This window comes from Streptomyces amakusaensis, assembly GCF_039532665.1.
GTDB lineage: Bacteria > Actinomycetota > Actinomycetes > Streptomycetales > Streptomycetaceae > Streptomyces > Streptomyces amakusaensis.
Map to the genome: position 1 here is coordinate 1 of NZ_BAAASB010000001.1, position 57,671 is coordinate 57,671.

47 protein-coding genes (1 of these 47 running past the window's edge) are annotated in these 57,671 nt (G+C 71.9%); 19 read left to right on the forward strand and 28 right to left on the reverse strand.

Translation table 11 applies throughout. From position 1 onward, the window contains the following. Positions 1 to 488 precede the first annotated feature (488 nt). From ABD371_RS00005 to ABD371_RS00040, 8 genes are all read right to left on the reverse strand, one after another. Positions 489 to 1,103 (reverse strand): hypothetical protein, encoded by a 615-nt coding sequence (locus ABD371_RS00005; protein ID WP_344471197.1) that lies wholly within the window; start codon positions 1,101 to 1,103, stop codon positions 489 to 491. A gap of 119 nt (positions 1,104 to 1,222) precedes the next feature. After that, complete coding sequence (gene ahcY / locus ABD371_RS00010; RefSeq protein WP_344471199.1) at positions 1,223 to 2,680, reverse strand: adenosylhomocysteinase; 1,458 nt, start codon at positions 2,678 to 2,680, stop codon at positions 1,223 to 1,225. 369 nt (positions 2,681 to 3,049) lie between these two features. Further along, complete coding sequence (locus ABD371_RS00015; RefSeq protein ID WP_344471201.1) at positions 3,050 to 4,021, reverse strand: cation diffusion facilitator family transporter; 972 nt, start codon at positions 4,019 to 4,021, stop codon at positions 3,050 to 3,052. 118 nt (positions 4,022 to 4,139) lie between these two features. Beyond that, positions 4,140 to 5,303, reverse strand: a complete 1,164-nt coding sequence (gene manA / locus ABD371_RS00020) for a mannose-6-phosphate isomerase, class I (protein ID WP_344471203.1) — start codon at positions 5,301 to 5,303, stop codon at positions 4,140 to 4,142. 144 nt (positions 5,304 to 5,447) lie between these two features. Next, positions 5,448 to 6,584, reverse strand: a complete 1,137-nt coding sequence (locus tag ABD371_RS00025) for an SIS domain-containing protein (protein WP_344471205.1) — start codon at positions 6,582 to 6,584, stop codon at positions 5,448 to 5,450. 101 nt (positions 6,585 to 6,685) lie between these two features. Then, complete coding sequence (locus ABD371_RS00030) at positions 6,686 to 6,868, reverse strand: Trm112 family protein (RefSeq protein ID WP_190127004.1); 183 nt, start codon at positions 6,866 to 6,868, stop codon at positions 6,686 to 6,688. Positions 6,869 to 7,221: 353 nt separating this feature from the next. After that, positions 7,222 to 8,586, reverse strand: a complete 1,365-nt coding sequence (locus ABD371_RS00035) for a phosphomannomutase/phosphoglucomutase (RefSeq protein WP_344471209.1) — start codon at positions 8,584 to 8,586, stop codon at positions 7,222 to 7,224. A 51-nt stretch (positions 8,587 to 8,637) separates the two neighbouring features. Beyond that, positions 8,638 to 9,069, reverse strand: coding sequence for a metallopeptidase family protein (locus ABD371_RS00040; protein WP_190127006.1), 432 nt, complete (start codon positions 9,067 to 9,069; stop codon positions 8,638 to 8,640). Between the two features lie 331 nt (positions 9,070 to 9,400). Here ABD371_RS00040 and ABD371_RS00045 point away from each other — a divergent pair, with 331 nt between their 5' ends. Continuing rightward, positions 9,401 to 9,775, forward strand: coding sequence for a DUF3499 domain-containing protein (locus ABD371_RS00045; protein ID WP_344471210.1), 375 nt, complete (start codon positions 9,401 to 9,403; stop codon positions 9,773 to 9,775). Between the two features lie 91 nt (positions 9,776 to 9,866). Here the strand turns inward: ABD371_RS00045 and ABD371_RS00050 are convergent, their stop codons facing one another. From ABD371_RS00050 to ABD371_RS00060, 3 genes are all read right to left on the reverse strand, one after another. Further along, positions 9,867 to 11,390, reverse strand: a complete 1,524-nt coding sequence (locus tag ABD371_RS00050; RefSeq protein WP_344471211.1) for a DUF5719 family protein — start codon at positions 11,388 to 11,390, stop codon at positions 9,867 to 9,869. Then, positions 11,387 to 14,992: a glycosyltransferase family 2 protein gene (locus ABD371_RS00055; RefSeq protein ID WP_344471213.1), complete on the reverse strand. Its 3,606-nt coding sequence runs from the start codon at positions 14,990 to 14,992 to the stop codon at positions 11,387 to 11,389. Before ABD371_RS00055 ends, ABD371_RS00050 begins: the two co-directional genes overlap by 4 nt. Positions 14,993 to 15,272: 280 nt before the next feature. Next, positions 15,273 to 15,536, reverse strand: coding sequence for a WhiB family transcriptional regulator (locus ABD371_RS00060; protein WP_006348971.1), 264 nt, complete (start codon positions 15,534 to 15,536; stop codon positions 15,273 to 15,275). Between the two features lie 743 nt (positions 15,537 to 16,279). On the opposite strand from ABD371_RS00060, the gene ABD371_RS00065 reads away from it, so the two are divergent. From ABD371_RS00065 to ABD371_RS00075, 3 genes are read left to right on the forward strand one after another with little or no spacing between them, the layout of a single operon-like run. Then, positions 16,280 to 16,792 (forward strand): cysteine dioxygenase, encoded by a 513-nt coding sequence (locus ABD371_RS00065; protein WP_344471215.1) that lies wholly within the window; start codon positions 16,280 to 16,282, stop codon positions 16,790 to 16,792. A 57-nt stretch (positions 16,793 to 16,849) separates the two neighbouring features. After that, the gene (gene cofD, locus ABD371_RS00070; RefSeq protein WP_344471217.1) at positions 16,850 to 17,806 is read left to right on the forward strand and encodes a 2-phospho-L-lactate transferase; all 957 of its coding nucleotides are present in this window, start codon (positions 16,850 to 16,852) and stop codon (positions 17,804 to 17,806) included. Between the two features lie 32 nt (positions 17,807 to 17,838). Further along, positions 17,839 to 19,143, forward strand: coding sequence for a coenzyme F420-0:L-glutamate ligase (locus ABD371_RS00075; RefSeq protein ID WP_381735151.1), 1,305 nt, complete (start codon positions 17,839 to 17,841; stop codon positions 19,141 to 19,143). 16 nt (positions 19,144 to 19,159) lie between these two features. Here ABD371_RS00075 and ABD371_RS00080 read toward each other — a convergent pair whose 3' ends face one another. The 3 genes from ABD371_RS00080 to ABD371_RS00090 all read right to left on the reverse strand — a co-directional run bounded on the left by ABD371_RS00080 (position 19,160) and on the right by ABD371_RS00090 (position 23,056). Beyond that, positions 19,160 to 20,086, reverse strand: a complete 927-nt coding sequence (locus ABD371_RS00080; RefSeq protein WP_344471221.1) for a DNA-3-methyladenine glycosylase family protein — start codon at positions 20,084 to 20,086, stop codon at positions 19,160 to 19,162. Positions 20,087 to 20,543: 457 nt separating this feature from the next. Then, positions 20,544 to 21,626, reverse strand: a complete 1,083-nt coding sequence (gene manB, locus ABD371_RS00085) for a mannose-1-phosphate guanylyltransferase (protein ID WP_344471223.1) — start codon at positions 21,624 to 21,626, stop codon at positions 20,544 to 20,546. Positions 21,627 to 21,715: 89 nt separating this feature from the next. After that, positions 21,716 to 23,056 (reverse strand): peptidoglycan recognition protein family protein, encoded by a 1,341-nt coding sequence (locus ABD371_RS00090; RefSeq protein ID WP_344471225.1) that lies wholly within the window; start codon positions 23,054 to 23,056, stop codon positions 21,716 to 21,718. Positions 23,057 to 23,183: 127 nt separating this feature from the next. Between ABD371_RS00090 and ABD371_RS00095 the strand changes: the two genes are divergently transcribed. The 5 genes from ABD371_RS00095 to ABD371_RS00115 all read left to right on the forward strand — a co-directional run bounded on the left by ABD371_RS00095 (position 23,184) and on the right by ABD371_RS00115 (position 31,110). Next, positions 23,184 to 23,936, forward strand: a complete 753-nt coding sequence (locus ABD371_RS00095) for a TIGR03089 family protein (protein ID WP_344471226.1) — start codon at positions 23,184 to 23,186, stop codon at positions 23,934 to 23,936. 227 nt (positions 23,937 to 24,163) lie between these two features. Further along, positions 24,164 to 25,393, forward strand: a complete 1,230-nt coding sequence (locus ABD371_RS00100; protein ID WP_381735116.1) for an LCP family protein — start codon at positions 24,164 to 24,166, stop codon at positions 25,391 to 25,393. Between the two features lie 221 nt (positions 25,394 to 25,614). After that, entirely contained in the window at positions 25,615 to 27,447 is a 1,833-nt protein-coding gene (locus ABD371_RS00105) for an LCP family protein (RefSeq protein WP_344471229.1), read from the forward strand. 201 nt (positions 27,448 to 27,648) lie between these two features. Further along, complete coding sequence (locus tag ABD371_RS00110; RefSeq protein ID WP_381735118.1) at positions 27,649 to 29,124, forward strand: LCP family protein; 1,476 nt, start codon at positions 27,649 to 27,651, stop codon at positions 29,122 to 29,124. Positions 29,125 to 29,406: 282 nt separating this feature from the next. Continuing rightward, positions 29,407 to 31,110, forward strand: a complete 1,704-nt coding sequence (locus ABD371_RS00115) for an LCP family protein (RefSeq protein ID WP_344471232.1) — start codon at positions 29,407 to 29,409, stop codon at positions 31,108 to 31,110. A 30-nt stretch (positions 31,111 to 31,140) separates the two neighbouring features. Here the strand turns inward: ABD371_RS00115 and ABD371_RS00120 are convergent, their stop codons facing one another. Continuing rightward, positions 31,141 to 32,157, reverse strand: a complete 1,017-nt coding sequence (locus ABD371_RS00120) for a glycosyltransferase family 2 protein (protein WP_344471234.1) — start codon at positions 32,155 to 32,157, stop codon at positions 31,141 to 31,143. A gap of 292 nt (positions 32,158 to 32,449) precedes the next feature. On the opposite strand from ABD371_RS00120, the gene ABD371_RS00125 reads away from it, so the two are divergent. Further along, complete coding sequence (locus ABD371_RS00125) at positions 32,450 to 33,898, forward strand: LCP family protein (protein WP_465270039.1); 1,449 nt, start codon at positions 32,450 to 32,452, stop codon at positions 33,896 to 33,898. Positions 33,899 to 33,910: 12 nt separating this feature from the next. On the opposite strand, the gene ABD371_RS00130 is transcribed toward ABD371_RS00125, so the two are convergent. Then, on the reverse strand, positions 33,911 to 34,456 hold the full coding sequence (locus ABD371_RS00130) for an acyl-CoA thioesterase (protein WP_344471235.1): 546 nt from the start codon (positions 34,454 to 34,456) through the stop codon (positions 33,911 to 33,913). A gap of 141 nt (positions 34,457 to 34,597) precedes the next feature. Between ABD371_RS00130 and ABD371_RS00135 the strand changes: the two genes are divergently transcribed. Further along, positions 34,598 to 35,848, forward strand: a complete 1,251-nt coding sequence (locus ABD371_RS00135; protein ID WP_344471236.1) for an LCP family protein — start codon at positions 34,598 to 34,600, stop codon at positions 35,846 to 35,848. 59 nt (positions 35,849 to 35,907) lie between these two features. Here ABD371_RS00135 and ABD371_RS00140 read toward each other — a convergent pair whose 3' ends face one another. After that, positions 35,908 to 37,071, reverse strand: a complete 1,164-nt coding sequence (locus tag ABD371_RS00140; RefSeq protein ID WP_344471237.1) for an acyl-CoA dehydrogenase — start codon at positions 37,069 to 37,071, stop codon at positions 35,908 to 35,910. 159 nt (positions 37,072 to 37,230) lie between these two features. Between ABD371_RS00140 and ABD371_RS00145 the strand changes: the two genes are divergently transcribed. Continuing rightward, positions 37,231 to 38,568, forward strand: coding sequence for a UDP-glucose dehydrogenase family protein (locus tag ABD371_RS00145; protein WP_344471238.1), 1,338 nt, complete (start codon positions 37,231 to 37,233; stop codon positions 38,566 to 38,568). 71 nt (positions 38,569 to 38,639) lie between these two features. Here the strand turns inward: ABD371_RS00145 and ABD371_RS00150 are convergent, their stop codons facing one another. From ABD371_RS00150 to ABD371_RS00160, 3 genes are read right to left on the reverse strand one after another with little or no spacing between them, the layout of a single operon-like run. Continuing rightward, the gene (locus ABD371_RS00150) at positions 38,640 to 39,845 is read right to left on the reverse strand and encodes a dipeptidase (protein WP_381735122.1); all 1,206 of its coding nucleotides are present in this window, start codon (positions 39,843 to 39,845) and stop codon (positions 38,640 to 38,642) included. A 6-nt stretch (positions 39,846 to 39,851) separates the two neighbouring features. Continuing rightward, a complete protein-coding gene (gene purE, locus ABD371_RS00155) occupies positions 39,852 to 40,382 on the reverse strand; it encodes a 5-(carboxyamino)imidazole ribonucleotide mutase (protein ID WP_344471240.1) in 531 nt (176 codons plus the stop codon). After that, on the reverse strand, positions 40,379 to 41,518 hold the full coding sequence (locus tag ABD371_RS00160; protein ID WP_344471242.1) for a 5-(carboxyamino)imidazole ribonucleotide synthase: 1,140 nt from the start codon (positions 41,516 to 41,518) through the stop codon (positions 40,379 to 40,381). Before ABD371_RS00160 ends, purE begins: the two co-directional genes overlap by 4 nt. A gap of 188 nt (positions 41,519 to 41,706) precedes the next feature. Here ABD371_RS00160 and ABD371_RS00165 point away from each other — a divergent pair, with 188 nt between their 5' ends. After that, the gene (locus ABD371_RS00165) at positions 41,707 to 42,222 is read left to right on the forward strand and encodes a GtrA family protein (protein WP_344471244.1); all 516 of its coding nucleotides are present in this window, start codon (positions 41,707 to 41,709) and stop codon (positions 42,220 to 42,222) included. A gap of 37 nt (positions 42,223 to 42,259) precedes the next feature. On the opposite strand, the gene ABD371_RS00170 is transcribed toward ABD371_RS00165, so the two are convergent. Both ABD371_RS00170 and ABD371_RS00175 read right to left on the reverse strand, forming a co-directional pair. After that, positions 42,260 to 43,525: an ATP-binding protein gene (locus tag ABD371_RS00170; protein ID WP_344471246.1), complete on the reverse strand. Its 1,266-nt coding sequence runs from the start codon at positions 43,523 to 43,525 to the stop codon at positions 42,260 to 42,262. 22 nt (positions 43,526 to 43,547) lie between these two features. Then, the gene (locus ABD371_RS00175) at positions 43,548 to 44,225 is read right to left on the reverse strand and encodes a response regulator transcription factor (protein WP_190126986.1); all 678 of its coding nucleotides are present in this window, start codon (positions 44,223 to 44,225) and stop codon (positions 43,548 to 43,550) included. A 494-nt stretch (positions 44,226 to 44,719) separates the two neighbouring features. Between ABD371_RS00175 and ABD371_RS00180 the strand changes: the two genes are divergently transcribed. Next, entirely contained in the window at positions 44,720 to 46,219 is a 1,500-nt protein-coding gene (locus ABD371_RS00180) for a peptide MFS transporter (RefSeq protein ID WP_344471250.1), read from the forward strand. A gap of 102 nt (positions 46,220 to 46,321) precedes the next feature. Here ABD371_RS00180 and ABD371_RS00185 read toward each other — a convergent pair whose 3' ends face one another. The 4 genes from ABD371_RS00185 to ABD371_RS00200 all read right to left on the reverse strand — a co-directional run bounded on the left by ABD371_RS00185 (position 46,322) and on the right by ABD371_RS00200 (position 49,196). Continuing rightward, entirely contained in the window at positions 46,322 to 47,221 is a 900-nt protein-coding gene (locus ABD371_RS00185; RefSeq protein WP_381735126.1) for a neocarzinostatin apoprotein domain-containing protein, read from the reverse strand. A 2-nt stretch (positions 47,222 to 47,223) separates the two neighbouring features. After that, complete coding sequence (locus tag ABD371_RS00190) at positions 47,224 to 47,970, reverse strand: peptidase (RefSeq protein WP_344471253.1); 747 nt, start codon at positions 47,968 to 47,970, stop codon at positions 47,224 to 47,226. A 158-nt stretch (positions 47,971 to 48,128) separates the two neighbouring features. Beyond that, positions 48,129 to 48,620: an ATP-binding protein gene (locus tag ABD371_RS00195; protein ID WP_344471256.1), complete on the reverse strand. Its 492-nt coding sequence runs from the start codon at positions 48,618 to 48,620 to the stop codon at positions 48,129 to 48,131. A 207-nt stretch (positions 48,621 to 48,827) separates the two neighbouring features. Further along, entirely contained in the window at positions 48,828 to 49,196 is a 369-nt protein-coding gene (locus ABD371_RS00200; protein WP_344471259.1) for an STAS domain-containing protein, read from the reverse strand. A 311-nt stretch (positions 49,197 to 49,507) separates the two neighbouring features. Here ABD371_RS00200 and ABD371_RS00205 point away from each other — a divergent pair, with 311 nt between their 5' ends. The 5 genes from ABD371_RS00205 to ABD371_RS00225 all read left to right on the forward strand — a co-directional run bounded on the left by ABD371_RS00205 (position 49,508) and on the right by ABD371_RS00225 (position 56,267). Continuing rightward, entirely contained in the window at positions 49,508 to 50,410 is a 903-nt protein-coding gene (locus ABD371_RS00205) for an RNA polymerase sigma factor SigF (protein ID WP_344471262.1), read from the forward strand. 277 nt (positions 50,411 to 50,687) lie between these two features. After that, on the forward strand, positions 50,688 to 52,934 hold the full coding sequence (locus tag ABD371_RS00210) for a lipopolysaccharide biosynthesis protein (RefSeq protein WP_344471265.1): 2,247 nt from the start codon (positions 50,688 to 50,690) through the stop codon (positions 52,932 to 52,934). Positions 52,935 to 53,098: 164 nt separating this feature from the next. Continuing rightward, positions 53,099 to 54,826 carry a glycosyltransferase gene (locus ABD371_RS00215; RefSeq protein WP_344471268.1) on the forward strand — a complete coding sequence of 576 codons (1,728 nt, stop codon included), beginning with the start codon at positions 53,099 to 53,101 and terminating at the stop codon, positions 54,824 to 54,826. Next, entirely contained in the window at positions 54,823 to 55,209 is a 387-nt protein-coding gene (locus tag ABD371_RS00220) for a hypothetical protein (RefSeq protein WP_344471272.1), read from the forward strand. Before ABD371_RS00215 ends, ABD371_RS00220 begins: the two co-directional genes overlap by 4 nt. A 5-nt stretch (positions 55,210 to 55,214) precedes the next feature. Then, complete coding sequence (locus tag ABD371_RS00225; protein ID WP_344471275.1) at positions 55,215 to 56,267, forward strand: glycoside hydrolase family 26 protein; 1,053 nt, start codon at positions 55,215 to 55,217, stop codon at positions 56,265 to 56,267. Between the two features lie 19 nt (positions 56,268 to 56,286). Here ABD371_RS00225 and ABD371_RS00230 read toward each other — a convergent pair whose 3' ends face one another. Further along, positions 56,287 to 57,102, reverse strand: coding sequence for a polysaccharide deacetylase family protein (locus tag ABD371_RS00230; protein WP_344471278.1), 816 nt, complete (start codon positions 57,100 to 57,102; stop codon positions 56,287 to 56,289). A 176-nt stretch (positions 57,103 to 57,278) separates the two neighbouring features. Further along, positions 57,279 to 57,671 carry the end of a glycosyltransferase family 2 protein gene (locus ABD371_RS00235; RefSeq protein WP_344471281.1) on the reverse strand. 897 nt of this gene lie beyond the right edge of the window, so only the last 393 of its 1,290 coding nucleotides appear in the window; its start codon lies beyond the right edge, outside the window — the gene reads right to left on this strand; it ends in the stop codon at positions 57,279 to 57,281.

The window sequence follows — 57,671 nt, forward strand, 5'->3', positions numbered from 1 at the left end:
CTCATCCCCAGAAGGGGACGGGGTATCAACGTATCTGGCGTTGACTTTTGGCACGCTGTTGAGTTCTCAAGGAACGGACGCTTCCTTCAGGCCCTTTCCACCAGGCCCTCCGGGCTTTCCCTTCGGTCTTGCGTTTCCAACTCTACCAGATCCTTTTCCCATTCCGTTTCCGGTTTGGATTTTCAGATCCAGCGGCCAGTTGGACCGGCCTTTTGCCTTTCGGCTGCTCCGACTTTATCAGAATCATTTCGGCCGAGCTAATCGGCCTTCGCGATCCGGATAAGGAGTCGATTGGCTCGGCAGGAATTCAATTCCCGCTCCGAGCAAGAGAGACACTATCGGCTGCACTCGACCTTGTCCAGTCGGAGGCAACCGTTTGAATCTACCTCCCCACGTCGACCGTGTCAACGGTTTTTGTGGGCGAGGAGGACACTAGCAGGTCAGCGGGGTCGGACGCACATCGAGCGACGGCCGGAGCGGCGGCGGGGTCAGGGGAAGGTCGAGGGCGGGGTTTCGAGGCCTTCGAGTTCGATGCCGGGGGCCGAGAGGACGACGTCGCCGGCGATGTGGACCGTGTGCTGCTCTCCCGTGTCCAACGCGCTGACCTGGTACTCGTCCACTGTCAGGGGGTGACTGTCAGTGGCGTGCGCTTCACTCTTCAGCAGGGCCCAGGACTGGTCGAGGGTGCGAGGGGCGAGGACGGGGTCGGTGAACGCCACGAGGCGGACGCGCGTCGCGGGGGAGCCGGGGGTGAGTCGCAGCAGACGGGCGGTCGCGATGAGGAAGGCGGGGGAAGTGCCGGTGAAGGCGTGGGCGCGGACATTGCCTTCGGTGGCGTGGGTGCCGGTGGGATCGGTGCGGACCCAGGTGACGCCTTCGAGGGCCGCGCCGCGGACCTGCCAGCTGGCGGCGTTGAGCTCGAGGCGGATGGGGCGGCCCAGCTCGTCGAGGGCGAGGTCCACCGAGCCGGCGTGATCGCCGGAGGGAGTGGTGATCTGTGAGACATAGCGCCAGCCGGAGGGGCCGGGGGCGCAGTGGAAGTGCTCTTCACCGAGGGGAGTGTGATCGTGTGGATCGTGGAGCGAGTATCGACCGCGGGGCATGGGGGCGTGCGAGTCCTTGTGCGTTGGGGCCGGGAAAGGGGCAGGCCCCCGTCACGGGGGTGCGGGGGCCTGCCGTCAGTCGCTGTCGCCCGGGGGTGTGGGCCGGGCGGCGGAGTGGATCAGTAGCGGTAGTGGTCGGGCTTGTACGGGCCCTCGACCTCGACACCGATGTACGCCGCCTGCTCCGGACGGAGCGTCGTCAGCTTCACGCCCAGCGCGTCCAGGTGCAGCCGCGCGACCTTCTCGTCCAGGTGCTTGGGCAGCACATAGACATCCGTCGGGTACTCCTCAGGCTTCGTGAACAGCTCGATCTGCGCCAGCGTCTGGTCCGCGAAGCTGTTCGACATCACGAAGGAGGGGTGGCCCGTCGCGTTGCCCAGGTTCAGCAGACGGCCCTCGGACAGCACGATCAGGACCTTGCCGTCGGGGAAGGTCCACGTGTGGACCTGCGGCTTGACCTCGTCCTTCACGATCCCCGGAATCTTCGCCAGGCCGGCCATGTCGATCTCGTTGTCGAAGTGGCCGATGTTCCCCACGATGGCCTGGTGCTTCATCTTGGCCATGTCCGAGGCCATGATGATGTCCTTGTTGCCCGTCGTGGTCACGAAGATGTCCGCCAGGCCGACGACCTCGTCCAGCGTCGTCACCTGGTACCCGTCCATCGCCGCCTGCAGCGCGCAGATCGGGTCGACCTCGGTGATGATCACCCGCGCGCCCTGGCCGCGCAGCGACTCGGCGGAGCCCTTGCCCACATCGCCGTAGCCGCAGACCACGACCGTCTTGCCGCCGATCAGGACATCGGTGGCACGGTTGATGCCGTCGATCAGCGAGTGGCGGCAGCCGTACTTGTTGTCGAACTTCGACTTGGTCACCGCGTCGTTCACATTGATCGCGGGGAACAGCAGCGCGCCGTCGCGGTGCATCTCGTAGAGACGGTGGACACCGGTGGTGGTCTCCTCGGTGACCCCGCGGATCTCCGACGCCAGCCGCGTCCACTTCTGCGGGCTCTCGCCCAGGGTGCGGTTGAGGAGGGTGAGGATGTACGCGTACTCCTCGCTGTCCGCGGTCGAGGGGTCCGGGGCCTGCCCGGCCTTCTCGAACTCCACGCCCTTGTGGACCAGGAGCGTGGCGTCACCGCCGTCGTCGAGGATCATGTTCGGACCGCCGGTCGGCGTGTTCGGCCACGTCAGCGCCTGCTCAGTGCACCACCAGTACTCCTCCAGCGTCTCGCCCTTCCAGGCGAACACGGGAACGCCCTGGGGGTTGTCCGGAGTGCCGTTCGGACCGACCGCGATCGCGGCGGCGGCGTGGTCCTGGGTGGAGAAGATGTTGCAGGATGCCCAGCGCACCTCCGCGCCCAGCGCGACCAGCGTCTCGATCAGAACCGCCGTCTGCACCGTCATGTGCAAAGACCCGGTCACCCGCGCCCCGGCGAGCGGCTGCTGCTCGGCGTACTCCCGGCGGATGGACATCAGACCGGGCATCTCGTGCTCGGCCAGAGTGATCTCCTTGCGGCCGAAAGCGGCGAGCGAGAGATCGGCGACCTTGAAGTCCTGGCCGGTGGTGACAGTCGTCATTACGGGCTGCTCCTCATGGTTGGGTTCGAGGGTGGGTACGGCTGGCTCCGCAGCGGCACATGGGCGTACGGATGCCCGGGACGCTCGCGGTGCAGTCCGTCGGAGGCCCTCTCTCCACTCGGCCGGTCCTGGGGAGGACCGCCCGACCGCCATCAGCAGCGACGCCTGACTCTGGTCACGAATCTACACCGGTCGGCCCGGTCGGCCCCAGCCCGCGTGAGGGCGGGATCCGGACAGATCCGGGGGCCTGCGGCGTGGATGTGGTCGGCCGGCGGGGCGTTTGCCGAGGTGTCGGCGGGCCTGGCGATCGCGGGGGCCGGGGGCTTCCGCCCGGTGGGCGCGGCAAACGTCGGGAGAAACACATCGGTGTCAGTGGGAGGGAGCGGGCCCGCCGGGGGACTTTCCGGGGTTCGTGCCGGCGGCGGCCGCCGAGGCGCTGTAGACGTCCGGCTCCAGATAGATCACCCGGGCGATGGGGACGGCCGCGCGGACGCGTTCCTCGGCGGCGTTGATGGAGGCGGCGATCTTCTGGGCGGTGTCGTCGTTGGGCACCGCGATCTTCGCCGCGACCAGTACCTCCTCCGGGCCGAGGTGGAGGGTGCGCATGTGGATGACGCGGGTGACGCGGTCGCCGTCCACGAGGGCCTCCTCGATCCTGCGGAGATCGTCGGCGGAGGCGGCCTCGCCGAGCAACAGGGATTTCGTCTCGACGGCCAGGACCAGGGCGATGAGGATGAGCAGCACGCCGATGCAGAGGGTGCCGATGCCGTCCCAGAGGCCGTCGCCGCTGGCCAGGGCGAGGCTGACGCCGAGGAGCGCGAGGACCAGGCCGACGAGTGCGCCGAGGTCTTCGAGGAGGACGACGGGGAGTTCGGGGGCCTTGGCGTGGCGGACGAACTCCTTCCAGGAGAGCGTGCCGCGGACGGCGTTGGACTCCTTGATCGCCGTCCGGAAGGAGATGGTCTCGGCGATGATCGCGAAGACGAGGACGCCGACGGGCCAGTACCAGTTCTCGATGGGGTGGGGGTGCTTGATCTTCTCGTAGCCCTCGTAGATCGCGAACATGCCGCCGGCCGAGAAGAGGACGATGGAGACCAGGAAGGCGTAGATGTAGCGCTCGCGGCCATATCCGAAGGGGTGCTGCGGGGTGGCCTCGCGTCTGGCCCGGCGGCCACCGAGGAGCAGCAGGCCCTGGTTGCCGGAGTCGGCGAGCGAGTGGACGCTCTCCGCGAGCATCGAGGACGAGCCGCTGAACAGGAAGGCCACGAATTTCGCCACCGCGATCGCGAGGTTGGCGACGAGGGCCGCCACGATCGCCTTGGTTCCGCCTGACGCGCTCATGTGTGCCGGATGTCCCTTCGTACGCCTTCGTACGCCGTGGGCGGCGTCACCGGTCGCACGGCGGATGGCCCGGACTTGCGGGGCGCGCCATTGTCGCAGTCGGGGAGGGCGGGAGGGGTCAGTTCACCACCGTGGCGCGGAAGAGGGTTGCCGGGAGTCCGTCGGCTGCCGCGATCGCAACGTTCTCACCTGCGGGAACGAAGACCGACTCGCCCGGGGCGAGCATCAGTTCGCCAGTGGCGACACGGCCGGCGGTGCAGAGCAGGATCTGTGGGGCGTCGAGGGTGAGGTCGCGTACGGCGGCGTCGGGGGCGAGGAGGTGGCGGGAGAGCCGGAACTCGTCGATCGGGGTGTCGTAGACCTCTTCGCCGTTCGCCGAGGCCTCGGGGCGCAGGACGCCGGGGTCGTTGGCCTCGAACCGGACGACGCTCAGCAGCTCCGGGACGTCCAGGTGCTTGGGGGTGAGACCGCAGCGCAGCACATTGTCGGAGGTGGACATGATCTCGACGCCGAGGCCGCTGAGATAGGAGTGCGGGACGCCCGCGCCGAGGAAGAGGGCCTCGCCGGGGAGGAGGCGTACATGGTTGAGGAGGAGGGCGGCGATGACGCCGGGGTCGCCGGGGAAGTGGTGGGCGATCTCCGCGTACGGGGTGTACGGGCCGCCCAGGCGGCGGGCGGCGGCGGCGGTCTCGGTGACGGTGACCGCCATGTCCTCGCGGTCCGCGGTGAGGATCGCGGTGAGCACTTCGCGCAGGGCGGCGTCCTCGGGGTGGGCGAGGAGGACGTCGGCGTAGGGCTTGAGCGAGTCGACGCCGAGTCCGGCGATGAGCTTCGCGGTGTCGCGGGGCGGGCGGAATCCGCACAGGCCCTCGAAGGGGGTGAGGGCGCAGATCAGTTCGGGCTTGTGGTTGGCGTCCCGGTAGTTGCGGTGCGGGGCGTCGACGGGGATGCCGGCGCGCTGCTCCCGGGCGAAGCCCGCCCTGGCCTGGGCGAGGTCCGGGTGGACCTGGAGGGAGACGGGGGTGCCCGCCGCGAGGATCTTGAAGAGGAAGGGGAGGTGCGGGCCGAACTTGGCGACGGTTCGGGCACCGAGTTCGCCCACGGGGTCCGCGGCGACGACATCGCCCAGGACACCGCGTTCGAGCCGGGAGGGTGCTCCTGGGTGGGTGCCCATCCACATCTCGGCCTGGGGCTCGCCGGTCGGGGTAGTGCCGAGGAGTTCCGGGATGGCGGTGGTGGAGCCCCAGGCGTAGGGGCGCACCGTGTTGAAGAGGCGGTCCATGTGAGCTTCCGTGTTCCGGGGTGATGCGGAGGGTTGGGGGTGTCCAGGGCCTGTCTGATGGATCAGGCTGGATCAGTGAGCGGGGTCTGGTGCCGTGCATCTCCCCCTGGGCACGCGAGCCCAGCAAGATCCATCAGACAGGCCCTAGGTGGGTGTCGCGGTGGACGCGAGGGCCAGGTAGACGGCGGCGAAGTCGGTGACGGCGAGGAGTTCGGCGATGGATTCCAGGTCCGAGCCCTCCTCCGGTTCGAGTTCGCTGATGGGGGTGGAGTGGCTGAGGGCGAGTTCGCGGGCGGCGGGGGCGGCGCTCAGTCCGCCGGTGGGGCGGTCGCGCAGCAGGACGACGCGGGCGCGCAGGGCCTGGGGTTCCTCCACTCGGTCGCGGAAGAAGTCGTCCGGGTCGGCCGCGGCGGCGAGGGTGCCGGCGAGGAGTACGCCGTGGGCCGGGAGGGCCTCGGGGAGTTCGGCCGCGAGGGCGGGGCGGCCGGCGAGTTCGGCCAGGGCGGCGGCGAAGCGGCGGCCGGCGGGGGCGGCTCCCTCTCCCTCGGTCCAGATGAGGGGGAGGCTGTCGGCCAGCTCGGCGGCGAGGGTCTTGGCCGGGTTGCTGTAGGTGGCGACGGCCGGGCCGCAGCGTTCGGCGGTGCGGTCGAGCCGGTCGGCGATCTTGGCGAGGGTCTCCGGGGGTGCTTCGAGGAGGCCGACGCAGTCGAGGAGTGCGAGCAGCGGGGTGAAGAGGGACCAGAGCGTGCCGGGGTCGGCCGTCGGGCTCTCCTCGTACAGCCCGCTGGGGGCGGTGGCCAGGGGGACGAAGAGTCCGTGGCGTCCGGCGGCCGACTCGGCGAGCGGGGTGGCCTTGGGGGCGACCGCGACGACGGTGCAGCCTCTGCGGTAGGCCTGCTCGGCGAGGACGTCGAGGCCGGGTTCGGCTCCGTCGGCGGTGGCGATGAGGAGGAGGTCGAGGGAGCCGGTCCAGCCGGGGAGGGCCCAGCGCAGCGCGCCGGCGGCGGGGGCGACGCCGGTGGGGACGAGGCGGGTGACGGGGGCCGCGGCACCGGCGAGCGCGCCGACCAGGTCGGCGACGGTGGCGGCGGCGGATCCGGAGCCCGCGACGAGGACGGCGCGGGGGCGGCCCTCGGGCTTCAGCTCGGCGATGCCGGCCTCGGCGGCGTGGCGGGCGGCGGTGCGCACCCGGGCGCCGGCCTCGGCGGCGCCCCGCAGCAGACCTCGGCGGTCGGCGCGGGCGAGAGCTTCCGGAGCGTCGAGGAGGGACTCGTCGAGCATGGGGTGGGGTCTCCGATCGCCGTGCGGTCGCGGGGCTGCGGGTTCGCGGGGTCGCTGTCTGCGGGGTCGCGGTCGGGCCGCCGGGGGCCGGCCGTCCGGGGTCAGGCGGGGCGGCGGGCCTCGTCGACGAGGAGGACGGGGATGCCGTCGCGTACGGGGTAGGCGAGGGCGCACTCCGCTCCGGTGCAGATCAGCTCGGGTTCGTCGGTTTCCGAGCGGTCGTCGAGCGGGGCGTGGCAGGCCGGGCAGGCGAGGATCTCGAGGAGGCCGGCTTCGAGCGGCATGAGGGTTTCCTTCGGTGCGTCAGTGGTGTCGACCAGGGTGGCTGGGATGCCGGGGGCGGCTGGGGTCCCCGGTGCGCCGGGGTGGTCGGCGGGTGGGTGGACGGGCGACGTCAGCGTACCGCCGGGGGGCGAGTCGGGGCGCGTTCCTGGGAAACGAAGGGTGTGGCGCGGTGAGCGGACGGCAGGTGATAGATGCAGGTCAGAGCGGGTGGGGAGGGCAGGACGGCGCGCCGGGGGCGGAGCGGAGACTTCGCCGGGGGTTCGTCTGCGGGGCGAACGGGGTTCGCTTTGGGCGGGGTGGCCGCCCTCGCCACCGCCCCCTCCCGGTGGTGGAGGGGGCGGTGGCGGCGGTGTCATGCGGAGCGGAGGAGGGCCAGGACCTCGTCGCGGACGGCGGCCATGGTGTCGGTGTCACGGGCCTCGACATTGAGCCGGAGCAGCGGCTCGGTGTTGGAGGGGCGCAGGTTGAACCACCAGTCGGCGGCGGTGACCGTCAGACCGTCCAGCTCGTCGAGGGTGACGCCGGGGCGCGACTCGAAGGCCTTGCGGACGGTGGCGGTGCGGGCCGACTGGTCGTCGACGGTGGAGTTGATCTCGCCGGAGCCCTGGTAGCGGTCGTACGTGGCGACGAGCTGCGAGAGGGTGCCGTCCTGGGTGCCGAGGGCGGCGAGGACGTGCAGCGCGGCCAGCATGCCGGTGTCCGCGTTCCAGAAGTCGCGGAAGTAGTAGTGGGCGGAGTGCTCGCCGCCGAAGATCGCGCCGGTGCGCGCCATCTCCTCCTTGATGAAGGAGTGGCCCACTCGGGTGCGGACCGGCGAGCCGCCCTCCTCGCGGACCACTTCCGGGACCGACCAGGAGGTGATCAGGTTGTGGATCACGGTGCCGCCGGGGTGCTTCGCCAGTTCGCGGGCGGCGACCAGGGCGGTGATCGCGGACGGGGAGATGCCCTCGCCGCGCTCGTCGACGACGAAGCAGCGGTCGGCGTCCCCGTCGAAGGCGAGTCCCAGATCGGCCTTCTCGGCGCGCACCCGGGCCTGGAGGTCCACGATGTTCGCCGGGTCGAGCGGGTTGGCCTCGTGGTTGGGGAAGGTGCCGTCGAGCTCGAAGTACATCGGTACGAGGGTGAGCGGCAGGGAGGCGAAGACGGTCGGGACCGTGTGTCCGCCCATGCCGTTGCCCGCGTCGACGACGACCTTCAGCGGCCGGATGGCCGAGAGGTCCACCAGGGAGAGCAGATGGGCCGCGTACTCCGTGAGCGTGTCGTGCTCGGTCACCCGGCCCGGCACGGCGGCCGGTTCGGGCGCGCCCTCGGCCGACCAGCGCTCGACCAGCTCGCGGATGTCGGAGAGGCCGGTGTCCTGGCCGACGGGCGCGGCGCCCGCGCGGCACATCTTGATGCCGTTGTACTGCGCGGGGTTGTGGGAGGCGGTGAACATCGCGCCCGGCAGGCCGAGGTGGCCGGAGGCGAAGTAGAGCTGGTCGGTGGAGCAGAGCCCGATCAGGGTGACATCCGCGCCCAGGGCGGCGGCGCCGCGCGCGAAAGCGCCCGAAAGGCCGGGCGAGGACGGCCTCATGTCGTGGCCGACGACGATCGCGTCCGCGTCCGTCACCCGGACGAAGGCCGCTCCGAACAGTTCGGCCAGCTCCTCGTCCCACTGATCGGGCACCACCCCGCGCACGTCGTACGCCTTCACGATCTGTGACAGATCAGCAGCCACGGGTCCAACCTTCCATAAGTCTCTGCGGTCACCTCAAACTACCGGCACGCCTCACTCCTGGCCGTAGCGCGGGTCGATCGACTCCGGAGCCAGCCCCAGCAGCTCGGCGACCTGCTCCACCACGACCTCGTGGACCAGGGCGGCGCGCTCCTCGCGGTTCTTGGCGCGGATCTCCACCGGGCGGCGGTAGACGACGATCCGGGCCTGGCGGCCCTTCTCGGCGGGGGCGGAGCTGCCGAGGGGGACCGATTCCTCGGCCGTGAGGGGGACGTCGAGGACGAGGAAGTCCACGTCGGCGAGTTGGGGCCAGCGTCTCTCCAGCCGTTCCACGGAGTCGTGGACGAGGTCGCCGAAGAGATCGGCGCGGCTGGCGGAGAGGGGGACCTGCGGCGGGGCGACCGGCCCCCGCATGCCTCGGCCGTGGCGGTCGCGATGGCGCGGCCTCGGCTCGGCCGGGTGGGGCGGCGGTACTGGGCTGTCCATCACTGACGCAGCGTAGCTCTCCGGACGGCCGGGCGATCCGCTCCGCGCGCGGCAATCGGACCGGTCGGGGGCATGTCGCCAATTGAGCGTTCCGGTTGCGCTTGGGGGCGGTTCCGGGTGCGACCGCGATCGCCGGGGCTATGGCGAATGACCTGATTTACCCCGGGTGATGACCGAATCGGGGGTGTCCGTCCCTGTCGTACGCCCTTCCCGCGCAGCTCACGGAGGCCTTCGGCGAGCCCTTTCGAGGGGCTCGGACAGGACGACACGGTGGGGTGAGGCGGGGGTGAGTCGTCGCAGCCCGCTCAAGAGTGCGGTACCGTCCAATCTCGTGAGCCCTGTACGTCGCTGTTCGCGCACCGCGTGCGGCCGACCTGCCGTCGCGACACTGACGTACGTCTATGCCGATTCGACCGCGGTCCTCGGCCCGCTCGCCACCTACGCCGAGCCCCACTGCTACGACCTGTGCGCCGAGCACAGCGAGCGGCTGACCGCGCCACGCGGTTGGGAGGTCGTGCGTCTCACCGACGGTTCCGCGCCCGCCCGGCCCAGCGGCGACGATCTGGAAGCCCTCGCCAACGCCGTACGGGAGGCGGGCCGTCCGCAGGGCCGCCCCGCCGAGGCGCAGAACGGCCGGCGCACGGCGGATCCGCTGGAGGTCGCCCGCCGGGGCCATCTGCGGGTGCTGCGCTCGCCGGAGAACTGACGCGCCGCCACCGGAGCGCCGCCGGGGACGACCCCTGCGGCGGGCCCCGGCCACCCCGGTCACCCCGACCGTCCCAGTCGCCCCAGTCGTCTCAGTCGTCGAGAACGGACAGGTCCGCTTCCGCCTCCGGCACGGCCACCGTCCCCCGGTCGTCGTTCAGCGTCTGCACCGTGAACATCTGGATGCCGTCGTCCGGCAGGGCCAGGGTGCGCGCCGCGTGCACCGGGCCGCCCGACTCGGTCTCCACGGTCAGCGCGTAGGAGCCCTTGAGCCCGGTGGGGACCGGGGCGGGCACCGCGAGGGTGGCACCGCCCTTGATGTCGTACGACTTCACGACCGGCTCGCCGCCCTCGGAGCCGGCCGAGGCGGTCACCCGCACCCGGGCCCCGGCGTCCGGGGCGGTGAGGTTGAGCGTCGAGCCCTTCGCCCGGTTGTCGGCGACCGAGGCGCGCGCGCCGAGCGGCTCGGTGGCCGGGATGAACGCGATCTCCTGGTTGGCTCCCTTGCCCCGGACCACGCGCAGCGCGGCCACCACCGGGGTCGCCCGGCCGGTGCTCTCCGGGCTGATGATGAGTGAGCCGGCCTCGCCCTTGGTGACGTCCTTCAGATCGAGCCCGGCGGTCATCCCGGCCTTCACATGCAGGCTCTCGCCCCCGAGCGGGACGATCCGGCCGGTCGGGCCCGCGAGTTCGACCTTCAGATCGGCGTCGCGGTCGCCGGGGGCGTACGCCACCAGCCGTACCGAGGTGGCGTCCGTCGGCACGCCCGGGAGCACCGCGGTGCCCGCCGGGTCGGCCGCGGCGGTGATCCAGTCGCTGCCCACGCCGTCCTCGGCGGCCCGGACGACCGCGCCGACCCGGCCCGCGCGGGCGAGGACGTGCACGGTGACGTCCTCGGACACCTGGGAGGTCAGGGTGGAGAGCAGGATGGGCAGGGTGGCCCCGGGGGAGATCGGGACGCCCTCGGTGAGGGTCGTCTCCAGCTTGCCGTTCTTGCCGTACAGCTCGATGTGGACGACGGCGGGGGTGTCGTCCGGGTTGGTGAGATGGACGTAGTCCTGGCGCGCCTTGGCGGTCGAGGCCCCCGGAATCCAGAACTCCGTACGGGGCGTGGTGCAGCTGACGCCGAGCAGGCCGCGCCCGCTTCCGGCGCCGACCTCGGTGGTCTGCTGGGCGGTCCAGCCGGGGGCCAGCCGGCCGGTGGCGAGGCCGATGAAGGCGGGGGCCTCGGAGCCGTCCTCCTCGGTGACGACGGGGACGCCGGGCTCCTTGAGCGCGATGACGCGCTTCTCGGCGGCGGCCCGCTCGTCCTTCCGCTCGCCGGGCTCGGCGCGGCGCTCGACCGACGAGCCGAGCACCGGCTTCAGCTCCGCCGTGCCCTTCTCCCCCGCGCCGCCGTCGGCCGCCGGGGTGTACGAGGTGTGCCGGGTCTCGGCGATCTCCGTGCTGCCGGCCGCCGGGCAGACCAGCGCGGACCGCTCGACCGGGAGCCTGGCCGGGGCCTTGGCCGAGGTGGCCGCGGCGAGACCGGCGTCCGGGGCGGTCGCCGCGGCGAGACCGGTGACGGCGGCGAGGGCGGTGACGGCGGCGAGCAGGGAGATGGTCGTGCGCTTCACTCTGACTCGCCTCGTGGGTTCGCGTCGGGTTCGGTGCGGTGGTGCCCGGGGCCGGGGCCGGAGCCGTGGCCGGGGCCGTGGGCGTACGGGTCGGCCGGGTACGGCTCATAGGGCTCGTACGGCCGGTTCTCGTACGCGGGCGGGTACGCCCCGTACCCCTGGTCGCCGGGGGCGGCGGGCGCGACGGGCGCGTACGGCTGCTGGTACGGCTCCTCCTCCGCGTACAGCGGCGGAGGGGGCGGGGGCGGCGGCGGGGCGGAGGGGTACGGGACGTTCCCCGGGTACGGCTGCTCCCGCGGCATCCCGTCCGGCACGGCGGGCACGGCGGACGCGGCGGGCGGCTCGGGCTGGGCGCGCAGTCTGCGGGCCCTGCGGCCCTCGCCGTCGGCGGCCTGGGCGGGCATCTTGAGCGGCAGGGGGACGCTCTCCTCCGGGAGGTCGTCGTCGTTCTGCGCGCGGCGGCCGGGCAGGGCGAGCACGATCAGGACCAGGGCCAGGAACGCCTGGGTCCAGATCCATACGGTGTGGCCGGTGGGGTTCTCGTGGGTGAGCGCCAGCCGGCCGCCCGCTGCGGGCAGTTCGAAGCCCTGGGCCCAGCCGTCGACGGTCGTCTTCTTGAGGGGTTGGCCGTCGAGGGTGGCCGTCCAGCCCTCGTCGGCGCGGTCGGCGAGCCGCAGGACGCGGCCCTCGCCGCCCCCCGGGATCGTGGTGTGCGCCTCGACCTCCACCGACTCGACGGGCAGCGGGTCGCCCTCGCGGGGGACGATCGTGACGCGGGCGACCTGGCGGTCGACCAGCCAGAGGGAGCTGCCTTTGAGCCTGCTGAGGCGCTTGAGGCCGGGGGTGGCGTCCAGGACCCGGGCGGTCTGCGCGGGCGCTCCGTCGCGGAGCAGCACATAGCGGACGGCGAAGCCGCTCAGCTGGCGGGTCTGGTCGGCCCCGGAGCCCGCGACGAGATTGGCGACGACCTTGTCGAGACGGGTGTCGCGGTCGGCCGCCTCGGTCAGTTCGGCGTCGCCGAGGCGTCCGCCGGGGCCGTGCAGAAGGGTGTACGGGACCTTCGCGTCGGACGCGCCGCCGAGGACCAGGGTCCTGGGCCGGTCGTGGTTGACGCTCTCCTCGGCGACGAACGCGGGCAGCTGCACCGGGTCGCGGCGCTCCAGCGGACCGGCCGCGCCGCCGGCCATCCAGCCGACGGCCGCGATCACCGGGCCGAGCACGGCGGCGACGGCGATGAGGACGGCGACGGGCTGCCGCCAGCCGAAGCTCTGCGCGCCGACGCGGGTACGGCCCATCTCCGCGCCGAGCACGGCGGCCGAGAGCAGCGCGACGCCGTAGACGAGGGTCGCGGGGCCCGCCCACACGGAGCGGTTGGCGAGGACCGCGAAGACCAGGCCGACCAGGGCCGCGACCCAGGCGGCGCGGATGGCGAAGTGCCTCTTCTCGCGCAGCAGGGCGGCGAGGGCGGCGAGCACGATGCCGATGAGGACGAGTCCGCCGACGGTCTTCGGGCCGCCGGGGCTGATGCCCAGGAGGTCGACGGCGGACGCGCCGCCGCCGCCGATGTCGAGGCCGGCCTCGCGCAGGAAGGCCGAGGGCTCGGTCAGCAGGGTGAGCGACCAGGGCGCGAGGGCCAGCATCGGGGTGCCGAGGGCGGCGAGGAAGCGGAGCCCGTACGGCACCGCCTCGCGGCGGCGCACCACCAGGACGCCGAGTCCGAGCACGACGGCGATCGGCCAGACGATCGGGGTGAAGGCGGTGATGAGGGTCAGCAGCAGCGCGTAGGTCCAGGTGGCGCGCCAGCCGGCCCGGCCCGGCCGGTGGAATCCGTGCGCGGAGACGGCCGCGCGGGCCGCGAGCGGCAGCAGGATCGCCAGGACCGCGGTGCCGAGCCGTCCGGTGGCGAGCGCTCCGGTGACGGCGGGCAGGAAGGCGTACGCGATGCTCGCCCAGGCGCGCAGCAGCCGGGAGCCGACCAGCGGGCGGGAGGCGAAGTAGGCGGTGAGTCCGGCGAGGGGGACCGAGCAGACGAGCAGGACGGTGAGGGCGACGCCGGTGGAGCCGAGGAAGAGCGCCGACAGGGCGGCGAGGACGGCGAAGTACGGCGGTGCGGTCTGGGTGCCGCCGGTGCCGACGGGGTGCCAGGCCTCGGCGTAGCGGGCCCAGAGGTCGGAGACCTCGGCGGGGGCGGCGAGCAGCGCGCCGCCGGCCAGTGAGCCGCCGCCGAAGAGGCCCCGGCAGGCGACCACGGAGACGATCAGGAGGAGGGCGAAGAGGACGGGCGCGGGTTTGCGCGCGATCTTCTTCAGCCGGGCGAACTGTTCGAGCTCCAGATAGTCGGCGTCGTCGCCGCCGGGTCCCGATTCGACCGAGCCGCCGTGGCGGGAGCCGGAGGCGTCCGTGTCGTCGCCCGCGCCGAAGTGGCCGGCGATCTGCTCGGCGGTGGCGCGGACGGTGGCCCCGGGGGGCGGGAACAGGGGCCGCAGCTCGCGGGCGTCGGTGGTGCGGGTGGCGGCGCGGGCGCGCCGTCCCGCGATGACGCGCTCGGGGCGCAGCAGTACGCCGAGGACGCCCATGACCTCGTCGACGGCCTGTCCGGGGACCTTGCCGATGAGATAGGCGAGGGTGCGCAGGACGGTGCCGAGGAGGATGCGGAGCAGGACGTACGGGAGGGCGACGGTGCGGGCGTTGGTGAGGAGGGTGTAGACGGCGCCGGCCTTGTCGACGCGGTGGGGTCCGGCGGTGGAGCGGCCCGCGCAGTCGACGGTGCGGCGTTCGCGGGCGGCGGCCTCGGCGTGCCGCAGGACGGCGTCGGGGGCGATGAGGACGCGGTGTCCGGCGGAGTGGGCGCGCCAGCAGAGGTCGACGTCGTCGCGCATCAGGGGGATCCGGCGGTCGAAGCCGCCGAGCTGTTCGAAGACGTCGCGGCGGACGAGCATGCCGGCGGACGAGACGGACAGCACGCCGCGGATCTGGTCGTGCTGGCCCTGGTCCTGTTCGCGGCGGTCGAGGCCGGTCCAGCGGCGTCCGCTGTTGGCGATGGTGACGCCGGCTTCGAGGAGTTGCTTGCGGTCGTACCAGCCCCGCAGCTTGGCCCCCACGATGCCGACGTGGTCGTCGGAGTCGGCGACGCGCAGCAGTTCGGCGAGGGCGTCGGGTTCGGGGGCGCTGTCGTCGTGGAGCAGCCAGAGCCACTGGACCGGTTCGCCGTGCGGCAGTTCGGGCAGCGCGTAGGCGTCGTCGTGCCAGGTTCTGGTCGCGGGGTCCCAGCCGCTGGGGCGCTTGAGATAGGCGAGGTCGTCGGGGGTGAGCGTGCCGGCGGTGCGCACCGCCTCGTCCACGGCCGCGCCGAAGCCGGTGCGGCGGGCGAGGTGGAGCACCCGGTCGCCGCCGAGCGCGTCGGTGAGCAGGTTCGCGGACTCGTCGGCGCTGCCGGTGTCGGCGGCGACGGCGTTCTGTACGGGGCGTTCCTGGCCGAGGAGTCCGGCGAGGGTGTCGGGGAGCCAGCGGGCGCCGTCGTGCGAGACGACCACGGCGGTGACGACATGCCTCGGGAACTCCGGCGTGTGCGCTGGGGAGTACGCGGCGGTTGTGGCGGACATCGAGGTACGGGCCCTCCGGCCGAGGTCGCCCACGCGGGGGCGCTGAAGCGTCTGGGACGGGGCCCCACACTAACGGTAGGGAAAGGTGCCGGGGTGACGAAGCGGCGTGGTGGGACGGGGGTTGTGGGTGCGGAGCCTGGTGCGGAGGGGGCCGCGCCGGGCGCCGAGGGGGCCGGAACGGACGAACGGCCCGCCGGCTGGGTGAAACCCGCGGCCGGCGGACCGTGATCGGTGTTCCGGAGTCCGCGCTCCGGCCTGGTCCTGGATATGCGTTCGGTTTTCAGACGGCGGCCTTCTTCAGTCGTCGCCGTTCACGCTCGGACAAGCCGCCCCAGATTCCGAATCGCTCGTCGTTGGCGAGCGCATACTCAAGGCATTCCGAACGGACTTCACAGGCAAGGCATACTTTCTTCGCCTCGCGTGTGGATCCGCCTTTCTCAGGGAAGAAGGACTCGGGATCGGTCTGGGCGCACAACGCGCGCTCCTGCCAGCCGATTTCGTCGTCCGCGTCCTCGACCAGCAGTTGTTCGAACAGCTCGGTCATGTGCGCCCCTCGTCTGTTTTTGCGTCCCCGTGATGTTGCCGTGATCGGTTTCGGCCAAACGACACGAGTGAAATTACAAGTGTGCGGATCCGGGGCAGTCAAGCCGGGATCTGCTATTGGGCTCCGTATTCACTCTGCGGAACCAAGGCTATGCGGAAAGTGTTGAAATCACCAAAAACGCGACACATGCCAGTGGCCTGCCCACGCACGTTGCTGCGCCTCCCTTCTCGCGAGTGAGGACGACACACGGATCGATCCTGTTGCGATCCGGCCACTGAAGCGATCCGGATCACAGCCCGTTCACAGGACCCCGACAGCGCTCGCGCGCCCGGCCCGGGGCGGCCCGGCGCGGTTCGGTTGCCGTGTCTCCGCTGGACCGGCTGAGCAAACCTTTCTCCGGGCCGCGTAACCGTATGAGGTGAAACATTGCCGCCAAACCGGTCATTGAGTTGACATGAAAGAGTCCGACCCGTCACCTTGGATGGCATGTCAGCGACCTCAGCGCTTTTCACGGCCTCCCGGTGCGGGTGCCGCAGTGCTGTCCGGGCGCGCTGTCGCTGTTCCAGCTGTTGATGCCGTAGCGCTCCGGCTTTCTCCCCGCATTACCGCCCACGGATCCCGGATCACGGATCACGGCGGGATCCCGTACGGCTCCGCGCCTGCGCCCCGCCGCCCGCCCCGGCGTCCGCGCCCCGCACTGCTCGTCCTCCGTCTCGCTTCTTCGCCGAGGAACCACCGCACCCATGAACAGCGACAGCGACCTCCAGATCGCCGGCGACATCCTCGCCGTCCAGCACCTCCTCCAGCCCGCCGCCGAACACCCCTCCACCGTGGCCGACTTCGTGGGCCTCGCCCGCTCCATCGCCGCGGACCGCGCGCGCTGGGCCCATCTGGTGCGCTACGACGCCGCCAGCCGCTGGTACCACCGGCTGAGCACCGGCCCGGGGTACGAGGTGTGGCTGCTCTCCTGGGTGCCCGGGCAGGGCACCGGCGCACACGGCCACGGCGACTCCTCCGGCGTCTTCACCGTCCTGGAGGGGCAGCTCACCGAGCACACCTCCCGCGCCTCCCGTGAGCTGCCGGCCGGCGCGCAGCGGGTCTTCGCCCCCGGATACGCGCACGAGGTGGTCAACGACTCGCTCGAACCCGCCGTCTCCCTGCACATCTACTACCCGGGCCTGACCGAGATGCCGATGAGCCCGGCCGGGGCGATCCACCCGCAGTGCCGGGCGGCGGAGCCCGCGCACGCGCTCTGAGCGCACCCGACCGCCCTGGCGGCCCACCGCCCGACCCCCAACTGACATGCTGGGCGCATGCGCATTGTGGTTCTGGCCGGCGGCATCGGCGGCGCCCGTTTCCTCCGCGGCCTTCAGCAGGCCGCCCCCGAGGCGGACGTCACGGTGATCGGCAACACCGGTGACGACATCCATCTCTTCGGACTCAAGGTCTGCCCCGACCTCGACACCGTGATGTACACCCTCGGCGGGGGCATAAACGAGGAGCAGGGCTGGGGACGTACGGACGAGAGCTTCCACGTCAAGGAGGAGCTGGCGGCGTACGGCGTGGGCCCCGAGTGGTTCGGCCTCGGCGACCGCGACTTCGCCACCCATATCGTCCGCACCCAGATGCTGGCCGCGGGATATCCGCTCAGCGCCGTCACCGAGGCGCTCTGCACCCGCTGGAACCCGGGCGTCCGGCTGCTGCCGATGTCCGACGACCGGGTCGAGACGCATGTCGCCGTGGAGCTGGACGGCGAGCGGAAGGTCATCCACTTCCAGGAGTACTGGGTGAAGCTGCGGGCCTCCGTGGCCGCCGAGGCCGTCGTGCCCGTCGGGGCCGAGCAGGCCAAGCCCGCCCCCGGGGTGCTGGAGGCGATCGCCGCCGCCGATGTGATCCTCTTCCCGCCGTCGAACCCGGTCGTCAGCGTCGGCACCATCCTCGCGGTGCCGGGGATCCGCGAGGCGATCGCCGAGGCGGGGGTGCCCGTCGTCGGGCTCTCCCCCATCGTCGGGAATGCGCCCGTGCGCGGGATGGCGGACAAGGTGCTCGCCGCCGTGGGCGTGGAGGCGACGGCCGCCGCAGTCGCCGAGCACTACGGCTCCGGACTGCTGGACGGCTGGCTCGTGGACACCGTGGACGCGGACGCGGTCGAGGCGGTCGAGGCCGCCGGGATCCGCTGCCGGGCGGTGCCGCTGATGATGACGGACACCGGGGCGACGGCCGAGATGGCGCGACAGGCGCTGGCCCTCGCCGAGGAGGTCCGGGCGTGACACCGCCGTACGACCCCTCCCCCGTCACCGCCCTGCTCGGCGCGGAGACCTCGGACTTCTCCGTACGCGCCCTGGCGGGGCTGCCGGAGGTGGCCCCGGGCGACGACCTCGCCCGGCTGATCGCCGAGGCCGGGCCCGGACTGGCCGACGGGGACATCCTGCTCGTCACCTCCAAGATCGTGAGCAAGGCGGAGGGGCGCGTCCTCGCCGCCGGCGACCGCGAGGCCGCCATAGACGCGGAGACCGTGCGGGTGGTGGCCCGGCGCGGTCCGCTGCGCATCGTGGAGAACCGGCAGGGCCTGATCATGGCCGCCGCCGGGGTCGACGCCTCCAACACCCCGGCCGGCACCGTACTGCTGCTGCCGCTGGACCCCGACGTCTCGGCGCGGGCGATCCGCGCGGGGCTGCGCGAGACGCTCGGCGTCGACGTCGGAGTGATCGTCACGGACACCTTCGGGCGGCCCTGGCGCAACGGGCTGACCGATGTCGCGATCGGCTCGGCCGGGGTGCGGGTGCTCGACGATCTGCGCGGCGGGAGCGACAGCCATGGAAACCCGCTGAGCGCGACCGTGGTCGCCGTCGCCGACGAGCTGGCCGCCGCCGGGGACCTGGTCAAGGGCAAGACGGCCGGCCGGCCGGTGGCCGTGGTGCGCGGTCTCGCGCAGCTGGTCGGCGGCGAGGACGACGCCCGCGCGCTGGTGCGGGACCCGGCCGACGACATGTTCCGGCTCGGCACCTCCGAGGCCGTACGCGAGGCGGTCACCCAGCGGCGCACGGTCCGCGAGTTCACCGACGAGCCGGTGGACCCGGCGGCGGTCCGCCGGGCGGTCGCCGCCGCCGTGACCGCGCCCGCTCCGCACCACACCACGCCCTGGCGCTTCGTCCTCCTCGAATCGGCCGCCTCGCGGACCGGGCTGCTCGACGCGATGCGCGACGCCTGGATCGAGGATCTGCGGCGCGACGGGAAGCCGGAAGAGTCCATCGCCAAGCGGGTGCGCCGGGGCGAGGTGCTGCGCAAGGCCCCGTATCTGGTCGTCCCCTGTCTGGTGACGGAGGGCTCCCACCACTACGGGGACGAGCGCCGCGACACCGCCGAGCGCGAGATGTTCGTGGTCGCGACGGGCGCGGGTGTGCAGAACCTGCTGGTGGCGCTGGCGGGCGAGCGGCTGGGCTCGGCGTGGGTCTCGTCCACGATGTTCTGCCGTGACGTCGTGCGCGAGGTGCTGGGGCTCCCCCAGGAGTGGGACCCGATGGGGGCCGTGGCCGTGGGGCACCCGGCGGGGCCGCCGAAGCCCCGGCCGGAGCGGAGCGCCTCGGCGTTCATCGAGGTCCGCTGACCGTCACCGCGCCGCGTCACTGCCAGTGGCGCGGCCGGGCCCCGTACATCTTGGGCGTACGGCGGGCCGGGATCCGGCCGCTCAGCATGATCAGCCGGACGGCGCGGTGGCGCTGCCCCGCGTAGGGGGCCAGCAGTTCGAGCATCGCCGCGTCGTCGGCGTCCCGGTCGTCCGCGAGGGCGTGGCCGACGATGCCCGGCAGATGCAGATCCCCGGTGGTGACGGCGTCCGGCGCACCGTGGCTGCGCTGGACGGTCTCGGCGGAGGTCCAGGGGCCGATGCCCGGGATCAGCTCCAGCCGGGCCCTGGCCCGATCGGCCGGCAGCCCCGCCGCCTCCTCCAGCCGGCGGGCGGCGCGGGCGGCGCGCAGGATCGTGGCGGCGCGCTTGTCGTCGACCCCGGCCCGGTGCCAGTCCCAGGAGGGGATCAGGGTCCAGGCCCGGGGGTCGGGCATCACCCACAGATCGGGGGACGGACCCGGGGCGGGCTCGCCGTGCCGCCGTACGAGGAACCGCCAGGCGCGGAAGGCCTCCTCCGTGGTGACCTTCTGCTCCAGCACGGTCGGGACGAGGGACTCCAGGACCAGCCCGGTACGGGTGAGGCGCAGCCCGGGGGCGCGGTGCAGCGCGGCGGCGAGGAGGCGGTGGCGCGGGGTGAAGGCCCCGGGGTCGTCGTCCGCCCCCAGCAGCCCCGGCGCGCCCTCCAGCAGCCACTCCGCGCCCGGCCCCCACGCCTGTGCCTCCACCCTCCCCGCCCGCGCCGCGATCCTCAGCGTGCCGGGCCCCTGCGGGGTGCGGGTGGCCCGCCAGAACGACCCGTCGGGCGCGGCCCGGTACGTCGGGTCCGCCGGGCCCCGGCGGAGAGGGGTGAGGGTGAGGGGGAGGTCGAGGGGGGTCGGGGGGAGCCAGCTGCGGGTTTGCGCCTGGGCGGCGGGGATGGACACGGGAGCCTCGTTCCAAGGGGGGTGCCCTTCGAGGGTAGGCCGCCTGCCTCGCCCCCGGGTCCCCGCGCCTCAATCTCCCCCTGGCTTCGCCGGGAGGTGCCCCCAGCGTGGCTGGATTTGGCGACCTGGCCAATTCAGCCCAAGGGGAGCTTGAGGACAGTCACCGCACAGGACAGGGCGGTCAAATCCAGCCCGTCTGGGGGTACCTCCCGGGCGAAGCCCAGGGGGAGTTTGAGGACGGACCCCGCGCCACAGGGGCCCGGACCGGGCGGGCCGTCAATTCAGGTCCGTTGCTGGCCTCAGGCCCTCGTCGGGGGCCGGCCCCCGAACCCCCGCGCCTCAATCTCCCCCTGGCTTCGCCGGGAGGTGCCCCCAGCGGGGCTGAATTTTGGCGGCTAGGCCAAATTCAGCCCGTCAGAGCCCGCAGCAGGCAGGGACCGGCCGGGCCCGATCAGGGCTACTGGTCGGAGGAGAAGCGGACCGCGCCCGGGGGGAGGGTGGTGTCGCACCAGACGCGGAGGCCGGAGCGGAGTTCGTTGTCGGCGCCGATGTGGGCGCCGTCGCCGATGACGGTGTCGTCGAGGACGGTGCGGGGGCCGATGCGGGAGTGGGCGCCGATGAGGGAGGAGGAGATGTGGGCGCCTTCTTCGATGACGGCGCCGGCGAGGACGACGCTGGCGTGGACGCGCGCGCCCGCGGCGACTCGCGCGCCTTCGCCGATGACGGTGCCGCCGGTGAGTTTGGCGTCGGGGGCGACCGAGGCGGAGTCGAGGACGAGGCGGTCGCCGCGGCGGCCGGGGACGGCCGGGGAGGGGGCTCGGCCGAGGACGAGGTCGGCGGAGCCGCGGACGAAGGCCTGGGGGGTGCCGAGGTCGAGCCAGTAGGTGGAGTCGACCATGCCCTGGAGGTGGGCCCCCGAGGAGAGGAGGTCGGGGAAGGTCTCCCGTTCGACCGAGACCGGGCGGCCGGCCGGGATCGTGTCGATGACGGAGCGGCGGAAGACGTACGCCCCGGCGTTGATCTGGTCCGTGACGATCTCCTCGGGGGTCTGGGGCTTCTCCAGGAAGGCCGTCACCCGCCCGGTCCCGTCCGTCGGCACCAGGCCGAACGCGCGCGGGTCCGCGACCCGGGTCAGATGGAGGGAGACGTCCGCGCCGGAGACCCGGTGGGTCTCCACCAGGGCTCCGATGTCGAGCCCGGTGAGGATGTCCCCGTTGAAGATCAGGACGGGCTCGTCGGGGCCGGAGGTGAGCCGCTCGGCCACATTGCGGATCGCGCCGCCGGTGCCGAGGGGCTCGCGCTCGGTGACGTACTCCAGGCTCAGCCCCAGCGAGGAGCCGTCGCCGAAGTACGGCTCGAAGACCTCCGCCAGGTAGGAGGTGGCGAGCACGATGTGCTCCACCCCGGCGGCCCGGGCCCGCGCCAGCTGGTGCGTGAGGAAGGGGACGCCCGCCGCCGGGACCATCGGCTTGGGCGTGTTCACGGTGAGCGGGCGCAGCCGGGTGCCCTTGCCGCCGACCAGGAGGATCGCTTCAGTCACCGTGTCGTCTCTGCTTCCTGTCCGGGCGGGAGGGGGAATTCATCCGTTCGAGACCGGTCAGTTTATGCAGTGGATGGGCATGTGCCCGGTCATACGCGTCCCTGATAGCCGGCGGACGCGTTTCTGGCGGTGCCGAGCCTGCCGTAGAGGCGGGTTCCCGGGCAGTCGGTGTAGAAGCCGTCGCGGTGTCCGGAGATCACATTGAAGCTGACCTTCCGGCCCCGGGGGTGCTTGCCGCTGCCGCCCGATGTGAGCGTGACCTTGCCTTTCGGGTTGCCCTTGAAGAGCCCGAGCTTCCAGGCGGTGAGCCGGGCGACGGCGGTCACGGCGGCGGCGGGCGGATTGACGCGGCTGTAGGAGCCGAGGACCGCGATGCCCATGGTGTTGGCGTTGAATCCCAGGGTGTGCGCGCCCCGGACCGCCCTGGTGACGCCCCCGGCCCGGCCTTCGTAGATGTTGCCGCACTTGTCGACGGCGAAGTTGTAGCCGATGTCCCGCCATCCGCTGCTCACCACGTGGTAGCGGTAGATACTGCGAAGGACTGAGGGCGACTGATTGCAGGTGTAGCTGTTGCCGGTGGCACTGTGGTGGACGAAGGCGGCCTTGATGGTCTTGCTGTAGACGAAGCCCCGTTCGCGCAGGGCCTCGCTGGCCCGCCACCCCGCGCGGCTGACGATCTTGGGGCGCGGTCCGATGTACGGCTTCGCCGCCGCCTCCAGCACCGGGAGGTGGATCTGGGGGGTGGGGTACACGGCGCGGCGGGTGAGCGCGGTCGGCTGTACGGGGTGCTCCGGGGCCTCGGCCTCCTCCGGCCCGTCCGGCTCCTCGGCCTCCTCGGCCTCCTCCGGCTCCTCGGGCTCCTCGGGCTCGTCCGGTTCCTCCGGTTCTTCGGCGGCCTCCGGGGCCTCTCCCGGATCGACGAGTTCCAGCCGCATTCCGGCGGGCAGCGCCGCGGGCTCCCCCGTCGCGGGCCGCACCCGTACCTCCACTCCGTCGCTGGCCCCGACCCAGAGCGGGGCGGTGGAGCCCCGGGCCGCCCGGTTCTCCGCCGTGCCCGGGTCCGCGCCGTGCTCGTGGTTGTGGGTCTCCACGTCCTGCCAGCCGGACCAGGCTCCGGTGCCGGCGGCCCGGGTGCGGACCTGGACCGTGCCGCGGAGTTCGGCGGCGGGGTCGTCCCAGACGACGCCGACCATCGAGAACGGCGCGACCCGGCGCTGGAGCAGTCCGCGTTCCGCGGTCGGGGCGAGCGAGCGGGTGCTCGGCGCGAGCGGCAGGGACTGGGTGGAGCCGGCGATGTCGGGGGCCTTGTCGGGAACCTTCGCCGCGGAGGGCGGCGGGGGTGGCGGGGCCGCGCCGGAGGGCGCCGGGAGCGGGAGTACGAGCGCGGCCGAGACCGCGACGCCGATCGAGGAAACCAGGAGTCCACGCATGGGGAAGATCCTGGACCCCGGCCGCCCGGACCGCCCGCCCACACACCGGCGGCGGTCGGGCCGGGCGGGGGATCCCGTCACCGGTTCGGCCGTCTCCGAGGGCGGTGCGGCGCGTACCCTAACGCTGGTGAACGCCAGCGACCGTACCCCTGCCGACCTGCTGCGATCCGCGCTCACCGCGGACCCCTCGCGCCCCTTGGTCACCTTCTACGACGACGCCACCGGTGAGCGCGTCGAATTGTCCGTCGCCACCCTGGCCAATTGGGTGGCGAAGACCGCCAATCTGCTCCAGGGCGAGCTCGCCGCCGAGCCCGGGGACCGGCTCGCGCTGCTGCTGCCCGCGCACTGGCAGAGCGCCGTGTGGCTGCTCGCCTGTTCCTCCGCCGGAGTGACGGCGGACGTGGGCGGCGACCCCTCGGCGGCCGATCTCGTCGTCAGCGGACCCGACACCCTGGAGCGGGCCCGCGCCTGCCGGGGCGAGCGGGTGGCGCTGGCGCTGCGCCCCCTCGGCGGGCGGTTCCCGAAGGCCCCGGAGGGCTTCTCGGACTACGCGGTGGAGGTGCCCTCGCAGGGCGACCGCTTCGCGCCGTACGCGCCCGTCGACCCGGGCGCGGCGGCGCTGTCGGTCGGCGGTGTGGGGCTGAGCGGCGCGGAGCTGGTGGAGCGGGCCCGGGCGGACGCGGCCGAGCTGGGGCTGAGCGCCGGGTCGCGGCTGCTCAGCGGGCGCGGCTACGACAGCTGGGAGGGTCTGTCGGCGGGGCTGTTCGCGCCGCTCGCGGCCGGTGCCTCGGTGGTGCTGTGCCGCCATCTCGACCAGCTGTCGCCGAAGGGCCTGGAGCAGCGGATCGAGAGCGAGCGCGTCACCGCCACGGTGCGGTAGCGCACGGGCCGTCAGGGCGTCCGGGGCGGTCGCGAGCGGGTGGGCCGGTGCTCAACTTCCCTGGTCCGGGGGGAGTCGGGGGCGTTTTGTGCCGGTCCGGCCCCCAACTCCGGCGTATGGGCGGCGAAACCCGGTCCGTACCGCACAACCATGCGCGATGTTCGGCCGTCTAGCCCTGCGATCGGCGGTCGAGCGCGCCGCCGACGCCATGAAGGATGGACGCAGACGTGACCGACAGTGCTGGTACTCCGGCCGGGCCGGGCGGCCCGGCGGAGGACGACGGCGCGACCGACGCGGCAGCCGAACCCGAGGAACCCGCCGTCCGCCCCCGCGGGCGCCGCTGGCTGCGCTGGGCGGCCGTCGGCACCGCGCTGGTCGTGCTGGCCGGGACGGGCTCAGCCTGGTGGTTCTACCGTCAGCTGGACTCCAACATCACCACCGACACCACGGCCGCGACCGAGCTGCGGATACATGAGAAGGAGCGGCCGGCCCCGCTCGTCCTGGACGCGCGGAACATCCTCGTGCTCGGCTCCGACACCCGCTCCGGCGAGGGGAACAGCGAGTACGGCCGGGACGAGGGCGAGAGCCAGCGCTCGGACACCACGATCCTGCTGCACATCGCCGCCGACCGGAAGAGCGCGACCGCGATGTCCGTGCCGCGCGATCTGATGGCGTGGATCCCGAGCTGCCGGCGGGCCGACGGCTCCCGCACCGAGGAGACGTTCGGGCAGTTCAACTCGGCCTTCGCGATCGGGGGCGCGGCCTGCGTCATCCGGACGGTCGAGAAGATGACCGGGGTGCGGATCGACCACCACATGATCGTGGACTTCCGGGGCTTCAAGAAGATGGTCGACGCGATCGACGGCGTCGAGGTCTGTCTGAAGAAGCCCATAGACGACGAGGACGCCCGGCTGAGGCTCGACGCGGGCCGGCAGACCCTCGACGGCGAGCAGGCCCTCGGCTACGTACGCGCCCGGAAGTCCCTGGGCGACGGCAGCGACACCGACCGGATGGAGCGGCAGCAGCAGTTCCTGGGCGCGCTGGTCAAGAAGGTGCAGAGCGACGGCGTCCTGCTGAACTGGACAAAGCTGTATCCGCTGCTGGACGCGGCGACCAAGTCGCTGACCACGGATCCGGGGCTCGACTCCCTGAAGGATCTGTACGACCTCTCCAAGTCGATGCGGGACATCCCCACCGACAAGGTGCAGTTCCTGACCGCGCCCCGGCAGCCGTACGCCGCCGACAGGAACCGGGACGAGCTGGTGCAGCCGGAGGCCGAGCAGCTGTTCCAGCGGCTGCGCGAGGACACCCCGATCACCGTGCTCCCGGCGCGGAGCGCGGACGAGCGGGAGGCGGAGGCGGGCGAGCGGGGCGGGGAGAGCGCCGCCCCCGACGCGAGTCCGAGCCCCTCACCGACGTTCACCGGCAGCAATGCGGCGACGGGGGTCTGCACATGACGTACCGGCCAAGACTGGGCTCACACCAAGCGAATTGGGCGTATTGCCCAGATGTAAGTTATGTGGAATTTGTCATGGGCGTCGACCCACTGTGAACTGGGCGGATAGTGTGACGCGATCCGGTTCTCCGGCCCCGTGCGATCACACCGCCGGACCGAGAGAGACCGAGCGCCATCCGGGGGAGGCGCTTCGCGTGGCAGCGACGGAGGATTCAGAAAACCGTGGATGCGCAGAGCCGTGGGCAGGCGGACGACTTCGATCCCGCCGACCAATGGGTACTCAACCCGGAAACCGGCCAATACGAACTGCGACTGGACAACTCCGCAGCGCAGTCTCCGGCCGCTCCGGCGGCGGACGGCTTCGGCGACGGGCCGGGCACTCCGGGCGTCCCGGGGCCGCGTACGCCGGGTGACCCCGGCGGCGGCCGGGGCGGGCCCGAGGGCGACGGGAACCCGTCGTCCGGGGCCGAGGTGCCCGAACAGCGCTCGCGCCGCTCGGGCGGCCGGGCGGCGAACCGCCAGGCCGGCCGCTCCGGCCAGCCCGCCGGGGGCGCGAACGCCCAGGGCCCGGGGCGGCGCAAGCGGGGCAAGGCCAGTAAGCCCGGCAAACCTGCCAAGTCCGGCAAGAAGAAGGTGCTGATGTGGACGGGCGGAGTCCTCGGCTTCACCGTCGTCGTCGGCTCGGTGGGCGCGTACCTCGCCTATGACCGGCTGAACTCGAACCTCAACACCATCGCGGTGCCCGGCGCGGGATCCGGCGGCTTCAAGAAGGACAAGGCCGTCAACATCCTGGTCATCGGCACGGACAAGCGGACCGGCAAGGGCAATGGCTCCTACGGCGACCCCAACAGCGCCGGCCACGCCGACACCACGATCCTCTTCCATGTCTCCAAGGACCGCACCAACGCCACCGCGCTCTCCATACCGCGCGATCTGATCGCCGACATACCCGCCTGCGAGACCAAGACCGACAAGGGCACCGTCACCATCCCCGGCTCGCGGAACACCAAGTTCAACGAGAGCCTCGGCCAGGAGGGCCGCGACCCGGGCTGCACGATGCGCGCGGTCAAGGAGCTCACCGGGGTCACCGTCGACCACTTCATGATGGCCGACTTCAACGCGGTCAAGACGATGTCGACGGCGGTCGGCGGGGTCGAGGTCTGTCTCGCCAAGGACATCAACGACCCGAAGTCCAAGCTCAAGCTCACGCGCGGCACCCATGTGATCAAGGGGGAGCAGGCGCTCGCCTTCGTCCGCACCCGCTACACGGTCGGCTTCGGCAGCGATCTCAGCCGGATCGAGATCCAGCAGCAGTTCCTCAGCTCCATGATCCGCAAGATGAAGTCCAGCGACACCCTGACCAGCCCCACGAAGATGTGGGACCTGGCGAACGCCGCGACCAAGGCGCTCACCGTCGACACCGGGATAGGCAGCATCGAGAAGCTCCAGGAGCTCGGCATGGAGCTGGCCGAGGTGGATCCGAAGAACATCACCTTCGCCACGGTCCCGGTCGACGACAGCCCCGACAAGTCCAGCGTGCTGCTCAACGAGGCCAAGGCCGCGCCGCTCTTCTCCATGATCCAGAACGACATCTCGCTCACCGAGGTGAAGCAGAAGGAGAAGAAGGAGCAGAAGGCCGCCAAGGAGAAGCAGAACGCCCTGCTCAAGGGCGACCGCGCCGAGGCGGCCGATGTCAGGGTCAAGATCTACAACGGCAGCGGGACCCAGGGTGTGGCCCTGGCGACGCTGACCTGGCTCCAGAACGACCAGAGCGTGATGAAGTCCAGCAATGAGGGCAACGCCCCCGCCAAGGCGCCCAAGACCACACTCGAGTACGCGCCCAACCAGGCGGACCAGGCCCGCAAGCTCGCGGATCTGATGGGTCTGCCGGCCACGGCGATGAAGCCGGGCACCGAGGACGCCGAGGCCCTTGAGGCGATGACGCTCGTCCTCGGCGCGGACTTCAAGGGCGCGGGGGTGCCCATCACCGGAGTGGCGAAGACGCCGGACGGTGTCCAGAAGGTCGAAGCCGACAAGAAGGTGTGCGCCGGATGACACGGGAACACCCCCGTCGCTCATCGCGCATGACAGGGGGACTCAGGGGTGGGACGGAACAGCGCGCACGGGAGCCAGAGCCCGGATCGCGTCCCGCGAGCGCGTGACACCGGCCCGGCCGGCGGCGGTACGGTCCCCGGTCCGCGCGGCGGACGGCCGCCGGGCGGCGGCGAACGGCCGCCCCGGCGCGGGAAGCGCCGGGTGCTGCGGTGGACCGCGGCCGTGCTGTCGCTGCTGATACTCGTGACGGCGGCGGCCGGTTATCTGTACTACGAGAACCTCAACGGGAAGATCAAGAAGAAGGAGCTGACCCTCGGCGCGAAGATGCCGGTCCACCGGGCCAACGCCGACGGGCAGACCCCGCTGAACATCCTCCTCATCGGCTCCGACGCCCGCGACAGCAAGGCGAACCAGAAGCTCGGCGGCGCGAAGGAGACCTTCAACGGCAAGCCGCTCGCCGATGTGCAGATGCTGCTCCATGTGTCGGCGGACCGCTCCAACATCTCCGTGATCAGCATGCCGCGCGACACCATGCTGAAGATCCCCGAGTGCCAGGACCCGGAGACCGGCCAGATCCACCCCGCGCGGGCGTGGGCCCAGACCAATGAGTCGCTGAGCCGCGGCGGCCCCGGCTGCACGGTGGCCACCTGGTACGAGCTGACCGGCATCACCATCGACCACTTCATGCTGATCGACTTCGCGGGCGTGGTCTCCATGGCGGACGCCATCGGCGGCGTCCCGGTCTGCGTCAGCGACCGTGTTCACTCCCGCAACAGCAAGGGGCAGGGATCCGGTCTGAAGCTGGAGGCGGGCACCAGCTTCGTCAAGGGCGAGCAGGCGCTCCAATGGCTCCGCACCCGCTATGGATTCGAGGACGGAACCGATCTCGCGCGGGCCCGCGCCCAGCACATGTATATGAACTCGATGGTGCGCCAGCTGCGAAAGAACGCCAAACTCACCGACCCGAACAAGCTGCGCAAGCTCGCCGAGGCCGCCATTGACTCGCTCACCGTGGACAAGGGCATCGAGTCGGTCGCCAGTCTCCTCGACCTCGGCAATGCCCTCAAGAGCGTGCCCACTCATCGGATCACCATGGCAAAGATGCCGAGCGTTTATTCGAAAAGGCCGAACTACACCGGCAAAGTCGAACCCAAGCCCGGTGAAGCAGAACAGGTGTTCCGGATGATCCGGGAGGACATCCCGCTCGACGGCAAGGGAAAGCCGAAGAAAAAGAAAGCGGCCCCCGCGAAGCCGAAGGACCAGGCCGCCGCACCGGCCGACATCCCCGTACAGGTGCGCAACGGCACCGGCGGCGACGGACAGCTTCCCCTGAAGGGAAGGGCCACCGAGGTCACCGCCGCGTTGCAGGCCAGGGGCTTCACCCAGGCCGTGGCGGACATCGCCGGAAACCCCCTGCCCAAGACGGTCGTCCAGTTCTCCAACGCGGAGCTGGAGGGCGACGCCCAGGCGGTCGCCAAGGCCCTGGGGATTCCGGTGTCCTCGGTACGGAAATCGACTGATGTCACCGGCATCTCACTGACCGTGGGCGCGGACTGGCCTATCGGCGAAGCCTTTCCCGGGGCCGTGGACGGGGACAAGACTCCCGACTCCGCCGAGGCCCTCAACGGCAGCGACACCAAGGCGTGCATGAAGGTTCAGCCGGGCTTCACCTGGTAATGGGCCACTGCCGAAGGGGCCCGTTTCGCGCATGCGTCCCGGGCCCCTTCCCGTAAAACTTCGGCCGTCATCCGGCTGAATTTCCCCGAGCTGTGGGCAGATTGCCCAGGTGTAGGGTGCGCGGGATTTGTGATGGATGTCGCCGAGCGCCGAACAGTGCGGATAGTGTGACGAGATCCGGCACTGCGGGAAGCCACCTCGCACCCGGCCGGATCGATGAACCGAGCGTCTCCTGAGGGGGAGAGGCAACGCGCGCGGGACCGACGGAGGACTCAAGCGACCGTGGACGCACAGAGCCGTGGCCGGGCGGACGGGATCGACCCCGCCGACCAGTGGGTGCTCAATCCCCAGACCGGCACCTACGAACTCCGACTGGACGATTCCGTACCGCGCCAGGACGCCGGGCACCGGGGCGCCGTCCCCGCGCCCGCGCGCCCCGCGCCCTCGGTCCCGGGCCAGCGCGGCAGACGGAGCGCGCGCCCCTCGGAGGACGGCAGAACCGGCGGCTCCGGGCGGCGCGGGCGCAGGACCAGAAAGCCGGCCAAGAGCAAGGCGCTGATGTGGACCGGCGGCGTCCTGGGCCTTCTGCTGGTCGGCGGCTCCATCGGCGGCTATCTGCTCTACGACCGGCTCAACGGCAACCTCAACGCGATCGACGTCGGCGACGCGCTCAGCGGCCGGGGGCTGAAGGACGGGCCCCTCAACATCCTGGTGATCGGCACCGACAAGCGCACCGGCAAGGGGAACGAGGGGTACGGCGACAAGGGCAGCGCGGGCCACGCCGACACCACCTTCCTCTTCCATGTCTCCGCCGACCGCACCAACGCCACGGCGATCAGCATCCCGCGCGATCTGGTGATCGACATCCCGGAGTGCCCCACCAAGCAGCCGGACGGCTCGACCAAGGTCGTCCCGGCTCAGCCGGCCACCCGGTTCAACGAGTCCTTCGGGCAGCAGGGGCGCGACCCCGGCTGCACCATGCGCACGGTGAAGGCGATCACCGGTCTGCCGATGGACCACTTCATGATGGTCGACTTCAACGCCGTCAAGACGCTGACGACCGCCATCGGCGGGGTGGACATCTGTCTGGACAAGCCGATGAAGGACGACGAGTCCGAGCTGGATCTCGCGGCGGGCCCGCACCGCGTCCAGGGCGAGCAGGCGCTCGCCTTCGTCCGCAACCGGCACGGGCTCCAGAACGACAGCGATCTCGACCGGATCGCGGTGCAGCAGCAGTTCGTCGCCTCGATGATCCGCCGGATGAAGAACGACGTCCTGGGCGACCCGAAGGCGATGTTCGGCCTGGCGGACTCGATGACGAAGGCGCTCACCGTGGACACCGGGATAGGCGACGTCCCGAAGCTGACCGCCCTCGCCAAGGAGTTGGGCGGCATCGACGTCAAGAACATCAGCCTCATGACGGTCCCGGTGATCGACAACCCCGCCGAGGGGCCCGTCAAGGCGACCGTCGTCCTGAACCCGGTGGAAGCGCCGCAGGTCTTCGCCATGCTGGCCGACGACGTCTCCTTCACCGAGGTGAAGAAGAAGGAGAAGAAGGCCGAGAAGGCCGCCGAGGAGAAGCAGAAGGCCCTGCTCAAGGGCGAGCGCGCCCAGCCTTCCGAGATCCGGGTCGACGTCTACAACGGCAGCTCCGTCAACGGCGCGGCGCAGACGACCCTCGGCTGGCTCCAGACCGTCAAGGGCGTGCTGAAGTCCGCCAACAAGAGCAACGCCCCCCAGAAGGCGGCCAGAACGACGCTGGAGTACGCGCCGAACCAGGCCGACCAGGCCCGCGCGCTCGCCGACATGCTGGGGCTGCCCGCCTCCGGCCTGCGGCCGGGCACCGTGGACGCCGAGGGGCTCCAGGCGATGACGCTGACGCTGGGCGGCGACTTCAAGGCCGCCGGCACGCCCATCGCCGCGCCGGCGAAGGCCCCGGCGGGGGTGAAGAAGGTGGAGGCCGACAAGCAGGTGTGCGCCAGGTGAGACAGGGGCCGGGCGCCCGGGGCGGCCGGGTCAGACGGTCGTGGTCCCCACCGCCGGGCGGCGGCTGGCGATGACCTTCCTCGCCAGGGAGCGCGGGCTGGTGAGGAAGCCGAAGCCCCACGACATGTGCATGGTCGCCAGCGCCAGCGGGATCCGGAGCCGGGCCTTCAGCGGCAGCCCCCTGCCCGCGGGCAGGGAACCGGCCGTGATCGCCGCCAGATAGCCGCCGGGCACGATCAGACCCCAGGGGGTCAGCACCGCGCCGACCACGAGACCCGCCGCGATCGCGCAGACCGCGACGGGCGGGGCGAGATAGCGGAGATTGATCGAACCCTGGTGGTAGCGGGCCACCACATGCCGCCAGCGCCCGTAGTCCTTGTACTGCTTGGCGAGCGCCCGGACCGAGGGACGGGGGCGGTACCGCACCCGCAGCTCGGGGGAGAACCAGATCAGCCCGCCGGCCTCGCGGATGCGGAAGTTCAGCTCCCAGTCCTGGGCGCGGATGAACTCCACGTTGTAGCCGCCCTGCCGCTCCAGCGCCTCGCGCCGGAAGACCCCCAGATAGACGGTCTCGGCGGGGCCGGCCGTGCCACCGGTGTGGAAGGCCGCGTTCCCCACGCCAATCTTCGAGGTCATGGCGGCGGCGACGGCGTGCTCCCAGTCGTTCTCGCCCTCGGCGTGCATGATGCCGCCGACATTCTGCGCGCCAGTCTCCTCCAGGAGCCGTACGGCGGTGGCGATGTAGTTCGCGGAGAGCATCCCGTGACCGTCGACGCGTACCACGATCGGGTGACGCGAGGCCTCGATCGCGGCGTTGAGCGCTGCCGGGGTACGGCCGGTGGGATTGGGGACGGTGTGGACCCGGGGGTCCTCCCGGACCAACTCGGCGGCGATCTCGTCGGTGCGGTCCGTGGACGGGCCGAGCGCGATCACCACCTCCATCTCGCCGTCGTACTCCTGCTCAAGGATGTGACGGACCGAGTTGCGCAGATGCCGCTCCTCATTGAGGACCGGCATGATCACGGAGACGGGGGGCGTGGCGTTCATCAGTCGCCACGTTACCGCGAATGGGGGACACGGACGCGCGGCGGCCGGTCGGTGGCGCGGGCAGCCCATCGTATGGGCCTACGGTGTGCTCGTTCCCCCGTTCGCCGCGATCGGACACCGGCCCGGTCGTCCGCTGTCTTCCGCAGTGCCCCGGCAGTCGCCTCCGGTCGTCGGCCGTCATCCGTCGCCATCCACCGTCATCCGTCGCCGGCCGCCGCCGGCCGCCGTCGTTCGGGCGTCCGTTCCCCGGCCGCCCCCTCCTCCCCCCGTCGCCCGCGGAGGTGTCCCCCTCGTGACCACGCCGTCCCGCTCCCCCCGTCCCCGGCCGAACCCAGGGCCCAGGACCAGACGGCCGGTGGTCACCAGACCCCGCTGGGGGCTGCGGGCGGCGACCGCGCTCTCGGTGCTGGTGCTCGGCGCGGGCGCGATCGGGCACGCGATGCTGACCGGTCTGGACACCGGGATCAGCCGGGTGGACCCCTTCCGGGACATGAAGAACCGGCCCGAGGGCGGGCACGGCATGAATCTGCTGCTCGTCGGCACCGACGGACGGGAGCGGATCACCCCGGAGCAGAAGAAGAAGTTCCGGCTCGGCGGCGCGCCCTGCCACTGCACGGACACGATCATGCTCGTGCACATCTCCCGGGACAGCCGGCGGGCGAGCGTGGTCTCCTTGCCGCGCGACAGCTACGCCGAGATCCCGGCGTACACCGACCGGGCCACCGGGCAGAAGCGCCCGGCCCGGCCGGTGAAGCTGAACGCCGCCTACGCGGAGGGCGGGCCCTCGCTGACCGTGCGCACGGTCGAGCACATGACCAAGGTCAAGATCGACCACTATCTGGAGGTCGACTTCACCAGCTTCATGAAGACGGTCGACGCCGTCGGCGGTGTCCGGATCTGCACCAGTCAGCCGATGTCCGACCGCTACACCGGGCTGAACCTCCCGGCCGGCAGCCATGAGCTGAACGGCGGGCAGGCCCTTCAGTACGTCCGCTCCCGCCATGTGGACATCGCGTCCGACCTGGGGCGGATGCAGCGCCAGCAGCGGTTCGTGGCCTCTCTCATCGAGCGGGCGACCAGCAGCGGGATGCTGCTCAACCCGGTGCGGTTCCGGAAGGTGGCCACCACCATGCTCGGCTCGGTACGGGCGGACGAGGGGTTCGGCACCGAGGAGATGCTCGCGCTGGGCCGGGCGATGCGCGGCTTCTCGGCGGCCTCGTCGGAGTTCACCTCCGTGCCGATCGGCTCGATGGGCACCGTGAAGGGCGTCGGCTCGGCCGTGAAGTGGGACCCCGCCAAGTCCCAGCGGCTCTTCCGGATGATCCGCGAGGACCGGCCGCTGGCCCCGGCCCGCGCCCGCAAGGCCCGCGCGACGCTGGTGGACGTCTCCCCGCAGCAGATCCGGGTGCAGGTCTACAACGGCACCGGCGAGGACGGACTCGGCCGCCGGGTGGACGGCGCGCTGCGGGCCACCGGCTTCAACACCACCCGTACCCCGCTGAACGGGGACAGCCCCGAGGTGGAGCGCACCTTCATCTCGTACGACCCCCGCTGGGACCGCTCTGCGCGGACGCTGGCGACGGCGCTGCGCGGCTGTGAGATCCGGGCCGTGAAGGGGCAGGGGCGGACGCTGCGGGTGACGGCGGGCGCGGATTACCGGGGGGTGACCCCGGTCCGGGCGCAGGACGCCCACCAGGGCGAATTCGGCGCGGTCACCGGCGACGAGGTGACCTGTCCCTAGAGCGGGGCGCGCTCAGTCCTGCATGCCCTCGGCGGCGCGGCGCTCGCGCAGCTCCATGATGGCGCGGCGGCGGGCCAGCCGGTGCGTACGGCGGATCTGGGCCTCCTGGTGGCGGCGGCGGTCGCGCTCGGTCTCCGGGCGCACCGGGGGGACGGCCCGGGGCTTGCCCTCGGCGTCGACGGCGGCGAAGACGAGATAGGCGGAGCCGACCTGCTGGGCGGGGGTCGACTCGTTCCAGCGCTCGGCCAGTACCCGGACCCCGACCTCCATGGAGGAGCGTCCGGTCCAGTTGACCTGGGCCTTCACATGGACCAGATCGCCCACCCGGACCGGCTCCAGAAAGACCATCTCGTCCATGGAGGCGGTGACGGCGGGGCCCCCGGAGTGCCGGCCGGCGACCGCGCCCGCCGCGTCGTCCACCAGCTTCATGATCACACCGCCGTGCACCGTGCCCAGGAGGTTGGTGTCATTGCCGGTCATGATGTGACTCAGCGTGGTGCGGGAGGCCGAGGTGGGTTTGGCCTCGATCGCCGAGTCCGGAGGGAGCTGGTCTGTCATGCTCTCCACCATAAGCGGGGGTGTCGCCGCAGTTGCCCGACGGGGGCGCGACCGGCGCATTGCATCAGCTTGGCTACAGGCCCGGCCCGATTCGCCACCCGCCCTGTCGGCGGCCCGCTGTGACCCGGCACACTTGTTGTCATGAACGATTGGCCCGATGGATACGGACGCGGCGGCCGGGGCTCGGAGCCCGAGGGCGCGCGCTCGATGCGCCATGTGCAGCGCCCTCCGGTCCCCCAGCAGCAGTCGCAGGGGTACGAGGACGGATACCACTCCCCCTATGACAGCGGCTACAACACGGGCCAGGTCTACGGCGCGCCCGCGGGCGGCCAGGGCGCCGGCGGCGGCAGCCGCTTCCCCGGCGGCGGGGGGCCCGCGGGGCCTCCGCCGCCCGCCGGGCCGCCGAAGCCGGCCCCCGACTGGCGTCGCCGGATAAAGATCGGTTCGCTGGTCCTGGTGGGGACGCTGCTGGTGGTCTCCGTCGGCACCTACTTCTGGGCGGACGGCCAGGTCCGCCGCGAGGTGGATCTCTCCAAGGTCATCGAGCGTCCGAAGGACGACGACTGCACGACGTATCTGATCGTCGGCTCGGACAGCCGCAAGGGCATGTCGGCCGAGGACAAGAAGCGGCTGCGCACCGGTTCGGCCGAGGGCAAGCGCACCGACTCGATGATGATCCTCGCCGACTGCTCCGGCGGGACGACGATGATCTCGCTGCCGCGCGACTCCGACGTGGAGATCCCCTCCTTCAAGGGCTCGCAGTCCGGCAAGGTCTTCCCGGCCCAGGGCCGCCGGGTCAAGCTGAACGCGGCGTACGCGGAGGACGGCCCCGAGCTGCTGGTGCGCACCGTCGAGCACAACACGCATCTGCGCATCGACCACTACGCGGAGATCGGTTTCGCGGGCTTCGCGAATGTGGTGGACGCGATCGGCGGGGTGGAGCTGGACATCCCCAAGGCGTTCAAGGACAAGAAGTCCGGCGCGGACTTCGCGGCGGGCAAGCAGACGCTCGACGGGGAGCAGGCGCTCGCCTTCGTCCGCACCCGGTACGCCTTCGCGGAGGCGGATCTCGCGCGGACCAAGAACCAGCAGAAGTTCCTGGCGGCCCTGGCGAGCCAGACGGCGACGCCGGGGACGATCCTCAACCCCTTCACCCTCTATCCGGTGCTGGGCGCGGGTCTCGACACCCTGGTCGTCGACAAGGACATGTCCCTGTGGGACATGAGCCAGATGTTCTTCGCCATGAAGGGCGTCACCGGCGGCGACGGCAAGTCGATGAACATGCCCGTCGCCGGGAGCCGGGGCGGGAACCTGGTCTGGGACAAGGCCAAGGTCGCCCAGATCGTCGGGCAGATCCAGAACGACGAGAAGGTGACGGTGTCGGGCAACTGACCCCGGCACGCGCCCGAGCGGGCCCCTCCGGACACCGGAGGGGCCCGCTCCGCGCTGTGCTAAGGCAGGTTGCGGGCCATCACGATGCGCTGGACCTGGTTGGTGCCCTCGTAGATCTGGGTGATCTTGGCGTCGCGCATCATGCGCTCGACGGGGTAGTCGCGGGTGTAGCCGTAGCCGCCGAGGAGCTGGACGGCGTCGGTGGTGACTTCCATGGCGACGTCGGAGGCGAAGCACTTGGCGGCGGCGCCGAAGAAGGTGAGGTCGCCGTCGACGCGCTCGGACTTGGCGGCGGCGGAGTAGGTGAGCTGGCGGGCGGCCTCGAGCTTCATGGCCATGTCGGCGAGCATGAACTGGACGCCCTGGAAGTCGGCGATGGGCTTGCCGAACTGCTTGCGCTCCTTGACGTAGCCCTTGGCGTAGTCGAGGGCGCCCTGGGCGATGCCGAGGGCCTGGGCGGCGATGGTGATGCGGGTGTGGTCGAGGGTCTTCATGGCGGTGGCGAAGCCGGTGCCCTCGTCGCCGATCATGCGGGTGGCGGGGATGCGGACGTTGTCGAGGTAGACCTCGCGGGTCGGGGAGCCCTTGATGCCGAGCTTCTTCTCGGGGGCCCCGAAGGAGACCCCGGGGTCGGACTTCTCGACCACGAAGGCGGAGATGCCCTTGGAGCGCTTGTCGGGGTCGGTGACGGCCATGACCGTGTAGTACTCGGAGACTCCGGCGTTGGTGATCCAGCGCTTCACGCCGTTGAGGATGTAGTGGTCTCCGTCGCGGACCGCCCTGGTCTTCATGCCGGCCGCGTCGGAGCCCGCGTCCGGCTCGGAGAGACAGTACGAGAACATCGCGGAGCCCTCGGCGAGCGGGCGGAGGTAGGTGCGCTTCAGCTCCTCGGAGCCGGAGAGGATCACCGGGAGGGAGCCGAGCTTGTTGACGGCCGGGATCAGCGAGGAGGAGGCGCAGACCCGGGCGATCTCCTCGATGACGATGACCGTGGCGAGCGCGTCCGCGCCCGCGCCGCCGTACTCCTCGGGTACGTGGATGGCGTGCAGATCGCCGGCGACGAGGGCGTCGAGCGCCTCCTGCGGGAAGCGGGAGTCCTCGTCCACCTCGGCGGCGTGCGGCAGGATCTTCGCCTCGGCGAGCGAGCGGATGGCGTCGCGGAGGGCGTCGTGCTCTTCGGACGGGCGGTACAGGTCGAAATCCGGCTTACCGGTCGAGGCCACGTTCTCTCACTCCCCAGAAGCTAACTACCGTTAAGTAACCAACTTTAGAGGCCAGGCCCCCGATGGGCATACGTGAGCTTGGCGACAGGGGCAAACGTGCCCCGGCGGGGGCCCGACTATGCTCGTGCAGCGCCCTTCCCACACCACTCAGGAGCACGCATGGCTCTCAGGATCACTGTGATCGGCACCGGCTATCTCGGCGCGACGCACGCCGCGGCCATGGCGGAGCTGGGGTTCGAGGTGCTCGGGCTCGATGTGGTGCCCGAGAAGATCGCGATGCTCTCGGCCGGCCGGGTGCCGATGTACGAGCCGGGCCTGGAGGAACTCCTCTCCCGCCATGTCGCAGGGATCGAGGGATCGACCGGCCGGCTGCGCTTCACGGACTCGTGGGAGCAGGTCGCCGAGTTCGGCGATGTTCACTTCGTCTGTGTGAACACCCCGCAGAAGCACGGGGAGTACGCCTGCGACATGTCGTACGTCGACGCGGCCTTCTCGACCCTCGCGCCGCTGCTGACGCGGCCCGCGCTGGTGGTCGGCAAGTCGACCGTGCCGGTGGGCAGCGCCGCGCGGCTGGCGCGGCTGCTGGCCGAGAAGGCGCCGGGCGATGTGGAGCTGGCGTGGAACCCCGAGTTCCTGCGTGAGGGCTTCGCGGTCGACGACACCCTGCACCCGGACCGGATCGTGGTCGGCGTGGAGAGCGAGCGGGCCGAGCGGACGCTGCGCGAGGTGTACGCCACCCCGGTCGCGGGCGGATCGCCCTTCGTGGTCACGGACTTCCCGACGGCCGAGCTGGTGAAGACCGCGGCCAACTCCTTCCTGGCGACGAAGATCTCCTTCATCAACGCGATGGCGGAGGTGTGCGAGGCGGCCGACGGCGATGTGATGAAGCTGGCGGAGGCCATCGGCCACGACGAGCGCATCGGCGCGAAGTTCCTGCGGGCCGGCATCGGCTTCGGCGGCGGCTGTCTGCCGAAGGACATCCGCGCCTTCATGGCGCGCGCCGGGGAGCTGGGCGCGGACCAGGCGCTGACGTTTCTGCGGGAGGTCGACTCCATCAATATGCGCCGGCGCGGCCACATGGTCGAGCTGGCGCGGGAGGCCGTGGGCGGCGGCTCGTTCCTGGGGAAGCGGGTGGCGGTGCTGGGCGCGACCTTCAAGCCGGACTCGGACGACGTCCGGGACTCCCCCGCGCTGAATGTGGCGGGGCAGATCCATCTCCAGGGCGGCCAGGTGACCGTCTACGACCCCAAGGGCATGGCGAACGCGCGCGGTCTCTTCCCGACCCTGGGATACGCGGACTCGGCCCTGGCGGCGGTGCGCGGCGCGGACGTGGTGCTGCATCTGACCGAGTGGCGGGAGTTCCGCGAGCTGGACCCGGCGGAGCTGGGCGCGGCCGTGACGAACCGGATCGTGCTGGACGGCCGGAACGCGCTGGACCCCGTGAAGTGGCGCGAGGCCGGCTGGGTGTACCGGGCGATGGGCCGCCCGCGCTCCTGACGTACATCTGGTGACCGGGCGTACGGGGACCGGTGAGCGGTCTCCCGTACGCCCGGAGGGCCTTGAGGGCCTCAGCCGTCCAGCTCGGCGATGGTCGCGATCGACGGACCGCGCAGGGAGCGGGCGTGACGGGCGGCCGACTCCGCGTCGCGCAGCACGCGGACCGCGTTCTGCCAGGTGAGCTTGGCGAGGTCGGACTCGGACCAGCCCCGGCGCAGGAGTTCCGCGAGCAGGTTGGGGTAGCCCGCGACATCGTCCAGGCCGGACGGGGTGAACGCGGTGCCGTCGTAGTCCCCGCCGATGCCGAGGTGGTCGATGCCCGCGATCTCGCGCATGTGGTCGAGATGGTCGGCGACCGTGGCGGCGGTCGCCACCGGACGGGGGTTGGCCTCCTCGAAGGCGGCGTGCAGCTTCATCGCCTCCGGGGTGGTGTCCAGGTGGTCGAGGCCGTGCGCCCGGAGGTTCGCGTCCGCCGCGAGCGTCCACTGACCGGCTTCCGGGAGGACGAACTTCGGCACGAAGGTCGCCATCGCGATCCCGCCGTTGCCGGGCAGCAGCGCCAGGACGTCGTCGGGGATGTTGCGGACGTGGTCGCAGACCGCGCGCGAGGAGGAGTGCGAGAAGATCACCGGCGCGGCCGAGGTCTCCAGGGCGTCGCGCATGGTGGTGGCGGCGACGTGGGAGAGGTCGACCAGCATGCCGAGCCGGTTCATCTCCCGTACGACCTCACGGCCGAAGGCGGAGAGCCCGCCGACGCCCGGCGCGTCGGTCGCCGAGTCGGCCCACGGCACATTGTCGTTGTGGGTGAGCGTCAGATAGCGCACGCCCAGCTCGTAGAACGCGCGCAGGGTGGCCAGGGAGTTGTTGATCGAGTGGCCGCCCTCGGCCCCCATCAGGGAGGCGATCCGGCCGCTCTCGCGGGCCCGCTCCATGTCGTCGGCGGTGAGGGCGCGGGCCAGATCCCCGGGGTAGCGGTCCAGCAGCCGGGAGACGGCGTCGATCTGCTCCAGGGTGGCGCTGACGGCGTCGTCGCCGGTCATCGAGGTGCGTACGTACACCGACCAGAACTGCGCGCCGACGCCGCCGGCGCGCAGCCGGGGGAGGTCGGTGTGGAGCCGGCCGGTCTGGTCGCCGGAGATGTCGAGGCGGTCCAGGTCGTAGCCGGCCTTCTCGCGCAGCGCCCAGGGCAGGTCGTTGTGGCCGTCGACCACGGGGTGCTCGGCGAGCAGTTCGCGGGCGCGGCCGAGATGGTCGGAGGCTGAGTCCAGGGCGTTCACGGCGCTCTACTTCCCGAAGCCGAAGGCGGACGAGCCCTCGACCTTCGCACGCAGTCGTTTGCCCTTGTCGGTGGCCTGCTCGTTCAGCTGCCGCTGGAAGTCCTTCATCCGGGCCAGCAGCTCGGGGTCGTGGGCGGCGAGGACGCGCACCGCGAGCAGGCCCGCGTTGCGCGATCCCGCGACGGAGACCGTGGCGACGGGCACGCCCGCCGGCATCTGGACGATCGACATCAGCGAGTCCATGCCGTCCAGGTACTTCAGCGGCACCGGGACACCGATCACCGGCAGCGGGGTGACCGAGGCGAGCATGCCGGGAAGGTGGGCCGCTCCGCCGGCGCCCGCGATGATCGCCTTCAGGCCGCGGGCGTCCGCGCTCTCGCCGTACGCGATCATCTCGTGCGGCATCCGGTGCGCGGAGAGGACGTCGACCTCGTAGGGGACCTCGAACTCGTCCAGGGCGATGGCGGCGGCCTCCATCACGGGCCAGTCGGAGTCGGAGCCCATCACAATGCCGACAAGCGGAGCGGTGCTGCTCATTCGGTGATCGTTCCTCTGAGGTAATCGGCTGCGTGGCGGGCACGTTCGAGGACGTCCGCGAGATCGTCGCCGTATGTGTTGACGTGGCCGACCTTACGGCCCGGCTTCACGTCTTTTCCGTACATGTGAATCTTGAGCTGCGGATCGCGTGCCATGCAATGCAGATACGCCGGATACATGTCGGGATAGTCGCCGCCGAGCACATTGCACATGACGGTCCAGGGCGCGCGCGGGCGCGGATCGCCCAGCGGGAGGTCGAGCACGGCCCGTACATGGTTGGCGAACTGCGAGGTCATGGACCCGTCCTGGGTCCAGTGGCCGGAGTTGTGCGGGCGCATGGCGAGTTCGTTGACGAGGATGCGGCCGTCGGTCGTCTCGAACAGCTCGACCGCGAGATGGCCGACGACGCCCAGCTCGGCGGCGATGGTGAGCGCGAGGTGCTGCGCCTGGCCGGCGAGTTCCTCGTCCAGTCCGGGCGCGGGGGCGATGACGGTGTCGCAGACGCCGTCCACCTGGCGGGACTCGACGACGGGGTAGGCGACGGCCTGTCCGTGCGGGGAGCGGACGATGTTGGCGGCCAGCTCGCGGACGAAGTCGACCTTCTCCTCGGCGAGGACGGGCACGCCCGCGCGGAAGGGCTCCACCGCGTCGGCAGGGGTGCGGACGAACCAGACGCCCTTGCCGTCGTAACCGCCGCGCACGGTCTTGAGGATGACGGGGAAGCCGCCGACCTCCTCCGCGAACGCCGCCGCGTCCTCGGGGTCGGCCACGATCCGGTGGCGCGGGCAGGGCACGCCCAGCTCGCTCAGCCTGGCCCGCATCACCCCCTTGTCATGGGCGTGGAGCAGCGCCTCGGGCCCGGGGCGGACGGGGATGCCGTCCGCCTCCAGTGCGCGCAGATGCTCCACCGGGACATGCTCGTGATCGAAGGTGATCACGTCGCAGCCCCGGGCGAAGGCGCGCAGGGTGTCCTGGTCGCGGTAGTCGCCGATGACGACTTCGCTGACCACCTGGGCCGCCGAGTCCTGCGGGGTGTCGCTGAGGAGCTTGAAACGAATGCCGAGGGGGATGCCCGCCTCGTGGGTCATACGGGCGAGCTGACCGCCGCCGACCATGCCGACTACCGGGAACGTCACCCCCCTAGCGTATCGGCCACGGCGGGGGTCGTTTCGGGCCGCCGGTCGACCGTACGCACGGTAACGGACCGTCACACGCGCGGTCACGGGCTCGCCACACCATCCTTCGGGTGCCCGGGCGGGCGGGCGGGCCGCTGGTTAGCATGACGGGGTCGAAAACACCGATCCGATGGGGCTGGACTCTCACTATGAGTGAACGTGGCGGAGCGCTGCGCATGCAGTTCGACCAGCTCATGCGCGAAGTCGCCAAGTTCGGGGCGGTGGGGGGAGCGGGGGTCGTCGTCAACCTCGCGGTCTTCAATCTGGTGCGCGCGACGACGGAGCTGCCGGTGGTGCGGGCGTCGCTGATCGCCAACGCGGTCGCCATCGTCTTCAACTACCTGGGGTACCGGTACTTCACCTACCGTGACCGCGACAAGAGCGGGCGTACGCGTCAGCTCTCGCTGTTCCTGCTGTTCAGCCTGGTCGGCATGGTCATCGAGAACGGCATTCTCTACGCGGCGACCTACGGCTTCGGCTGGGACGGCCGGCTCCAGAGCAATGTCTTCAAGTTCTTCGGCATCGGGGTGGCGACGCTCTTCCGCTTCTGGTCGTACCGGACGTGGGTGTTCCGGGCGATTCCGGAGGAGCGGGAGGAGCCGGATCCGGCGGCTGAATCGTTCCTGGAGCACCGGGAGCCGGACGCGGTGGGTCCACGTCCCTGAGGCACCCCTGAGGCACCTCTGAGGTCCCGGGCCCGGCTCAGCGGACGGTGGGCTTCTGCTCCTCGCGTTTACGGGCCTCCCGGCTCAGGAACAGGGCGAACACCGGCGGGTGCTGTTGCAGCATCTCCAGCCGGCCGCCGTCGGCCTCCGCCAGATCGCGGGCGACGGCGAGCCCGATGCCGGTGGAGTTCCGTCCGCTGATGCTCCGCTCGAAGATCCGCGCCCCGAGGTCGGCGGGGACTCCGGGGCCCTCGTCGGTCACCTCGATCACGGACTGGTTGCCGGTGACCCTGGTCCGGAGGGCCACCGTGCCGCCGCCGTGCATCAGCGAGTTCTCGATGAGCGCCGCGAGCACCTGCGCCACGGCCCCGGGGGTGCCGACGGCCCGCATGCCCTGCTTGCCGGAGCAGACCAGGGCCCGGCCCGCGCTGCGGTACGCGGAGCGCCACTCGGCCATCTGCTGCTGGACGACCTCGTCCAGGTCGAAGGCGATCGCGGAACCGGTCCGGGGGTCGCGCGAGTTGGTCAGCAGCCGCTCGACCACGTCGGTGAGCCGCTCGACCTGGGCGAGGGCGACGCTCGCCTCCTCCTTGACGGTGGCGGGGTCGTCGGTCGCGGAGATCTCCTCCAGCCGCATGGAGAGGGCGGTCAGCGGGGTGCGCAGCTGGTGCGAGGCGTCGGCGGCGAGCCGTCTCTCGGCGGTGAGCATCCGGCCGATCCGCTCGGCGCTGGCGTCCAGGACATCGGCGACCCGGTCCAGCTCGGGGACTCCGTAGCGGCGGTGGCGGGGGCGCGGATCGCCGGAGCCCAGGCGCTCGGCGGTCTCGGCGAGGTCGGTGAGCGGGGAGGCGAGCCGGTTGGCCTGGCGCACGGCGAGGAGGATCGCGGCGACCACGGCGATCACGGCGACGCCGCCGATGATCAGGAGACTGTCGCCGACCTCCCTGGTGATCGAGGAGCGGGGCTCCTCCACGACGACCGTCTCGCCCTGCTCGCCGGTGGCCTTCCCCTGGATGACGCCGCCGTCGGGGCGGTCGCCGATCTCGATGGGGGCGCGCCCGGGGATCTCGATGAGGGCGTACCGCTTCGCGCCGCTCTGGTCGGCGATGACGTTGGGGTTCACCGGCTTGCCGTCGAGGAGGAGGCTGTCCACGATGCTGGCGAGCCGGTAGGCCTCGGCGTCGACGCTCTCCTGGGCGCTGCTGGTGATGGTGCGGGTCTCGACGATGACGAGGGAGACGCCGAAGACTGCGATGACGACGAGGACGACGGCGAGGGTGGAGTTGATCAGTCGTCGGCGCACGGGTGCCTCCGGGCGGTGATGGTCAGCTCTTCTCGAAGCGGAAGCCGACGCCCCGGACGGTGGCGATGTAGCGGGGGTTGGCGGCGTCGTCGCCGAGCTTCTTGCGGAGCCAGGAGATGTGCATGTCGAGGGTCTTGGTGGAGGACCACCAGGTGGTGTCCCAGACCTCGCGCATCAGCTGGTCGCGGGTGACGACCCGGCCGGCGTCCCGGACCAGGACCCGCAGCAGATCGAATTCCTTGGCGGTGAGCTGAAGCTCCTCCTCGCCCATCCACGCGCGGTGCGACTCCACGTCGATGCGGACGCCGTGGGTGGCGGGCGCGGGCGCGGGCTCCGTGGCACCGCGGCGGAGCAGGGCCCGGACCCGGGCGAGCAGCTCGGCCAGCCGGAAGGGCTTGGTGACGTAGTCGTCGGCGCCGGCGTCCAGGCCGACCACCGTGTCCACCTCGTCCGCGCGGGCCGTCAGTACCAGGATCGGCACGGTGTGGCCCTCGGCGCGGAGCCGTCTGGCGACCTCCAGGCCGTCCATGCCGGGCAGTCCGAGATCCAGTACGACCAGATCGACGCCGCCCGCGAGTCCGGCTTCGAGCGCGGCCGGGCCGTCCTCGCGCACCTCGACCTCGTATCCCTCCCGGCGCAGCGCGCGGGCCAGGGGCTCGGAGATGGAGGCGTCGTCCTCGGCGAGCAGTACACGGGTCATGCAGTGATGGTAGTCCGCGAGCGCCGCACACTGGGGCTGGGTGCACCGGCCCTGCGGGTCCCAGTGTGATCAGGAGTACGACCTTCGAAACAGGGCATCCGGTTCCTTGACGACCTGTGATCCATATCTCAAGTCCTTCCATATCCGACACTGTCGTGTCGTATGGTGTCGAGTACGCCTGTAGCACTACACGTAGACCTTTGGCCTGCCGCGCGAGAAGCGAGAGCAGCGGCAGCGCGGCCAGGGGTCTCTTCTGTGCGCGGGGCCGGAGATTCCGGACCCGCACCCGACAGTGAATGACCTGTGGGCCGGGCCCCGGGCGCAATGACGCCCCGGGGCGTGGATCCCGGTTCGGACATCTCCTCCGCCCTCGGCGCATGCCGGGGGCGAACCCCTCAGGCGTGGGGTGGGGCTGCTTCCGGATCGGTGCCGGTCACCCCCACCGGGCGCGTACCGCTCATCGAAGCAGCGCGTCCCGACAGCAAGGAACGACCATGGCGTCAAGCCTGACGAAGGATTCGGCCGGCCCTGCGGCCGGCGAGAAGACCTTCCTCGGCCACCCCCGCGGCCTGGCCAATCTGTTCATGACCGAGATGTGGGAGCGGTACAGCTTCTACGGCATGCGCGCTCTGCTCGTGCTCTACCTGTCGACCAATGTGGCCGACGGCGGACTCGGCATGAAGGACGCGACCGCGGTCGCGATCTACTCCGTCTACAACGCCATGGTGTACCTGCTCGCCCTTCCCGGCGGCTGGCTCGGCGACCGGGTGTGGGGCGCGCGCAAGGCGACGGCCATCGCCGGCGTGATCATCATGACCGGTCACTTCCTGCTGGCGGTGCCGGCGAGTGCGTCGTTCTTCATCGGTCTGGCGTTCATCGCGGTCGGCTCGGGTCTGCTCAAGGCCAACATCTCCACGATGGTCGGCCAGCTCTACTCGGACAAGAACGACCCGCGTCGCGACGGCGGCTTCACGATCTTCTACATGGGCATCAACCTCGGTGCCTTCGTCGCCCCGCTGACGATCGGCTGGGTCGGTCAGAAGATCGACTGGCACCTGGGCTTCGCGATGGCCGGTGTCGGCATGGCGCTCGGTCTGCTCTTCTACTTCCTGGGCTTCCGCAACCTCGCGCCCGAGTCCAGCGTGGTTCCCTCGCCGCTGACCGCCGAGGAGCGCTCGGGTCTGATCCGCAGGGCGCTGATCTGGCTGGGCGTCGCGGTCGCCGCGTACGCCATCGTCGGCCTGGCCGGTGTGTTCACCCTGGACTGGGTGCTGTGGCCGCTGACGGTCCTGGGTCTGCTGCTGCCGTCCTGGTACCTGTTCCGCATCAAGCGGGACAAGGACCTGTCGGTGGTGGAGCGCTCGCGGATGACGGGCTACATCTGGTTCTTCGTCGCCGCCGCCGCGTTCTGGGCGATCTACGACCAGACCGGTTCGGTGCTGTCGCTCTTCGCGAAGAACGACACCGAGTCCACGCTCTTCGGCTTCGAGTTCCCGACGACCTGGTTCCAGTCGCTGAACCCGCTCTTCGTGATGGCGCTCGCGCCCGTCTTCGCCATGCTGTGGGTGGCGCTCTTCAAGCGGAACCGCGAGCCGAGCACGCTCTCGAAGTTCGCCCTGGCGCTGGTGCTGGTCGGCGGCTCCTTCGGCGTGATGATGGTGGCGCAGGGCCTCGCGGCCGGCGACGCCAAGGTCTCCCCGATGTGGCTGGTCTCGGTCTACTTCATGCAGACCGTCGGTGAGCTGTGCCTCTCCCCGGTCGGGCTGTCGCTGACGACCAAGCTGGCCCCGCAGAAGTACGCCGCGCAGATGATGGGCGTCTGGTTCCTCGCGCTGACCGCGGGCAACTCGGTGATCGCGCTGCTCCAGCTGCTCGGAGCGCCGACGGACACCCAGGGCTGGTTCGCCAGCCAGGGTGTGATCGCCGCGCTCGCGGGTGTCGCCATCTTCATGTGGCGGCGGAAGGTCAAGGCCCTCATGGGCGGCGTCCACTGACGCCCGCCCCGGTCCGGGAGCCCAGGGGCTCCTGAACTCGGGGAAGGCCCGCCGTACCGGTCCCCACCGGCGCGGCGGGCCTTTCCCGTACCCGCTCGTCTCTTAGGGAGGCCGGATCCGGTCGAGGGCGGCGGTGGCGGCGCGGAAGAGGGCCGCCGGTACGACGAGGGCGAGGAGGATCCAGAAGACGGTGACGCCCCAGGGGCGGGGCACGTCCCAGGGGTGGGTGAGCAGGGTCCGGCCGCCGTGCCTCAGGGAGAGCCGGTAGTCGCCGTACGCCCCGGCGGGCAGCTCCACGGGGAGGGTGACCCGGGCCTTCTCGCCGGGCTGCACGGTGCCGCGCCAGCGGCGCTCCTGCCACTGGGGCGCGTAGACGCCGTGCGCCGTGCCGAGGCGGAGGACGGGGTCGGTCACCGGGGCGGTGCCGAGGTTGCCGACCGTGAGGGCGAGCCGCCGGGAGGGGGGCGCGCCGAAGAGGACGAGGATCCCGGACTCGCCTTCGAGCCGGGGGACGGTCAGGACGGCGAGCTTCCCGCCGGCGGGCCGGGGCAGCGGGGCGGTGGGGTGGCCCGCGACGGCGAAGGGGGCGTCCCGGGCGGCGCGGTCGCCGGTGACGGTCGCGGCGTGGACGACGCAGGGGCAGGGTACGGGGGGCTTCGCCACCGGCAGCTTCCGGCTGAAGGAGCCCCGGGCGTCGGCGGTGACGGCTCGGCCCTCGGCGTTGGCGCAGCTGTTGGTGCCGCCGATCATGTTCTGTCCGCAGAGGAGCAGCGTCAGCAGGGCCCCGGGCCGCCAGCCGCCGCCGCTGACGGTGATCTCCTCGCCCGGGGCGGCGCGCTGCCGGGAGAGGGCGGTCTCCGGTCCGCCGTCGGCCGCCGTCGCCGGTGCGGCGGGGGCCGCGGCGAGCAGCGGGAGGAGGAGCAGGGCGAGCGGGCGCGGGCACCGCCGCCGCGCGAGGGGCCGGGGCGTCCGGCGGCCCGGCCCCGTGTCCGTCTCGCCCATCGTCAGTCCGCGGCCCGTCGGCCGCCGTCGCGCCGGGTCAGCCAGAGCACCCCGGCGGCTCCGGCGAGCAGCACCGTGCCGCCGAGGGTGCCGAGCGCGGCGGCGGAGTCGAGCGGGCCGGTCTTGGGAAGCTCCTCCTCGGAGCCCGAGCCGCCGGAGCCGGACCCTCCGGAGCCTGATCCCCCGGAATCCGAGCCCCCGGAATCCGAACCGCCGGAATCCGAACCGCCGGAGTCGGAGCCCGTGCCCGTCACCGTCAGTCTCAGCGAGGGCCCGGGGTCGTTCTGCGGTGTGCAGGTGGTCGTCGTGCCGAGTGCCTTGATGGTGAGCACTCCGGCGGTGAAGGTGACCTCGCCGCTCTTCTTCGGCGTGTACGTGCCCGAGAGGTCGCTGATCTTTATGGGGGTGTCGGGCGGGATCGCCTCCGTGTTCGCGGGGCCGGAGACCGCCACCGCGCCCGACTCCGCGCCGCCCAGGTCGATGCGCGCGCTGGGGGTCATCGCGCCCTTGCCCAGCTCCACCGGGCTGGACGAGACGCCCTTCCGGAAGGACATCGTCAGCCGGTAGGAGTCGCCGCTCCGGACCGCCTCGATGTCGATCGGCGAGACCGCGGTCTTCACCCCGATCGGCGTCTGGCACTTGTACTCGACGTCCACCACGGCCGCCCGCGCGGCCGGGGCGGCGAACAGCAGCGCCGGGCCCGCCGTCGCCGCCGCGAGCGCGAGAGCCGTCCCTCTCCGGTGTCCCACCTGAGCGCTCCCCTCGGCCGGAAGCCGCCCATAGCTGACGGCTCATCAGATCGAGCGCTCAAGGTACGCCGGGGGCCGCACGGAGGGAAGACAAAGAGCACGCCGGTTCGGCGTGCTCCTCTCCCGACGGGGAAGGCCCGGGGCCTCCGGGCCCGGGGCTATCCGGGCGCGGCGAGTTCCGCCCAGACCGTCTTGCCGGGCGCGCCGGGCACCCTGACGACGCCCCAGTCGAGACAGAGCCGCTGGACGATGAACATGCCGTGGCCCCCGGGGCGTCCGGCGCGGTGCGGGGTGCGCGGCGCGGGCTGGCCCGCGCCCCGGTCGGAGACCTCCAGGCGCAGCACCTTGCCGTCGCAGCCGACCTTCAGCTCGTCCGGGCCCTCGGCGTGCAGACAGGCGTTGGTGACCAGCTCGGAGACGACCAGCAGTACGTCCTCGGCGGCGGCCCGGCGGTCGGCCGTGGCGGCGGGCAGCCACCCCCAGTCGTAGAGCGCCTGGCGGGTGAAGTCGCGGGCGAGCGGGACGATTCCGCTGGCGCTACCCAGGGCAAGGCTGCGCACCGGTCCCCCGGGCGTGCCGGGGGGAAGGCCCCCGAGTACGCCATTCGGCTCGGGGCCGAGTTCGCCCGACTGCGGCCGGGTGGTGCTCATCAGCGCTTCACCTCACCGATTCACCAGTCGTGATTGACACCGGCGTCACCGCCGCTTCCCGCGTTCACCACACAGCGGAGTGCCGGTACATCCGGCCCTCCGCGCGGGCTCGCGGGGTTCTCCTGCCCTGACACGTGACGACGACACCCATCACGCGCCCTCGGCGGAATCCCCCCGGCCGCCCCCGAGACCTCCGTCACGTCCGTGTCAGACGGACAGGGCCTCTTCCACCGAGCGGTGGACGGTGAAAACCGCCTCCGCCCCGGTGATCTCCAGCACCCGTGCCACCACGGGCAGCAACCCGGCCAAGTGGACGCCGCCCCCGGCCGCTTCGGCCTTGAGCCGCGCGCCGAGGAGTACGTTCAGTCCGGTCGAGTCGCAGAACTCCAGCTCCGAACAGTCCACCACCAGCCGGGAGCGCCCCTGCGCGAGCGCCTGGTCCAGGGGCTCGCTCAGCAACGCGGCCGTATGGTGATCGAGTTCACCCGCCGGTTTCACGACTTCGCTCAGGCCCTCGGTCCGAACCCCGACCTGAAGCCGGCCACGATTCGCGCTGCCGGCCGTCCCGCGGTCCATGCCCGTTCCTCTTCGCCGTTTCATGCCTCTGTTGTGACCTGTCCGACGCGGCGGACCCGGGGTGGTTCACCCGGTGGCTCTCACCGCGACTTCCGCAGAACATTACGCCTTCCGGGCGCGGGCGGGCCAGTGGAACCCCCTCAGAAACCGGCCATATCCGGCAAATGCCACTTGCAACGGGCCGTCGAAAACAGGTAGGGCTGGTAGGGCACAGAAAAACCCGTCCACCACACGACCGGCTTGGAGGCGCCGCTCACCGCAGCGCATGCACGGCATCGGCAGCCATGTGCCGAGAACGATGGAGGAGACCCATGTCACCCCGGCCGGCCCCCGTACCCGCCACCGACGCGTCCCGACACCGCTACCCGCAGGACCACACGACAAACGCCGCCCCGGACGAGAGCGCCGTCCCGGACGGGAGTCCGGACCGGGAGCCCGGAGCGCTGAACGCGAGAGCGCTCTCGAAGACCCTCTTCGAGCGCCTCGAACTCCTCGAAGAAGGCACCCACGAGCACGCGTACGTCCGCAACACCCTGGTGGAACTGAACCTCGCGCTGGTCAAGTTCGCCGCCGCCCGCTTCCGCGGCCGGAGCGAGCCGATGGAGGACATCATCCAGGTCGGCACCATCGGCCTGATCAAGGCGATCGACCGCTTCGACCTCAGCCGGGGCGTCGAGTTCCCCACCTTCGCGATGCCGACCGTGATCGGCGAGATCAAGCGCTTCTTCCGGGACACCAGCTGGTCGGTCCGGGTCCCCCGCAGACTCCAGGAACTGCGCCTGGAACTGGCGCGCGCCACCGACGACCTCGCCCAGCACCTCGACCGCTCTCCCACCGTCGCCGAACTCGCCGCCCATCTGGGCATCGGCGAGGACGAGGTGGTCGAGGGCATGGTCGCGAGCAACGCCTACACCGCGGGCTCGCTCGACGCGCGCACCCGGGGCGAGGAGGGCGGCGAGGGCGCGGACGCCACCCTCGCGGACCGCATCGGATACGAGGACGACGGGCTCGAAGGCATCGAGAACATCGTCTCCCTCAAGCCCTTGATCGCAAGCCTCGCACCACGGGACCGTAAAATTCTCTCCCTCCGTTTCGTGGCCGGCATGACGCAGTCGGACATCGGCGAAGAGCTGGGCATCTCCCAGATGCAGGTGTCCCGGCTGCTCTCCCGCACCCTGATCAAGCTGCGGAAAGGCCTCACCCCGGCCGAGTGACCGACCCCCCGCCGAACCCCCCTCGGCACCCGCCGCGACCGGGCCCTTTCCGCCAAGGAAGGGGCCCTTCCGCGTAATTGACGGGCCGGAGCGACTGGTTCACATTGAGCGGGGGCCCGTTGGGGGGAGAAAATGGCTCGTGGGGAGGGCTGCCCGGCCGTGCGCACAGCGAGGGAAGAGCTGGTGCGCCGGCGCGTGGGCAGAGAACGCGTGTCCGTACCGTCATGCCGTCGCACGCCCGCGACGGCGTCCGCGCACCAGAACATCCGGGTCACCGGTGGCTGAGCTGATCCGGCTGCGCGAGCCGTCCGAGCAGCCCGAGCCGTCCGAGCCGTCCGAGCCGTCCGAGCAGCCCGAGCCGCTGAGCACCGGCACCGGCGTCGAACCCGCCGCACTCCCCGAGGAAGAGGAGAGCGGCGGCGACTCCATGTTCCGCAACGCCTATGCCCTGATGCTCTCCACCGGCGTCTCCGCCGCGCTCGGCCTCGGCTTCTGGCTGGTCGCCGCCCGCTACTACTCCAAGGAGGCCGTCGGCGAGGGCTCCGCCGCCATCGCCGCCATGCGGCTGCTCGCCTCGATCACCGCGACCACGATGATCGGCGCGGTCGTGCGCTACGTCCCCCGGGCCGGGCGCGCCACCGGCCCGCTGGTGTGGCGCACCTATCTGGCCAGTTCGCTGGTGGTCACGCTGGCCTCCGTCGTCTTCCTCCTCACCCTCGATCTCTGGGGCTCCTCCTACGAGCCCCTCGACGGGCTCTGGCCGGGGCTCTTCTTCATCGCGGCCTGTGTCGGCTGGGCGCTGCTGACCCTCCAGGACGGGGTGCTGACCGGACTGCGCAAGGCCGTCTGGGTGCCGGTGGGCAACGCCGTCTTCTCCCTCGGCAAGCTGCTGATGCTCGCCGCGTTCGCGACGGCCCTGCCCGTGCTCGGCATCTTCGTCTCCTGGGCCGCCGCGATGGCCCTGTCGGTGCTGCCGCTGGCCTGGCTGATCTTCCGCAGGCTCATCCCCGGCCAGAGCGCCGCCGACCGCGACCGCGAACCGCCCTCGACGAGGGAGATCGGCCGCTTCCTCGCCGGGGACTCGGCCGGCGCGCTCTTCTCGCTGGCGATGATCAACCTGCTGCCGGTGATGATCGCCGTCCGCTTCGACGCGGCCGACAACGGCTTCTTCTACATCGCCTACACCGTCGGCGGCACGATGGAGTTCATGGCCATCAACATGGCCTCCTCCCTCACCGCCCACGCCTCCCACAGCCCCGAGACCCTGGCCGCCGGGGTGCGCGGGGCGCTGCGCCGGATGGCCGTGCTGCTGGTGCCGGTGGTGCTGGTGCTGGTGGTCTTCGCGCCGCAGATCCTCGCGCCCTTCGGGACCGCGTACGCCGAGAACGGCACCACCGTGCTGCGGCTGCTGGCCGCCGCCGCGCTGCCGCGCGTGGTCGTCGAGCTGTACATCGGGGTGCTGCGCGTCCAGGGGCGTACGGGGATGCTCGCCGCGCTCCAGAGCGCGATGTGCGCCCTGGTGCTGGGCAGCGCCGCGCTGCTGCTGGGACCGACCGGGATCGCGGGCGCGGGCTGGGCGATGCTCGGGTCGATGACCCTGATGGCGCTGGTCTCCGCGCCCGGTCTGCACGCCGCCCTCGCCGGCCGTGAGCCCGGCCCCTCCCGGCCGGCCGCGCTGCTGCGCCGGTGGCGGTGGCGGGGCCGGGAGGAGCCGGTCGAGTACGGCACCACCTGGGCGCGCAAGGCGGCCGAACGGCGGGAGGCGGCCGAGGAGTACGCCCGGCAGTACGGGGCGGACTGGGCGCGGCGGGCCGCGTATCTGCGCGGCGCGCACGACAACACCACCCCCGCCCTCGGCATCCCGGTGTATCTCCCGGCCACCGGCCCGGACCAGGAGGGTGAGCGGGCCGGTCCCGCCGCCTCCGAGAGCCGGATCGCGATGGCGCTGTGGCTGCTGCTCGCCCTGGCCGCCGCGCTGTTCTGGGGGCCGCTGCTGAGCGTGCCCGACATCGCGCTCCACCGGCTCTCGGGCGCCGGACTGATCCGGGCGCTGCCGCCGGTCACCGTCACGGCGGGGGTGCTGCTGATCGTGGCGCAGAGCGCCGCCCTGTCGCTGCTGCGCCCGCGCCCCGCGCTGCTGGGCGCGCTGCTGCTGGTCACCTTCGTCTCGCTGCACGCCGCCCCGGCGGCGCTCGGCTGGGAACCGGAACCGGTGGACGGCGCGTGGTACGAGGGGCCCGCGGGGTTCCTGGCCGCCGCCGGGGGGCCGGCGGGCCCCGAACCGCTGCTGCGCTGGCTGCCGACCCTCTGTCAGGCGATCGCCCTGCTCGCGGTGTTGGCGATCGCGCGCGGCACGGGGCTGCAGGTCGCCGCCCGGTGGGGCGCGCTCTGGCTGCTCACCGTCTGCGGCTGGGCGCTCCAGCGCCCGCTGGCCCCGGTCGCGCTGCCGCTGGCACTGGCCCTCGTCTGCGCGGCGGCCTTCGTCTGGATACGCGGGGCGCGGACCGCTCCGTCGAGGAACTGAGCCACCTGGGGTGAAGCGTGCAACAGCCGGCCACCGATTCCGGGAGATCCGGACCCACCGGGGAGAAGACTGCCCCTGACCCCGGGCCCCCGGCCCCCGGCGGGCCGGCCGGCCGGGCCCGCCGCCGGAGCCTCGCGCTGCTCGCGGCCCCACCGGTGGTCGCGATGGCGCTGTGGGCGGTCGCGGTGTCGCTCACGGACGTCTCCGATCTGAGCGACTACGGACTCCTGGCCGAACTCCCCGCCGTCTTCTGGGCCGGTCTGGCGGTGCTCACCGTCGGCTTCTGGTTCTGTGTGCGGGACCCGGCGCGCGGCAACCGGTGGCCGCTCGCGTACACCCTGGTCCTGCTGGTGATGGAGCGCGCCACCCAGGCGGCGGTCTACCCCACCCCGCTCTACGCGTGGGCGTGGAAGCACGACGCGGTGATCGAGCATCTGCTGACCGCCGGCCGGCTCCAGCGCGGCGAAGAGCTGGGCGACATGGCCGTGTACGACCAGTGGCCCGGCTTCTTCGCGGCGCAGGCCGCGCTGGTGCGGCTCACCGGGGCGGAGAACGCGCTGGCCTTCATGGCCTGGTGGCCGCTGATCTCCTCGCTGCTGCTGCTCGCGCCGCTGCTGCTGATCTACCGGACCTTCACCCAGGACCGCAGGCTGATCTGGACCGCCGTCTGGCTGTTCTACGTCGCCAACTGGGTGGGCCAGGACTACTTCTCGCCGCAGTCGCTCGCCTTCGCGCTCTATCTGGGCGTCGTCGCCGTCGCGCTGCGCCGGGCCGAGCGCCCCGCGCCCGGCCGCCGCTCCCGGCAGCTGGTGTGGTTCGCCCTGCTCGTACCGCTGATCGCCGCCATCGTCATCGCGCACCAGCTCACCCCGGTGATGCTGGCGGTGGGGCTGGCCGCGCTCGCGCTGATGCGGCGCTACCGGGACTGGACCCTGCTGCTCGCGCTGATCGTGGTCTTCCTCGCCTGGAATCTGACCGCGTCGCTGCCGTTCCTCAGGGAGGCGGTGCCCGACATGATCAGCTCCTTCGGGAAGGTGGCCGACAATCTGGAGACCGGGTACGGGGCGACCCCGACCGGCACCGGGGCGCTGGTGGTCTCCTGGACCGCGCGGCTGCTCTCCGCCGGGGTGGTGCTGCTGGCCGCCGTGGGCGTACTGCGCGGCGGGAAGCTGCTGCGCCACCGCGCCAGACCGCTGCTGCTGCTGGCCGGGGTGCCGCTGCTGATGGCGGTCGCCAATGACTACGGCAGCGAAATGATCTTCCGGGTGCTGATGTTCATGCTGCCCGCGCTCTGCTTCTTCGCCGCCGCCGCGCTGCTGCCCCCGGCCCGGCCGCTGGCCGCCGAGCCGGACGGCGCCGGAGCCCCGCGCCCGGCGACGGGGGTGTGGTACGCGGTGGCCCCGCCGGTGGTGCTGCTGACGCTGACCGCGCTGTTCGTGCCGAGCTACTCGGGCAAGGACCGGCTGAGCTACTTCCCGCCGGAGGAGGTCTCGCTGGTGCGGGGGTTGTTCGAGCAGGCCCCCAAGGGCTCGCTGGTGGTCGCCGCGCACCGCAACTACCCGCTCGCGTACGCCGCGTACTGGGACGTCGGCCACTACTGGTTCCTGGACGACGCCAGGGAGCATGTCGACAAGATCCTCAAGGACCCGGCGGGCACCCTGGCCCGGGACATGAGCGGGGTGGCGGCCCCCGCGCGCGGGTATCTGCTGCTCACCCGGGGACAGATCGCCAACTCCGAGATGAACGGCATGCTCACCGGCGAGGAGCTGCGGCGCATCGAGCGCTCGGTGGCGTCCTCGCCGCTCTTCGAGGAGGTCGGCCGCAACAGCGCCGGAACGGTCTTCCGGCTCACGTCGCCGCCCGCCGAAGGCCCTGGGAAGGGGACCCCGTGACACTCGCCCTCCGCGCACTGCCGCCCCTCGCGGGCTGGCTGGCGCTCGCCGCCACCGCACTGCCCGCCGGATCGCCGATACGGGTCGCGCCGGTCGCGCTCTTCCTGCTGCTGGGCCCCGGGGCCGCCCTGCTGGCGTTCTGCGGCCCCGCGCTGGGCGGGCACCGCGCCCTCGGCCCGGCCGAGAGCTGGGACGAGGGCTTCGAGCGGGACTCCGACCGGATCGAGCGGCTGGTCCTGGCCGTGGGGCTGAGTCTGAGCGCGGCCGTCGTCTGCGCCACCGCGCTGATCGCCGCCCAGGCCTTCAGCGGCCCGCGCGTCCTGCTCGCGCTCACCCTCCTGGCCACGGCCGCCGCCTGCGCCCCCCGCCTGCGGAAAGGCTGATCACGATGTCCGGATCCCCGAGCCGCCGCCGCAGGCCGCCGTGGGCGCTGCCCGCCGCCGTCGCCGGGGCGCTGCTCGCCGCCGTCCTCGCCGTACCGCAGTTCACCGGCGACGACGACGGCCCGTCCGCCGCCCCCCGGTGCGCGCCGACCGATCTCCTGGTGCCGCCGTGCGGGGCCTGGTTCGGCGCGTACGTCCGGCACGACAAGCCCGATCTGGAGGAGAAGGTCCTCGCGTACGAGAAGCGCCTCGGCCGCAGGCTGGACATCGTCTACACGTACCACGACATGTCCCGGGGCGGGGACGGTCTGGAGGGCACCCTGCTGACCGAGCAGGAGCGGCGGGTCGGCCGGGACCGGATGCTGCTGCTGTCCTGGGAGAGCAAGTGGTGGGGCGGCGGCGAGGACCGGCAGCCGCGCTGGAAGGAGATCGCGGCGGGGAAGCTGGACAAGGCCGTCGTCGACGTCCAGGCGAAACGGGTCAAGGAGTACGGCAGGCCGGTCTTCCTCTCCTTCGACCTGGAGATGGACACCCGGATCCCCAAGGACGGCACCCCGGCCGACTTCGTCGCCGCCCACCGGCACATCCACGACCGCTTCCGCGAGCTGGGGGCGGTCAACGCGATCTGGGTCTGGAACGTCACCGGCTACCCGGGCAACCAGAAGCTGTTCCGCGCGCTGTACCCGGGCGACGACTACGTCGACTGGATCGGCTACAACCAGTACAACTACTTCCGCTGCCACGACACGGAGTGGCAGAGCTTCGAACAGACCCAGCGCGGGCCGCACGACTGGCTCCGGAAGAACATCTCGGACACCAAGCCGATGATGCTGCCGGAGTTCGGCACCGCCGACGACCCGTCGAAGCCCGGGGCGCAGGCCGAGTGGTACCGGGAGGTGCCCCGGGTGGTGAAGTCCCTGGAGGGGGTGGGGGCCGCGCTCCAGTGGAACTGGCGCGACCCCGGGCCGGGCTGCGATCTCTCACTGGCCCGCGACTCCTCCTGGCGGGCGCTGGCCACCGCCGCCGCCGACCCCCACTTCCGCCAGCCCCACCGCTGACCGGAGGCCCGGCGGCCGGTCAGCCCGCGAAGACGTCGCCCTTCACCGCCGCGCGGGCGCGCCGGTAGAACCGCCAGCCGACGGTGGCGGGCGAGGTGGGGAGCGGGGCCGTGGGGGCCCCGCGCCCCGCCATCCAGGCCTCGACGTCGGCGACCGTGTGCGTACGCCGGACGATCAGCCGGGAGATGCGGTACGCCTCGTCCCGCCGCGAGCTGAGGGCGTGCCGGACCGCCACGGCGGAGGCGTACCCCTCGCGCAGCGCGGCCCGGCGCACCCCCCGGCTGTGGTAGCCGTGGGGGTAGGCCAGATGCGCCACCTCGTGCCCCAGCAGCTGCTCCAGCACCTCCTTGGGCTCGCGCAGCTCGCGGCGGAGCGCGGCGGCCGGGAGGGTGTCCAGCTGGGCGTGGGTCACCGTGTGGGTGCCGATCTCCATGCCGTACTGCTCCAGCAGCGGGACCTGGGAGAGCGTCATCATCGGCGCGGGGGGCAGCAGACTGCGCCCGCCCGGGGTGATGGCCCCGGTGGTCAGATAGGCCGTCGCGGGCATCGAGCGCTCCGCGAGGGCCTCGGCGGTGAAGCACGGCAGATCGGCGAAGCCGTCGTCGAAGGTGATGACCACCGGTCGCTCGGGCAGCTCCGCGCCGTGCCGGAGGGCGGCCACCAGCGCGCTGATCGTCACGGGGGTGCGTCCGCCGGCCGCCACCGCGTCGAGCTGCGCCGTGAACCGCGCGGGGGAGACGGTGAACTCGGCTATCCACTCCGGTGGATCGTCCATGACGGCGTGATAGAGGAGTACGGGGATCTGGGGCGTCGCCGCCCCCCTGCCGTCGCTCATGTCTGGGGCCTCTTGGGAGTGTCGTCGAAGTGGCGTCGTCCTCCCGTAGGGAGGGTCTGGCGGGGTCTGGTGCTCCCCCTGGGCTTCGCCCGGCCCAGGGGGAGTGCGTGCCTGGGGGTACCCCCAGCGGTAGCTGGGGGAGGCACGACAGGCAGACGGGACTTCGACGACACGACCTACTCGGTACGGCCGTGCCACGGCGGTCTGATGCCCCGGACCCGGCGGCGGGCTTTCGCGTACCCCAGCGGACCGGCCAGCATGCCACGGCGCTCCAGCCGTGAGAGCCGGCGCGGCCAGGGGTAGTCCTGTGCTCCGTGGGCTCCGGGGACGGCCGCCGCGCCGAAGTCGCGGTGGGCCGTGATGGTCCGGGCGTGGGCGAGGCCGCGCGGGAGCTTGCGCAGCAGCGCGGGGAGGAGCGCGGGGTGGCGGACCAGCAGCGCGGTGAGGTACGCGGTGAGGCCCGCGCCGTATCCGTACGCCTGGTTCTCCAGGTCCCGCCAGCTCTCCCGGTGGTGGTGCCAGACGAGCGCCCCGGGGGTGTAGCGGAGGCGGTGGCCCGCGGCGAGGAC

Bases quoted from the DNA above. Each gene is read 5' to 3' on its own strand.
- ABD371_RS00225 (WP_344471275.1), top strand. From the start codon at position 55,215: ATGTCCGGATCCCCGAGCCGCCGCCGCAGGCCGCCGTGGGCGCTGCCC.
- ABD371_RS00090 (WP_344471225.1), bottom strand. From the start codon at position 23,056: ATGCGTGGACTCCTGGTTTCCTCGATCGGCGTCGCGGTCTCGGCCGCG.
- ABD371_RS00175 (WP_190126986.1), bottom strand. From the start codon at position 44,225: ATGACCCGTGTACTGCTCGCCGAGGACGACGCCTCCATCTCCGAGCCC.
- ABD371_RS00040 (WP_190127006.1), bottom strand. From the start codon at position 9,069: ATGGACAGCCCAGTACCGCCGCCCCACCCGGCCGAGCCGAGGCCGCGC.
- ABD371_RS00015 (WP_344471201.1), bottom strand. From the start codon at position 4,021: ATGAGCGCGTCAGGCGGAACCAAGGCGATCGTGGCGGCCCTCGTCGCC.
- ABD371_RS00185 (WP_381735126.1), bottom strand. From the start codon at position 47,221: ATGGGCGAGACGGACACGGGGCCGGGCCGCCGGACGCCCCGGCCCCTC.
- manA (WP_344471203.1), bottom strand. From the start codon at position 5,303: ATGGACCGCCTCTTCAACACGGTGCGCCCCTACGCCTGGGGCTCCACC.
- ABD371_RS00165 (WP_344471244.1), top strand. From the start codon at position 41,707: ATGAGTGAACGTGGCGGAGCGCTGCGCATGCAGTTCGACCAGCTCATG.
- ABD371_RS00180 (WP_344471250.1), top strand. From the start codon at position 44,720: ATGGCGTCAAGCCTGACGAAGGATTCGGCCGGCCCTGCGGCCGGCGAG.
- ABD371_RS00025 (WP_344471205.1), bottom strand. From the start codon at position 6,584: ATGCTCGACGAGTCCCTCCTCGACGCTCCGGAAGCTCTCGCCCGCGCC.
- ABD371_RS00195 (WP_344471256.1), bottom strand. From the start codon at position 48,620: ATGAGCACCACCCGGCCGCAGTCGGGCGAACTCGGCCCCGAGCCGAAT.
- ABD371_RS00230 (WP_344471278.1), bottom strand. From the start codon at position 57,102: ATGAGCGACGGCAGGGGGGCGGCGACGCCCCAGATCCCCGTACTCCTC.
- ABD371_RS00055 (WP_344471213.1), bottom strand. From the start codon at position 14,992: ATGTCCGCCACAACCGCCGCGTACTCCCCAGCGCACACGCCGGAGTTC.
- purE (WP_344471240.1), bottom strand. From the start codon at position 40,382: ATGAGCAGCACCGCTCCGCTTGTCGGCATTGTGATGGGCTCCGACTCC.
- ABD371_RS00200 (WP_344471259.1), bottom strand. From the start codon at position 49,196: ATGGACCGCGGGACGGCCGGCAGCGCGAATCGTGGCCGGCTTCAGGTC.
- ABD371_RS00130 (WP_344471235.1), bottom strand. From the start codon at position 34,456: ATGACAGACCAGCTCCCTCCGGACTCGGCGATCGAGGCCAAACCCACC.
- ABD371_RS00205 (WP_344471262.1), top strand. From the start codon at position 49,508: ATGTCACCCCGGCCGGCCCCCGTACCCGCCACCGACGCGTCCCGACAC.
- ABD371_RS00215 (WP_344471268.1), top strand. From the start codon at position 53,099: ATGGCGCTGTGGGCGGTCGCGGTGTCGCTCACGGACGTCTCCGATCTG.
- cofD (WP_344471217.1), top strand. From the start codon at position 16,850: ATGCGCATTGTGGTTCTGGCCGGCGGCATCGGCGGCGCCCGTTTCCTC.
- ABD371_RS00065 (WP_344471215.1), top strand. From the start codon at position 16,280: ATGAACAGCGACAGCGACCTCCAGATCGCCGGCGACATCCTCGCCGTC.
- ahcY (WP_344471199.1), bottom strand. From the start codon at position 2,680: ATGACGACTGTCACCACCGGCCAGGACTTCAAGGTCGCCGATCTCTCG.
- ABD371_RS00030 (WP_190127004.1), bottom strand. From the start codon at position 6,868: ATGCCGCTCGAAGCCGGCCTCCTCGAGATCCTCGCCTGCCCGGCCTGC.
- ABD371_RS00060 (WP_006348971.1), bottom strand. From the start codon at position 15,536: ATGACCGAGCTGTTCGAACAACTGCTGGTCGAGGACGCGGACGACGAA.
- ABD371_RS00135 (WP_344471236.1), top strand. From the start codon at position 34,598: ATGAACGATTGGCCCGATGGATACGGACGCGGCGGCCGGGGCTCGGAG.
- ABD371_RS00120 (WP_344471234.1), bottom strand. From the start codon at position 32,157: ATGAACGCCACGCCCCCCGTCTCCGTGATCATGCCGGTCCTCAATGAG.
- ABD371_RS00145 (WP_344471238.1), top strand. From the start codon at position 37,231: ATGGCTCTCAGGATCACTGTGATCGGCACCGGCTATCTCGGCGCGACG.
- ABD371_RS00005 (WP_344471197.1), bottom strand. From the start codon at position 1,103: ATGCCCCGCGGTCGATACTCGCTCCACGATCCACACGATCACACTCCC.